The 56036-nt window shown below is 62.5% G+C and carries 29 protein-coding genes and 1 pseudogene; 12 read left to right on the top strand and 18 right to left on the bottom strand.

Features of this window, described 5'->3' with window-relative positions:
• From DUPY_RS20230 to DUPY_RS20245, 4 genes and pseudogenes are all read right to left on the bottom strand, one after another.
• Nucleotides 1-267 (bottom strand): annotated as a pseudogene (locus tag DUPY_RS20230) (23S rRNA pseudouridylate synthase B); the annotation flags it as partial.
• Nucleotides 254-1033, bottom strand: coding sequence for an SMC-Scp complex subunit ScpB (gene scpB, locus DUPY_RS20235; protein ID WP_070250525.1), 780 nt, complete (start codon nucleotides 1031-1033; stop codon nucleotides 254-256). The pseudogene DUPY_RS20230 and the gene scpB, both read right to left, overlap by 14 nt.
• Before the next feature lie 327 nt (nucleotides 1034-1360).
• Entirely contained in the window at nucleotides 1361-2389 is a 1029-nt protein-coding gene (locus DUPY_RS20240; RefSeq protein WP_070250527.1) for a glucokinase, read from the bottom strand.
• Between the two features lie 135 nt (nucleotides 2390-2524).
• Nucleotides 2525-3475, bottom strand: a complete 951-nt coding sequence (locus DUPY_RS20245) for a VTT domain-containing protein (RefSeq protein WP_070250529.1) — start codon at nucleotides 3473-3475, stop codon at nucleotides 2525-2527.
• Nucleotides 3476-3930: 455 nt separating this feature from the next.
• Between DUPY_RS20245 and DUPY_RS20250 the strand changes: the two genes are divergently transcribed.
• From DUPY_RS20250 to DUPY_RS20265, 4 genes are all read left to right on the top strand, one after another.
• The gene (locus tag DUPY_RS20250) at nucleotides 3931-6729 is read left to right on the top strand and encodes a TonB-dependent receptor (RefSeq protein ID WP_229255440.1); all 2799 of its coding nucleotides are present in this window, start codon (nucleotides 3931-3933) and stop codon (nucleotides 6727-6729) included.
• A gap of 297 nt (nucleotides 6730-7026) precedes the next feature.
• Nucleotides 7027-8526: an outer membrane protein assembly factor BamB family protein gene (locus DUPY_RS20255; RefSeq protein ID WP_070250531.1), complete on the top strand. Its 1500-nt coding sequence runs from the start codon at nucleotides 7027-7029 to the stop codon at nucleotides 8524-8526.
• A 379-nt stretch (nucleotides 8527-8905) separates the two neighbouring features.
• Entirely contained in the window at nucleotides 8906-11569 is a 2664-nt protein-coding gene (locus tag DUPY_RS20260; RefSeq protein WP_084640816.1) for a TonB-dependent receptor, read from the top strand.
• Between the two features lie 200 nt (nucleotides 11570-11769).
• Nucleotides 11770-12072 carry a hypothetical protein gene (locus DUPY_RS20265; RefSeq protein ID WP_070250535.1) on the top strand — a complete coding sequence of 101 codons (303 nt, stop codon included), beginning with the start codon at nucleotides 11770-11772 and terminating at the stop codon, nucleotides 12070-12072.
• A 30-nt stretch (nucleotides 12073-12102) separates the two neighbouring features.
• Here DUPY_RS20265 and aroG read toward each other — a convergent pair whose 3' ends face one another.
• Nucleotides 12103-13182, bottom strand: a complete 1080-nt coding sequence (gene aroG, locus DUPY_RS20270) for a 3-deoxy-7-phosphoheptulonate synthase AroG (protein WP_070250577.1) — start codon at nucleotides 13180-13182, stop codon at nucleotides 12103-12105.
• A gap of 514 nt (nucleotides 13183-13696) precedes the next feature.
• Between aroG and DUPY_RS20275 the strand changes: the two genes are divergently transcribed.
• Entirely contained in the window at nucleotides 13697-16333 is a 2637-nt protein-coding gene (locus DUPY_RS20275; protein WP_229255441.1) for a TonB-dependent receptor, read from the top strand.
• A 73-nt stretch (nucleotides 16334-16406) separates the two neighbouring features.
• Here DUPY_RS20275 and tldD read toward each other — a convergent pair whose 3' ends face one another.
• Genes tldD through DUPY_RS20290 form a run of 3 tightly spaced genes read right to left on the bottom strand, consistent with a single transcriptional unit; the run spans nucleotide 16407 to nucleotide 22954 of the window.
• The gene (tldD, locus tag DUPY_RS20280) at nucleotides 16407-17867 is read right to left on the bottom strand and encodes a metalloprotease TldD (RefSeq protein ID WP_070250539.1); all 1461 of its coding nucleotides are present in this window, start codon (nucleotides 17865-17867) and stop codon (nucleotides 16407-16409) included.
• A gap of 24 nt (nucleotides 17868-17891) precedes the next feature.
• On the bottom strand, nucleotides 17892-18692 hold the full coding sequence (locus tag DUPY_RS20285; RefSeq protein WP_070250541.1) for a carbon-nitrogen hydrolase family protein: 801 nt from the start codon (nucleotides 18690-18692) through the stop codon (nucleotides 17892-17894).
• A 20-nt stretch (nucleotides 18693-18712) separates the two neighbouring features.
• The gene (locus tag DUPY_RS20290; protein ID WP_070250543.1) at nucleotides 18713-22954 is read right to left on the bottom strand and encodes a YhdP family protein; all 4242 of its coding nucleotides are present in this window, start codon (nucleotides 22952-22954) and stop codon (nucleotides 18713-18715) included.
• 167 nt (nucleotides 22955-23121) lie between these two features.
• On the opposite strand from DUPY_RS20290, the gene glnE reads away from it, so the two are divergent.
• From glnE to DUPY_RS20305, 3 genes are all read left to right on the top strand, one after another.
• Nucleotides 23122-25908 carry a bifunctional [glutamate--ammonia ligase]-adenylyl-L-tyrosine phosphorylase/[glutamate--ammonia-ligase] adenylyltransferase gene (gene glnE, locus DUPY_RS20295; RefSeq protein ID WP_267875833.1) on the top strand — a complete coding sequence of 929 codons (2787 nt, stop codon included), beginning with the start codon at nucleotides 23122-23124 and terminating at the stop codon, nucleotides 25906-25908.
• Between the two features lie 230 nt (nucleotides 25909-26138).
• Complete coding sequence (locus tag DUPY_RS20300) at nucleotides 26139-29072, top strand: TonB-dependent receptor domain-containing protein (RefSeq protein WP_070250545.1); 2934 nt, start codon at nucleotides 26139-26141, stop codon at nucleotides 29070-29072.
• A gap of 175 nt (nucleotides 29073-29247) precedes the next feature.
• Nucleotides 29248-32103 carry a TonB-dependent receptor domain-containing protein gene (locus tag DUPY_RS20305; protein WP_070250546.1) on the top strand — a complete coding sequence of 952 codons (2856 nt, stop codon included), beginning with the start codon at nucleotides 29248-29250 and terminating at the stop codon, nucleotides 32101-32103.
• Between the two features lie 63 nt (nucleotides 32104-32166).
• Here the strand turns inward: DUPY_RS20305 and gap are convergent, their stop codons facing one another.
• Both gap and tkt read right to left on the bottom strand, forming a co-directional pair.
• Nucleotides 32167-33177, bottom strand: a complete 1011-nt coding sequence (gene gap, locus DUPY_RS20310; protein WP_070250547.1) for a type I glyceraldehyde-3-phosphate dehydrogenase — start codon at nucleotides 33175-33177, stop codon at nucleotides 32167-32169.
• A 49-nt stretch (nucleotides 33178-33226) separates the two neighbouring features.
• A complete protein-coding gene (tkt, locus tag DUPY_RS20315; protein WP_070250548.1) occupies nucleotides 33227-35221 on the bottom strand; it encodes a transketolase in 1995 nt (664 codons plus the stop codon).
• A 144-nt stretch (nucleotides 35222-35365) separates the two neighbouring features.
• Here tkt and DUPY_RS20320 point away from each other — a divergent pair, with 144 nt between their 5' ends.
• The gene (locus tag DUPY_RS20320; RefSeq protein WP_070250550.1) at nucleotides 35366-36094 is read left to right on the top strand and encodes a 16S rRNA (uracil(1498)-N(3))-methyltransferase; all 729 of its coding nucleotides are present in this window, start codon (nucleotides 35366-35368) and stop codon (nucleotides 36092-36094) included.
• Nucleotides 36095-36185: 91 nt separating this feature from the next.
• On the opposite strand, the gene DUPY_RS20325 is transcribed toward DUPY_RS20320, so the two are convergent.
• Both DUPY_RS20325 and DUPY_RS20330 read right to left on the bottom strand, forming a co-directional pair.
• The gene (locus DUPY_RS20325; RefSeq protein ID WP_070250552.1) at nucleotides 36186-39101 is read right to left on the bottom strand and encodes a TonB-dependent receptor domain-containing protein; all 2916 of its coding nucleotides are present in this window, start codon (nucleotides 39099-39101) and stop codon (nucleotides 36186-36188) included.
• A 454-nt stretch (nucleotides 39102-39555) separates the two neighbouring features.
• The gene (locus tag DUPY_RS20330; RefSeq protein ID WP_084640815.1) at nucleotides 39556-42465 is read right to left on the bottom strand and encodes a TonB-dependent receptor domain-containing protein; all 2910 of its coding nucleotides are present in this window, start codon (nucleotides 42463-42465) and stop codon (nucleotides 39556-39558) included.
• Between the two features lie 717 nt (nucleotides 42466-43182).
• Between DUPY_RS20330 and DUPY_RS20335 the strand changes: the two genes are divergently transcribed.
• A complete protein-coding gene (locus tag DUPY_RS20335) occupies nucleotides 43183-44835 on the top strand; it encodes an NAD(P)/FAD-dependent oxidoreductase (protein ID WP_070250554.1) in 1653 nt (550 codons plus the stop codon).
• Between the two features lie 287 nt (nucleotides 44836-45122).
• The gene (locus DUPY_RS20340) at nucleotides 45123-47843 is read left to right on the top strand and encodes a TonB-dependent receptor (protein WP_267875834.1); all 2721 of its coding nucleotides are present in this window, start codon (nucleotides 45123-45125) and stop codon (nucleotides 47841-47843) included.
• A gap of 53 nt (nucleotides 47844-47896) precedes the next feature.
• On the opposite strand, the gene corA is transcribed toward DUPY_RS20340, so the two are convergent.
• The 5 genes from corA to glnA form a co-directional block, all read right to left on the bottom strand.
• Nucleotides 47897-48865 carry a magnesium/cobalt transporter CorA gene (gene corA / locus DUPY_RS20345; protein ID WP_070250558.1) on the bottom strand — a complete coding sequence of 323 codons (969 nt, stop codon included), beginning with the start codon at nucleotides 48863-48865 and terminating at the stop codon, nucleotides 47897-47899.
• A gap of 110 nt (nucleotides 48866-48975) precedes the next feature.
• Complete coding sequence (gene ntrC, locus DUPY_RS20350) at nucleotides 48976-50487, bottom strand: nitrogen regulation protein NR(I) (RefSeq protein WP_070250560.1); 1512 nt, start codon at nucleotides 50485-50487, stop codon at nucleotides 48976-48978.
• Between the two features lie 60 nt (nucleotides 50488-50547).
• The gene (gene glnL / locus DUPY_RS20355; RefSeq protein ID WP_070250562.1) at nucleotides 50548-51642 is read right to left on the bottom strand and encodes a nitrogen regulation protein NR(II); all 1095 of its coding nucleotides are present in this window, start codon (nucleotides 51640-51642) and stop codon (nucleotides 50548-50550) included.
• A 26-nt stretch (nucleotides 51643-51668) separates the two neighbouring features.
• Nucleotides 51669-52181: a DUF4124 domain-containing protein gene (locus tag DUPY_RS20360; protein ID WP_070250563.1), complete on the bottom strand. Its 513-nt coding sequence runs from the start codon at nucleotides 52179-52181 to the stop codon at nucleotides 51669-51671.
• Between the two features lie 126 nt (nucleotides 52182-52307).
• Nucleotides 52308-53723 (bottom strand): type I glutamate--ammonia ligase, encoded by a 1416-nt coding sequence (gene glnA / locus DUPY_RS20365; RefSeq protein WP_070250565.1) that lies wholly within the window; start codon nucleotides 53721-53723, stop codon nucleotides 52308-52310.
• Between the two features lie 312 nt (nucleotides 53724-54035).
• Here glnA and DUPY_RS20370 point away from each other — a divergent pair, with 312 nt between their 5' ends.
• Nucleotides 54036-54494, top strand: coding sequence for a rhodanese-like domain-containing protein (locus DUPY_RS20370; RefSeq protein ID WP_070250567.1), 459 nt, complete (start codon nucleotides 54036-54038; stop codon nucleotides 54492-54494).
• Here DUPY_RS20370 and DUPY_RS20375 read toward each other — a convergent pair.
• Nucleotides 54491-55843 carry a TAXI family TRAP transporter solute-binding subunit gene (locus tag DUPY_RS20375; protein WP_070250581.1) on the bottom strand — a complete coding sequence of 451 codons (1353 nt, stop codon included), beginning with the start codon at nucleotides 55841-55843 and terminating at the stop codon, nucleotides 54491-54493. The two genes, DUPY_RS20370 and DUPY_RS20375, sit on opposite strands and share 4 nt — an antisense overlap.
• Nucleotides 55844-56036: the final 193 nt, after the last annotated feature.

The following is a 56036-nucleotide window of genomic DNA, read 5'->3' on the forward strand; positions in this document are numbered from 1 at the left end:
CGCTGCTGGGGCTGGCGCTGGGGCTGGCGCTGGGGCTGCTGGTGCCGGGGCTGCTGCTGCGGCTACCGGCGCATCGGCCTTGGCCTTGCGCTTCGGCTTGGCCGCTGGCGCGGCGGCGTCCGCCAATGCTGCGGCGGCAGCTGCAGGCGCCGCATCGGCAACACCGCCGGCTTCCGCTGCGATCTGGGCCTTGGTACGGCGCTTGGGCTTGGCGACCGCTACTTCGGCGGCGTCGTTGACTGTCTCTGGGGATTTAGGTTTGTTCATTATTCGTTTCTTGCTTGTGCTCGTCGACCGTGACATCGGGACGATGTACAGGATCTTGATTAACTTCTTGGCCGGAGTCCGGGCTAGTCGCGGCTGCTGTAGCCACCGGCACCACCGTGCCATCGTCTGCTTGCGCGGCACGGTCATCGTGCGCGGCTTTTTCAAAGTTCTGTTGCAAGGCCGCTTCCAGCGCGGCCATATCGGGACCACTGCCCTGCGTTTCGCTCATTTGCTGCAACGGCGGCAACTGCGACAGCGAATTCAGTCCCAGGTCGTCGAGGAACTGGCGCGTAGTGCCCAGCAACGACGGCCGGCCCACCACGTCGCGGTGGCCCACCACGTCGACCCAACCACGGTCTTCCAGCATCTTGATCGTTTGCGAGTTCACGGCAACGCCGCGGATTTCCTCGATATCGCCACGCGTGACAGGCTGGCGGTAGGCGATGATGGCCAGCGTTTCCAGCGTGGCCCGCGAGTAGCGCGGCAGCTTTTCGGGGCTCAGGCGGTCGAGATAGTGCTTCATCTCGGGCCGACTCTGGAAGCGCCAGCCACTCGACAGGCTGACCACTTCCACGCCCTTGCCGGCCCAATCTCCGGCCAGCTCTTCCAGCAATTGCCTGATCTGTTCGGCGCCGACCACGGCGTCGTTTGGGCCCGGCGGTTGCTCGTCGTCGACAAACAGTTTTTTCAGACTGTGGAGGGTCAACGGCTCACGGGCGCACAGCAAGGCGGTTTCGAGGACTTTTTTGGCCTCAGCATTATCCATAGCAATCTTATGGCTGCATGCTCTACACATGCACAGAATGACATCAATTACATTCAGTGAGTCGTTGAGGAAGGCGCCGCATCCATGATGCCGCCTGCCGGAGTAGTCGCTGAAGCTGTTTTTTCCGACGCCGAAGCGAGTCGCCTGGCGGGAGAGAGAGAATTGCCGCGACCGCCGAAGCGATCGCATTTACATGAAACACCAGCATCTCGGCGCCGTTTTCGAGCGAAAACAAGCATGACCTGTCCAGGAAGTTTCATCCAACGTGTGAATTGTACCTGATAAAACCACAAAACGCGCAGTCACCGCAGCGAAATGTAACGTGACTTACACAGAGGCTAGCCTTTCGGACAAGATTGCAGAAACTCCAACGAAGGCCGGGTACTGCGCCGTGATCACCCATGTAGGCACTTGCGCCAGGTACTGGAAGAAGCGGCCCTTGTGCTCGAAACGGTTGCGGAAGCCGGAGCGGTGGAAGCGGTCGCCGAGTTTCGGCACGATGCCGCCGCCGATATAAATACCGCCCTGCGCGCCCAGCGTGACCACCAGGTTGCTGGCGATGGTGCCGAGCATGCAGCAAAATACTTCGATCACCTCGTCGCACAGCGCGCACTCGCCGGACAGCGCGCGGCGCGAGATGTCGGCCGCAACCAGCGGCTGGGCCACCACGCCGTGCCGCTTTGCCAGCGCGCGGTAAATCAGTTCGATACCGGCGCCGGACATCAGGCGCTCGGCCGAGACGTGTTCGAATTCGGTCCACGCATATTGCAGGATTGCCACTTCAACCGGGTTGGCAGGCGAAAACGTCACGTGGCCGCCTTCGCTGAGCAAGGCAGTCCAGCCGTCCTTGCCGGGAATCAGGCCCGACACCCCGAGGCCGGTACCGGCGCCGATCAGGCCCAGCGGCGTGCCAGGCACAGCCGCGCCCCCGCCCACCTGGCGCTTCTGTTCGGATGACAGGAAGGGCAGCGCGCTGGCCAGCGCGGTGAAGTCGTTTACCACCAGCAAGGTGTCGAAAGCGACTTCGCAGCGCAGCGCCTCGATCGAGAACGCCCAGTGGTGATTGGTCATGCGCACCATGTCGCCGATCACCGGGTTGGCAATCGCAATCGCGCCGTGGCGGATGCTGCCCGGCTCCACCCCGATGACCTCTGCCACCAGGGGCGAGCCCAGGTAGGACAACAGGGCCGCAGCCAGGGTTGGGTAGTCGGCGCATGGCAGCACGTCGATCGCCACGATCTGGCCCGGGGCGGTTTCCAGTGCGAAGCGCGCATTGGTGCCGCCGACATCGGCCAGCAGACGCGGCCCACCTGGGAAATCGTTGATCGGAGAGGATGGCGGTGGGGTAGCTGTCATGGTCGGCGAAAAATAGTTGAAGCCTAAGCTTAAGGTATTTTTACCAAGACTGGCAAGAAATTTGTAGTTTTAGTACAGTGAGGCGTGTAACTCGCGGGCCTACCCATTTTTCGCTCGTAGTATGACTACCCCAGGCTATGCCGTTGCGGCGTGCTCATCGACCACCGGCCGTACGCCGAACGCCGCGTTCCAGGCGTCGAGTCCGCCGTGCAGCGGACGCGCCAGGGTGAAGCCATGCTGCTTGAGCTCCTTGGCGACCTGGGCAGCGGTCACATCGTTGGGGCAGCTGCAGTAGACGATCACGTGGCGGTCGCGGTCCACCGCGATCAGTTCCGGCGCTGGCTGGCCGCCGTTGAACAGCAAGGCGCCTGGCACCGCCGGCTCCAGCAACTGCGCCGTGACGCTGCGGGCATCGACCAGCACGGGGGCTGCGCCCTGTTCGAGCAGCTGCTTGATTTCGTCGATGGTCACGCGGTCGATCTGCACCGACTGGCGGAAGCGCTTGCGTTCGAGATACTTGTAGCCGATAAACAGCGCCAGCAAGATCAGCAGCACGGCCAGCGCGGTACTGCCCATGGTGCTGAGCGCAGTGAGCACGGTATCGATACTGGCGTGGAAGAAGGCGCCGATGGCAATCCCGGTGCCGGCCCACAAGATGGCGCCGAGCATGCTGTAACCGACAAAAGTGCGGCTGTGCACGCCCATCGCGCCTGACAGCGGTGCGGCGATGGTATTAAAACCGGGAATGAACTTGGAGACGATCAGCATGCGCGGACCCCAGCGCGTAAAGCTGTCCTCGGTCTGGCTTACGCAATAATCGGGCGACAGCGAAATGCGGCAAAGCAGCTTGAGGATGCGCTTGCCGTACAGGCGCCCCATGCGGAACCAGAAGCCGTCGCTGAGCATGCACGCGCACACGGCTACCGCCAGCACGGCGGGCCAGCTGAAATCGCCATCGACGGACAAGGCACCGGCGACGATCAGGACGGGATAGGCGGGAATTGGCAGGCCGATCTGTTCGATCAGCACGATCGCAAACACGATCAGCACGCCATATTCCTGCAGCAGGTGGATAAAGTTCGGCATACGGATATCTTAACGTAAAAACCGCATGCCCACGCCGTGGCAATCGCGTTGCACCATCCCCTGCGCAAAACGAACATTCGCTGCCACAAACGCGCTTTTGTCGTCAAACCGTCACAGAAGTGGCGATGGTTACAGTTTATTTTTGATCAGATTTTGTGCTTTTTCCATATTTTACACCGTTGATTTTTTGATATATGAAATATGGCTTTACAAGCATCTTTGCCGACGTTATTTGCATTTAGCGCGACGATCTGGTCGGCCATGTCCGCCGCCCTGCCTTGTTGCAGACGTCTGCAACATCATCTGCTGCCCCGCCCGGTAAACATTGGTCACATTGACACAGGTACTGCTGGAATGTTTTTATAAAAAGCAGGGAGGCCAAGACGCCCCTGCCAAGCCGTTCAACCAGCATAGCCAGTTCAGTGGAGAGTTTCAGCATGATGATGGAAAGAGTATTGTCCCGTTCGGTTCGCCTGATGTTCTCGGGCAGCGTTGCCGCAGCCAGCCTGCTGGCCGTGCCAGCCATGGCGCAAAACACCCAGGACCAGTCGGCCGCGCCGATCCAACGGGTGGAGATCACCGGTTCCAGCATCAAGCGCGCCAGCGCCGAGACGGCATCGCCGGTGCAAGTCATCAGCCGCGACGACCTGATGAAATCGGGCAAGGGCACGGTAGCCGAATACCTGCAAACCCTGACCGCCGACGGCGCCGGCTCGCTGCCGACCGGCTTCGGCAACGGTTTCGCCGCCGGCTCCACCGCGATTTCGCTGCGCGGCCTGGGCGCGACATCGACCCTGGTGCTGCTCAATGGCCGTCGCATGGCGCCGTTCGCCCGTGCCGACGATGGTCAGAAAAGCTTTACCGACCTGTCCACCGTGCCGATGCAGATCGTCGAGCGGATCGAGATCCTGAAGGACGGCGCTTCGTCCACCTACGGCGCCGATGCGATTGCCGGCGTGGTCAACATCATCCTGCGCAAGGACTTCGAGGGCCTGCAACTGAAAGCCGACACCGGTTTCTCGCGCTACAGCGATGCCAAGCAGAACAAGGCCGCCGTTACCTGGGGCAAGGGCAACCTCGATGAAGACAAGTTCAACGTCGTCTTCAACGCCGAATATTTCCAGTCCGACAGCCTGAAAAACAGCGACCGCAAGGACCGCGCCTATATTGGCAAATCCGACCTGCGCGCCTATGGCTACCCGGTAGGCACCCAGTTTGCCGCCGGCTACATCGCTGGCAACAACACTGCCAGCCCGAGCCCGACCGGTTCGATCCGTAACCCGCTGACCAACGACTACGTCTCCCTGCCAGGCTGCTCGACGCTGTCGGCCACCACGGACCAGACCGGTTCGGGCGGTGGTTGCCTGTGGCATAACGACCAGTTCCGCGACATGCAGCCGGAAATCGAGTCGATCAACTTGTACACGCGCGGCACCTGGCAGATCAATGACGACACCCAGGCTTACGCCGAACTGGGCTACTCGAAGCGCGACACGTCGTTCATGATGATTCCACCATCGGTGACCCCGACCGTGGCATTCCCGCGCAACGCCACCACGCCACAGGGCTTCATCAACTACGGCAACCTGCCGCTGCTGGCCGCTACCCATCCGCAGAACCCGTACGGCGTGGCCACCCGCCTGCGCTACTCGGCGTTCGACGTCGGCCCGAGCACCCGCAGCGCCAACAACACTTTCAAGCGCGCGGTCATCGGCCTCAAGGGTTCGGCCATGGGCTGGGATTACGACACCGGCATTACCCACTCCGAGTCGGCACTGGACCTGGGCTACAGCAATATGCTGAACATGAACGTGCTGCGCGCGGCCCTGAGCGACCGTACCTCGCAGTACTTCCCGTACTACATCGGCGACCAGGCCTTCCGCAATCCGGCGTCGCTGTATGCGGCATTGCGCGTGAACGCCGGCTCGCACTCGACCACCAAGCTCGACATCGTCGACTTCAAGGCATCGCGTGAACTGTTCGAGCTGCCAGGCGGCAAAATGGGCCTGGCGCTGGGCGGTGAATACCGCAAAGAGCAACTGTCCAACCCGTCGCTGGCCGGTTCCGAAAACGGCTCGATCAACTCGAGCTACGTGGCCGCCTTCGGCGACTCCAAGGTCAAGGCCGTATTTGCCGAGATCCTGGCGCCGATCGTGAAAACCGTCGAGCTGTCGGCTGCGCTGCGCTACGACAAATACGACCGCTTCAGCTCGTCCACGCCAAAAGCCGGCATCAAGTGGACCCCGGTCAAGACCTTCGCCTTGCGCGGCACCTACACCGAGGGCTTCCGCGCTCCGGGCGCGGCCGAGAGCAACGTCGGTTCACAATCGACCGGTTCGGCGCCAGTACGCGATCCGGTACGCTGCCCGGGCGGCGTGCCGGCTGCCGGCGGCGCCACCTCCACCGACTGCGCGATCACCATCGCCGCCGTCAAAGTTGGCGACCCCAACCTGAAGCCGGAAGAGTCGAAAGGCAAAACCCTGGGCCTGGTCTGGGATCCGCTGGAGGGCACCAGCCTGTCGCTGGACGCCTGGAAAATCAAGCGTACCAACGAAATCAACTCGCTGCCGTACGACCAGGCCGCAGCACTGCCAACGGCTGTACGTAACGATAACAACCTGGTCGTCAACGGCGCCGCCATTGCGAACACCGGCACCCTGGTGCTGACCCAGGCGCCTTACCGTAACTCCAGCTTCACGGAAGTGTCGGGCGTGGACCTGGACGTCAAACAGCGCCTGCGCCTGGGCGAGTACGGCCGTGCAGTGATCGGCCTGAACTGGACCCACGTGGCGTCGTGGGTACGCAGCGAGTCGGCTACCGTGCGTTACCAGTACGCTGGCACCCACGGCAACTGCGACACCTCGAACTGCGCCGGTACGCCTAAAAACAAGATCAACCTCAATACATCGTGGGATCTGGGCGACCTGAACGTGACCGGCAACGTCAACTTCCGCAGCAAGATGGACAACACCGCGTACGCCGGCGCACTGTGCGCAAGCACCTTCACCGCCGCTTTCGGCGGTGGCAACGCGCCAAACGCCAAGTGCGAAATCTCGTCGTTCACCACGCTGGACCTGTCGACCCGCTACAACATCAGCAAGCAGCTGACCCTGTTCGCGTCGATGAACAATGTGTTCGACAAGCTGGCGCCACTCGATCCGCAAACTTACGGCGCCATGAGCTACAACCCGATGGACGCTTCCGGCGCCATCGGCCGCTACATGAAACTGGGCGCTAGCTACAAGTTTTTCTAAGCATCTGACGATGTAATACAACAAAGCCGGGCCTGCTTGACAGGCAGCCCGGCTTTTTCAACTTTACTAATTGCAATAATGATTCCCTGAGGCTAGCATATTGATTTTTAAATAATCAGGAACATCACCATGTACCAGGGTCGGAACAATGCGGTTTGGACGGGCGGCTTGCTCGCAACTTTAATTCTTGCGGGTTGTGGCGGCGGCGGTAGTGATTCGGTAACGCCAGCACCGGCCCCTGCCACGCCTACTGCGCCTACCACCCCCACTACCCCGACCGCGCCACCGGCGGCGACCATGACGGTGCAGTCCGGAACCATCGCGCGCGTGATGGCCAGCAACGTGGGCGTCAACCTGGTGGTGACTGCCCAGGCCGCCAATTTCACGCCAACCGGCACCGTGTATGCCAGCGCCAGCGACGCTGCCGGCGTGTTGCAAGCTTCGGTGCAAGTGACGGCAGGCGCCAACGGCCTGTACACCTTCTCGCTCGACACTGCCACTGGCGTGGCGCCGGGACGCTACAAGGGCAATGCCACCATCAAGCTGTGCAGCGATCAGGCCTGTACGACCGCGCAGTCGGTAGCGTCCATCAGTGTGCCATACGACATCACCATCGTCGGTGCCACGACAACCTGGCCTGGCGACAACCTCACCGCGCTGTCGGCCATGACAGGCGCCAACGACTGGTCTACCTTCCAGGGCAACAACGCCCATACCGGCTATGTGCCGATCGACATCAAACCCGATCAGATTACCTTGCGCTGGAAACGTGGCCTGCTGAACAACCCGTCCGGTTCGAGCAGCACCGCGCTGGCGTCGCAAGTGACCGCCAACGGCCTGCTGTACATGACCGACACCACCTCGCTGTACGCCTACAAGGAAACCGACGGCGCCCGTGCCTGGAAATATGACTTCGGTGCCGGCTCTGGCTACCCTGGCAACCCGCCGGCAATCGCCAACGGCGTGGTCTATGCCGTGGGCAGCGTGTCCGATGGCAGCTATATGTTCGCCTTCGACGCGGCCACCGGCTCCGTGCGGTTCCGTGCGCGCGTAGGTTCGTCTTATTATGACCGGCTGTCCGCACCGGTCATCCAGGATGGCGTGATCTACACCAACGGCAGTTCGTACGCTGGCCTCTACGGCTTCAGCACCACCGGCGAAACGCTGTTCAACACCACCGCCATCTCGTCGGCGGCGCAATGGGCGCCTGCGGCAGATGCCAACGGTGTATACGTGTATGCCGGCGACGCGATTGTCGTCGTCAAACCAAAAACCGGTGACAAGCTGGCGACCATCCGTGACAGCAGCAACAATGGCAGCTTCTACAACCAGGGCAGCGGCGCGCCCGTCATTGGCGCCAACGGCGTGTATGCCACCACCCCCATCTATAACAGCAATACCGGTAGCACCAGCTTTGGCCTGACCCGGTTCGATATCGCCAAAAGCTTCGTCGATTGGCGCGTCACCGGCGGCTATGGCATCTCGCCTGCCTACGCCAGCGGCGTGCTGTACGCGCTCAACACCAATCCGTTCCGGGTAGAAGCGCGCGCCGAAGCCGATGGCGCACTGCAGTGGTCATGGACGCCGCAGCTGAGCACCGAGTCGGTCTTCTACGGCCCTGCCGTGGTGACCAGGAACCTGCTGTTCGTCAGCACCAACCGCGTCACTTACGCCATCGACCTGGCCACGCGCAAAACCGTGTGGAGCTATCCGATGGCAGGCCTGCTGTCGATCAGCCAGAATGGCGTGCTGTACATCCAAGGGGCAGACGCCACTGTAGCCGTCAACCTCAAGTAAGCCGCACAGCGCAGTAACAAGCCGGGCCGCCTTGCAGTGGCCCGGCTTTTTTTTGTCGCAAAAAAGTCACCACGGCCACAGCCCTTGTACTTGTTTCATGCATTCGAATACAGCAACAGTGTGGCAGCAACACCACAGCAAGGCCACCCTATCAGCGGTGGTTCTGCATTCCCAGCCAGCATTCCCATCCCCGGATCCAGGGACGACCAAATATCCGCCTGACTTGTCATACAGATGTCATCCGACAAACCAGGCACAAAGCTGCCCAAATCGCACGATTTCCAAACTTCCAACGTTGACAGGAATTTCATGCCAATGATTTGATGAACGCAGTGCAAGTCCTTTACAAAACGCAGGGTTCATTTGGGAGAGTGAAATGATGGTTGTAAAAGTGTTGGCTGGCAGCATACGCGCAGGCTTCGCCGGCGGCGTACTGGGACTGGGACTGATCGGCACTGTGCAGGCGCAAACCACGGAGCAGCCGATGCAGCGCGTGGAAGTGACGGGATCGTCGATCAAGCGGCTGGTGTCGGAGACGGCCAATCCACTGACCGTGTTTCGCGCCGACGACTTCGTCAAGCAGGGCCTGACCACGGCCCAGGAAGTGCTGGACCGTATCCCTTCGAACAGCTCGAGCTTTGGCGCCGGCAACGCCGTGGGCGGCAACAGTTCCGGCCTGCCCACCGGCGGCCAGGCCAGCGCCGACTTGCGCGGCCTGGGCGGCGACAAGACCCTGGTGCTGCTCAACGGCCGCCGCATCGCCAACCATCCTTACGACGGCGCCAGCGTCGATCTGAACATCATTCCCGTCACCGCGCTCGAACGCGTGGAAGTGCTGCGCGACGGCGCCTCGGCCATTTACGGCACCGACGCCATCGGCGGCGTGATCAACTTCATCACCAAGCGCAACGTCAAGACCACCACCATCACCGCCGAGGCGATCGCCCCGCGCAAGCCGGGCGCCGATGAAAAGCGTTTCAATATCTCGAGCGGCTTCGGCGACCTGGAACAAGACGGCTACAACGTGTTCGGCGTGTTCGATTATCACAAGACCGATATCCTCAACTCGCAAATGCGCGAGTTTTCCAAGACCGGCGTGATCCCGTCGCGGGGCCTGAACCTCACTTCCGGCACCACCTTCCCCGGCAACTACTTCGACCCAGGTTCGGGCGCCACCGGCAACCCCGGCTTTGCCACCGGTTGCGACGCCCCGCTGTCGGTGCCGCGCGCCAGCAACGGCACCTGCCGCCAGGACTACACCCGGCAAATCGACAACCTGCCCGAGCAGGAACAGAAAACCTTCTTCGGCAAGGCCACCTTCAAGATCAACAACGACCACCAGGCCTCGGTCGAATACCTGCACGCCGAAAACGACGTGCTGTCGCACACGGCGCCGCCGCCGCAGGCCAACCTGGTCTTGCCCAACACCAGCAAATACTATCCGGGCAATGCCGGCGGCACGCCGGCCATGCCGGGCCTGTCGGGCCAGCCGCTGTCGGTAAACTGGCGCCCCACCGAGGCGGGACAGCGCGAAATCGTCTCCAAGGGCCAGGCCGACCGCCTGTCGATCTCGGTCGAGGGCTTGCTGCGCGGCTGGGATTACAAGACCGGCTTCACGCTGTCGGAAAGCCGGTCGGCTGAATACTTCACCGGCGGCTATGTGCGCGACGCGTCGTTCGCGGCCGGCGTACGCGACGGCATCCTCAATCCGTTTGCCGCGCAGGACGCCACCGGCAAGGCGTACCTGGAGAGCACCGCCCTGCGTGGCCAGGTTCAGAAAGGCAAAACCCGCAACACCGGCATCGACGCCAAGGCCAGCCGCGAGCTGTGGGATATGCAAGGCGGCAAGGCGGCAGTGGCCATCGGCGGCGAACTGCGCCGCGAGGAAGCGGACTTCTTCGTCAATCGCGAGATCGCCAGCCAGGCCGCCAGCTCGGGCCTGTCCGGTTCGCAATCGACCGACGGTTCGCGCACCATCAAGGCCATTTTCGGCGAACTGAACCTGCCACTGCTGCAGGACCTGGAAGTGCAACTGGCCACCCGCTACGACAAGTACAGCGACGCCGGCAACACCACCAATCCGAAAATCGGCGTACGTTACCAGCCGACCAAACAGCTGCTGCTGCGTGGTTCGGCCTCGACCGGCTTCCGCGCGCCGACGTTGTTCGAGAAGAACGCACCACTGTCGCGCAACGATACCAACAACTCGTACAACGATCCGATCCTGTGCCCGGGCGGCACCATCGCCGACAGCCCGATCGCCAATCCGCTGCGCGACTGCGACCTGCAGCAGTACAAGCTGCAAGGTGGCAATCCAGCGCTGAAGCCGGAAAAATCGAAGACCTTCGCCTTTGGCGTGGTGCTCGAGCCGGTCTCGCAGCTGACCGTCTCGGCTGACTACTTCAATATCCGCCTCAAGGACAAGATCAATGCGCTGCCCGAGGAAACCATCTACGGCAACTTCGAGAAATACCGCGAGCGCTTCCTGCGCAATGCCGACGGCACGCCGAACGCGATCCTGGACCTGAAGGAGAACCTCGGCAAGGTCAACACCGATGGCGTCGACTTGAGCCTGACGTTGCGCTCGAGCGCCAGCGCCTACGGCAACCTGACGCTGACCGTCGATGGCACCTGGGTGCACAAGTATGAATACCAGGATGAGCGCGGCGGCGCCTACACTCAGAACGTGGCCCGCTACGCCGCCAACAACCCGGTGTTCCGCTGGAAGCACAATGCCGCGCTGAACTGGCGCCTGGCCAGCTGGAGCGCCACCCTGGCGCAGTCGTACAAGTCCGGCTACATCGACCAGAACCTCGACATCGAGGACGCCTTCCTCAACCGCGTGCCGTCGTACAGCCTGTGGAACCTGTCGGGCACGTACACCGGCTTCACCGGCCTGGCGCTGACGGCCGGCGTGAAAAACCTGCTGGACAAGGAGCCGCCGTTCTCCAACCAGGGCACGCTGTTCCAGAAGGGTTACGATCCACGTTACACGGACCCTGTGGGTCGGGCCCTGTATGTGCGGGGTAGTTACACGTTCTGATAGCAAGGTCCGGACGCCAGCACTGGCGCCTGATCACCCTGCAAGCCGCATCGCGCCCGCGATGCGGCTTTTTTTTTCGTACTGTCTGACCGACGCCACGGTTATGTTCGTTACCTCACACAATCCGGAATTGCGACTTGAGGCATTGCTCTTTTTAAAATACTGTTAATTTTTAGGAACTACAAAAAGAGGAATTTATCATGAGCATCAAACCTTGGATAGCAATCGTCATCATCGGATCGGCAGTGTCGGGTTGCGTGGTGGACGGCGGGGAAGTGACGGGTCTGTCGGATCCGGCGTACGCCGCGCCAGCCGAGGTGGCCGATGGTGCCGACCCCGGCGTTCTATATGTCAAGGTTGCCGGCAATGGCCAGGTTCAGCTGGCGCCGGCGCTGGCCGCTGCGACAGCCAACGGCAAGGTCGCGCTGGCACCAGCGGTCGATTTCGCTCCGGAACAGCATTATGGCAACGTCACCATGAAGCTGTGCGGCGCCGACTGCTGACCCGACCGGCGCTGCGTCCAGGCGATTGACTTACTTGGCAGCGGCTTCCGCCGCCTGCGTCGCCAAGCGGCGCTGGCGCACAGCGGCGGCCAGGCCCTGCAGTACCTGCACGCTGCTTTCCCAGTCGATGCAGCCGTCGGTGACCGACTGGCCGTAGGTCAGTTCCTTGCCCGGTTCGAGATCCTGGCGGCCGCCCACCAGGTGCGACTCCACCATCACGCCCACGATGCGGGTGTCGCCACCAGCGACCTGGCCGGCAATGTCGGCGCAGACCGGGACCTGGTTTTCCGGCTTCTTGGAGCTGTTGGCGTGCGATGCGTCGATCATCACGCGCGGCGCCAGGCCCTGCGCGCCGATCGCCTTGCACGCTTCATCGACGCTGGCAGCATCATAGTTGGGCGCCTTGCCGCCGCGCAGGATGATGTGGCAGTCCTCGTTGCCGGCGGTGGAGACGATGGCCGAGTGGCCGCCCTTGGTCACCGACAGGAAATGGTGCGGCTGCGAAGCCGCCTTGATGGCATCGACCGCGATCTTGACATTGCCGTCGGTACCGTTCTTGAAACCGACCGGACAGGACAGGCCGGACGCCAGCTCACGGTGCACCTGCGACTCCGTGGTGCGCGCGCCGATCGCGCCCCAGCTGATCAGGTCGGCGATGTATTGCGGGCTGATCACATCGAGGTACTCGGTGCCGGCTGGCAAGCCCAACTCGTTGATGTCGCGCAGCAGTTCGCGCGCCATGCGCAGGCCGTCGTTGATGCGGAAGCTGCTGTCCATGAACGGGTCGTTGATCAGGCCCTTCCAGCCCACGGTCGTGCGCGGCTTTTCGAAGTACACGCGCATGACGATTTCCAGGTCGCCCTTGAGCTCGTTACGCAGCTGCACCAGTCGGTGCGCGTATTCCATCGCCGCGCGGGTGTCGTGGATCGAGCATGGGCCCACCACCACCATCAGGCGGTCGTCCTGGCCGTGCAGAATGCGGTGCAGCGCGATGCGCGCGTTGGCGGCCGTGTTGGCAGCCGTTTCCGTGCACGCATACTCGCGAATCAGGTGGGACGGTGGCGTCAATTCCTTCATTTCGCGGATCCGTAAATCATCGGTGCGGGGCATGCTGTTCTCCATTGTTTCAAAAAGTCGGGGTAAAAAAAAACCGCCTGGGGAGGCGGTTTTTTCAGGATTTGCTGGAACTCGTTTGACTGCTACGTGCACCGGCCGCTACTCCACCGCCTTGGGGTTGGAATTGCTAAAGTAAAAGTAGCCGGTAAAGAAGAAGCAGGTCATGGAACGAATTCGTGGTGTATTGGGTAGTGTGTTTTAAAAACAGTGGATTGACTATACGCCGATCAATGCACGCTTGGCAAGCCCTGCCCTGCAAAAATTTACACCTGCCCATTTCTCTTTACATCGCGCGCAATGTGTCCAGATGTAAGACCAGCGCATGCGGCCTGCCGGCCCACTGCCGCCCTTTAACGAAGAAAACTGCCTTTACAGCTGTGATGCTTGGTGACTGTTGGTAATTTGCAGTCTTAGCTAAACCGCATTGTTTCCACCTGCCGCCAGGTGATTTGATGGGTCGTCTTCACGACAAACCCACCCATCTCATGCACAGCAGGAGCAAATAAAAATGATGATTGAAAGAGCGATGTCCCGGGCCCTGCGCCTGGTGTTTGCCAGTACCCTGGCAACTGGCATGCACGGCGCCATGGCGCAGACCGACGACGCTGCGATCCAGCGCGTGGAAGTGACCGGCTCGAGCATCAAGCGCCTGGCCAGCGAAACGGCGCTGCCGATCACGTCGATCAAGGCCAGCGACTTCGTCAAGCAGGGCCTGACCACCGCAGCAGAAGTCCTCAACACCATCTCGATGAACCAGAGCTCGACCGGCAGCAGCCAGTCGGTGGGCTCGGGCACCGGCGGCATTGCCACTGCCGACTTGCGCGGCCTGGGCAGCAACAAGACGCTGGTGCTGCTCAATGGCCGCCGCATTGCCAACCATCCGTTCAACGGTTCCAGCGTGGACTTGAACATCATTCCGCTGTCGGCGCTCGACCGGGTGGAAGTGCTGCGCGACGGCGCCTCGGCCATCTACGGCACCGACGCCATCGGCGGCGTGATCAATTTCATCACCAGGCGCGAAGTACAAGGCGCCACCGTGAGCGTGGAGCGCTACCAGCCGCAGGCCAGCGGCTCGGGCGGCGAATCGCGCCTGAACCTGGCGGGCGGCTTTGGCGACCTCGACAAGGATGGCTACAACTTCTTCGGCGTGGTGGACTGGCACAAGCAGACCGCGCTGGCTGCCACCGAACGCGATTTCTCCAGTACCAGCGTGCGTCCGGACCGTGGCATCAACAACAGCAGCGGCACCTCGCAGCCAGGCAATTTCTTCTCCGACAACGGTATCACCGGCAACCCGTACTACGCCAGCGGTTGCGTGGGCAAAGGGCTGCTTACCGCCACCAACGGCACCTGCCGCACCGACACCACCGCCTACATCCAGGCCATACCGACGACGCAGCAGGAATCGTTCCTCGGCAAGGCCACCTTCAGGCTCGGTGGCGAGAACCTGGGCACGGTCGAATACCTGCACAGCCGTAGCACCAATACCAGCGCAATCGCGCCGTCGCCGCTCACCGGCATCACCATGAACGCCACCAGCCCGTACTATCCTGGCGGCAGCGCCGGCGTGCCGGCCGTCGCGGGCCTGACCGGTGAAGACCTCACCGTCAACTGGCGCACCGTCGCTGCCGGCAACCGCGTCGGTTACGACACCAGCATTTCCGATCGCTTAGTGCTCGGTTCCGAAGGCGTGGTGGCCGGCTGGGACTACAACGTGGGCCTGACCTACGCTACCAGCAAGGCCACCAGCGCGTTTGTCGAAGGCTACACCAACGACTCGCTGATGAAAGCCGGTGTACTGAACGGCATTTTGAATCCCTTCGGCGAACAGTCGGCCGACGGCGCGGCATACCTCGATGCGGCCCAGCTGCGTGGCGAGTACCTGTCGGCGCGCATGACCAGCGTCGGCGTCGACGCCAAGGTGAGCCGCGAAATCTTCACCGTGCCGGCCGGCCCGGTGGGCTTTGCGGTCGGTACCGAATTCCGCCACGACAAGGCCACCTACGACGTCAACACCGACCTCGCTTCGCAGGCCTCGAGCTCCGGTTACGCGGACGCCCAGGACCAGTCGGGCCAGCGCAATATCGCCGCGCTGTACTCCGAGCTGAGCGCACCGCTGGCCAGGGACGTGGAACTGTCGGTGGCCGCCCGCTACGACCACTACAACGACGTCGGCGGCAGCTTCAATCCCAAGATCGGCCTGCGCTGGCAGCCGAGCAAGCAGGTAATGTTGCGCACCTCGTACAACACCGGCTTCCGCGCGCCCACGCTGTACGACCTGCACGGCCCGGCCACGTCCACCTTCACCGGCAACTCGTACGATGACCCGGTGCTGTGCCCGGGCGGCACCGTGGCCGCTGGCGCCAATCCCAACGTGGCCTGCAACCAGCAGCAGACCATCCGCAGCGGCGGCAACCTGAACCTCAAACCGGAGAAATCGAAGACCTTCGCGCTGGGCGCCGTGTTCGAGCCGACCAATGCGGTGAGCATGTCGCTCGACTACTTCAACATCAAGATCCGCAACAAGATCGGCACGGTGTCGGAAACCACCATCTTCAACGACTACGACAAGTACGCCAGCTACTTCGTGTACTCGGCCGACGGCAAGACGCTGCAATACGTCAACGCCGTGCTCGACAACCTCGGCGAAGTGCACACGTCGGGCATCGACACGACCTTGCGCTGGAAGCTGCCCCGCAGCGCGGCCGGCGACTTCGCTTTCGTGTTCGACGGCACCTGGGTGCACAGCTACAAGTACCAGAACGAGGCCGGCGGCGTTTTTGTTGAAAACGTCGGCGTGTACGCCGACGACAACCCGGTATTCCGCTGGAAGCATAACGCCACGCTCAACTGGAAGAACGGCGCGTGGAGCGCCAGCCTGTCGAACAAGTTCATGAGCGGTTACGTGGACCAGAACGACGTGGCCGATGACTACGTCCACAAAGTGCGCGCGTATTCGACGTTCTCGCTGTCGGGCAGCTATGCCGGCTTCAAGAACACGGATTTGACGGTGGGCGTGAAAAACCTGTTCGATACGGCGCCGCCGTACACCAACCAGGGCACGACGTTCCAGAGCGGTTACGATCCCCGCTACACGGACCCGCTGGGCCGCACGTTCTACGTGAAGGCGACGTACAAGTTCTAAACGCCGTTGTCAGTCGCTCCGTCATCCGCGCGCAGGCGGGGATGACGGGGTCAACTGTCAGCAACGTTGGCCATTACGCCGTGCCGCCAACGGTCACGCCGTCGATGCGCAACGTGGGTTGCCCCACGCCCACCGGCACGCTCTGCCCTTCCTTGCCGCACACGCCCACGCCCGGGTCGAGCCGCATGTCGTTGCCGATCATCGACACGCGATGGAGCACCTCCGGACCATTGCCGATCAGCGTGGCGCCCTTGACCGGGTAAGTCACCTTGCCGTTTTCGATCATGTAAGCCTCGCTGGCCGAGAACACGAACTTGCCGTTGGTGATATCGACCTGGCCGCCGCCGAAATTGACCGCATACAGACCGTTTTTCACCGACGCCAGGATCTCGCCCGGGTCCTGGTCGCCGCCGAGCATATACGTGTTGGTCATGCGCGGCATCGGCAGGTGGGCGAACGATTCGCGGCGGGCGTTGCCGGTGACCGGCATCTTCATCAGGCGCGCGTTCATGGTGTCCTGGATGTAGCCGGTCAGGATGCCGTCCTCGATCAGGGTGGTGCACTGGGTGGGATTGCCCTCGTCGTCGATATTGAGCGAACCACGGCGATCGGGCAAGGTGCCGTCGTCCACCACGGTGACGCCCCTGGCTGCCACCCGTTCGCCGATCATGCCGGAGAACGTGGACGAACCCTTGCGGTTGAAGTCGCCTTCGAGGCCGTGGCCGATCGCTTCGTGCAGCAAAATCCCGGGCCAGCCCGGTCCCAGCACCACGGTCATGGGACCGGCCGGCGCCGGCCGCGCATCGAGGTTGATCACGGCGCCATCGACCGCCTCGGCCGCATACGATTCCAGCAAGGCATCGCTGAAGTAGTCGTAGCTGTAACGCCCGCCGCCGCCCGACGAACCGGTTTCGCGGCGGCCGTTCTGCTCGACGATGACGGTGAGCGACAGCCGTACCAGCGGCCGGATGTCGGCCGCCAGCACGCCGTCGCTGCGCGCGACCAGCACCACGTCGTATTCGCCGGCCAGGCCTGCCATTACCTGGACCACGCGCGGGTCGCGCGCGCGCGCCATCTTTTCCACGCGCTCGAGCAGCGCCACCTTGGCGGTCGCATCGAGCGAGGCCAGCGGATCGTGCGGCAGGTACAGCGCGCGGCCACCGACCGGCGTGATGGCGCCGGCCACCTTGATCTTACCATTGCCCGCGCGGGCAATGGTGCGGGTGGCAGCGGCCGCCTCGCGCAGCGCCACCTCGGAGATATCGTCCGAATACGAGAACGCCGTCTTGTCGCCGGAAATGGCGCGCACACCCACGCCCTGGTCGATGGCGAAGCTGCCGGTCTTGACGATGCCCTCTTCCAGGCTCCAGCCTTCGCTCTTGGTGAACTGGAAATACAGGTCGGCGTAATCGACCTTGTGGGTGAACATCGACCCCAGCGTTCTCAACAGCTTGTCCTCGTCCAGGCCGAACGGCGTGAGCAGGATGTCGCGGGCGACCGCCAGGGTGGCGAGGTTGGCTTCGAATGGCTTCATGATGGTTCTCGTACTAGCAATGGATTACATGGTCCGGTGTTTTAGCGCCGGCAGACTCTGACGCACGCCTTCCATGAAGGCCGGGTCGATCTCGCCGGCCACCACGCCCTCGCCCTCGGCCAGCATCGACTTGACCGTGCCCCATGGGTCGATCAGCATGCTGTGGCCCCAGGTGCGGCGCCCGTTCGGGTGCATGCCGCCTTGCGCAGCGGCCAGCACGTAGCACTGGTTTTCGATGGCGCGCGCGCGCAGCAGGATTTCCCAGTGGGCCTGTCCGGTAGTGTAGGTAAACGCCGCCGGCAGCACGATCAGCGACACTGGCCCCATGGCGCGGAACAGTTCGGGAAAACGCAGGTCGTAGCAGACCGACATGCCCACCTTGCCGAACGGCGCGTCGAGCACGCCAATATTTTTGCCCGGCACAATGGTCTTCGATTCGTTGTACGACTCGGCGCCCTGGCTGAAGCCGAACAAATGGATCTTGTCGTAACGGCCGGCCGACTCGCCTTGCGGGTTATAGACCAGCGTGGTGTTGACCACCTTGAGCGGGTCATCGGACGCCAGCGGCAGCGTACCGCCGATCAGCCAGATGCCGAGCTCGCGCGCCAGTTTTGCCATGAAGTCCTGGATCGGGCCCTGGCCCAGCGGCTCGGCCACGGCGACCTTGTCGCTGTCCTTGACGCCCATGATGGCCCAGTACTCGGGCAGCAGCACCAGGTGCGCGCCGTCGGCGGCAGCCTGGCGCACCAGCCGGTCGGCGGTGGCGATATTGTCCGTGACGGACGGCGAGGAAATCATCTGGATGGCGGCGACGGTATGGCGCATGGCAAGTCTCCCTGTCTTGGTTATTTTGCGCTCCTGGCCGCTGGCGGATCAGCCTTGGCGGCGTCGAGCTTGGTGACAACCGGCGCCTTCCACGGCCCGGTCACCTGCATATGATAGGTCAATGCCTTCATGACGGGGGCGCTGAGGAATAATTGCGCCAGAAAACTGCCCAGGCCGATCACGGGATTGACGGCCAGCGCGTACACCAGCGGCGCCGTACCGAGGTTCACTTCCGGTATCACCACCACGTGCAAATTGGTCAGCTCGTTGGCGATGTCGGCGCTGCCGTCCATCAGCACGGTAGCGGCCATGCCGTGCATTTTCAGGTTATCGGTGCGCACGATGCCGTGCTCGATGCTGGCATTGGCGGTCAGGCCGTCGAAGGCCAGGCCTTCGGAAAACACGTCGTGGAAGTCGAGCTTGAGCAGGCGCGGCAGCGCTTGCAGGCTGAGCACACCGAGCAGCTTGGCCGCGCCCGGGTCCTGCTTGATGAACTGGCCCTTCTCCACGTTCATGACGATCTGGCCCGACAGGCTGGGCAAGTCCATCGCGTACGGCAACCCGTTCCACACGACGTCGCCCTTGAGCGAACCCTTGCCGTTGCGCACGGTGCCGACAAAACCGAAACGGTCGAGCAGCTTGCCGGCATCAAAAATGTCGAGGTTGAAATTGAGATCGGTGGTGTGGGCATTGCCGCGCGTGGTCCACTTGCCGGTGCCGGTCAGTTCGCCGTCGGCGTTGGCCAGCGACAGCTTGCTGATGCGCCACACGCGCGAATCGGGCAACTGCACATTGCTCGCTTGCAGGTCGAGCTGGCCCAGCGGCTTGTTGAACAGCTCGAAGCGGTCGATCTTGATGTCCAGCGCCGGAATGGTGGCGGCGGCGCTGCTCTTGCCATCAAGCAGGTCGGCCACTTCGTTCGAGGCCGAGGCCGGTATCACCAGCGACGACAGGCGCGCCGTCACCTTGCCCAGGCCGTGGCCGGTGGACGGCTCGCTCCAGGTCAGGTGGCCATTGGCCTGGGTGGAATCGATATTGGCTTGCCAGATGCTTTGACGGCGCGTCACGCCCACCACCACGTTTTGCAACTTGCGCGCGCCGATCAACAGTTCGCCGGTACGCGCAGCAATCGCGTCGGGCACCACGTACTGGCTGAAGTCGGCGCTGTCGGCGTCGCCCGTGACGGCAGCCGCAGTGCTGTCGGTGTTGTTGCCCGGCCGGTCACCAGCGACGGCCTTGCCGAAGTCGAGCCAGGCGTCGGCATTGAACACGGGCAGGCTGATGTTGAGGGTCAGGCCGCTCTCCGGTTCCGGCGCCGGGGCATTGATGCCGATACCGCCGCGCACCAGTTGCCACGGCGTCTTGCCGCTGGCGGTCGTCAGTTTCTGGCGCTGGTAGTGGGCGGCCATGCCCGAACCGAGCGCGATACGGATGTCGTCGTGCAGCGCGCCGCCTGCATCGGCCGTCAGGCCGCTATTGAGCACGAAACGCAGCGGCATATTATCGAGCGCCGGCTTACTCAGCGGCGCAGGCAGGTCCAGCGCCAGCCCGGACAGGCTGGAATCGACGGCAACAACGAGCTGATGGTCGCGCACGGTGACGGTGCCGGTGTACTTGGCCGTGCCCGAGAAATGGCTGGCCAGGCGCTGCATCACCGGGGCGGTATAAGTCTTGCGGAAGCCGTCGGCGGTCAGCATGCCGCCAAGCTTGATGACGATGGCATTGTCGCGCTGGGTGCCGCCGGTAATCGAGACCGGACCGTCGAGGAAGGTGCCGGACAGCTGGTTGAGGTTGACGCCGCGCTCGTTGAATTCGATCTTGCCCTGGGCCGCCTGCACCACCGGCAAATCCTTCAGCAGCACGATGTCGTTGTTATTGAGTTGCAGCGTGCCGTCCACCTTGGCATCGAGCAGATGCGCCAGCGGCAGGCGCAGCTTGAGCGCCAGGGTGGCGTTGCCGGTCGCTTCGGTGTCGTCGGTAAAGTGCGAAATCCATTCCAGCACCGGGCTGTGGTCGACGTACCGGAGGAATTCCTGCATCGGGCCGGCGGCATTGCCGTCGATTTCCAGCATCGAATCGTGGATCGTCAAATCGGGAATCACGGCCTTGACGTTGGTGAGCGCCACGCCGGCGGTGGTGGCGGTGTCGCCGCGAATTTCCATGCGGCCGCGCTCGAACACGAAGCTGCCCTTGATGTGTTCGGCCTGCGGCCACTCGGGCAGCGGCTGGCCGTCCTTGCCCAGCTCTTTCCCCCCGCGCAGGTAATGGCCGGGCGCGTAATTGAGCTTACCCTCGGTCAGCTTGCCGGCCACCTTGAATTCGCCGTGCGGCGCGTGCTCGCCCTGGAACGGAAAATGCGCCAGGTCGCCGCGCACCCGCACGCTGACATCGCTGGCGGTGCCGCCCTCGAGCGCGCCGGTCAGCCAGGTGTAAAGATCATGCGGGGTCTGGAGCGGCAGGTAGCGGTTGATGCGGTTGATCTGGAAACCGTCGAGCGCGCCGGTCAGGTCCACCGTGCCAGCGCCCTTGCCCGACAGCGGCATGGTGTGGCTGCCGCTCAGCGTACCGGACAGTCCTTCCTGCAGGAAGTCCATGCTGTCGATCTTGAGCAGCAATTGGTCCTTGGGCAGGAACGACCAGCGCGCCTTGAGATTGAGGCGGTCGAACGGCATGGCCGGATCGGTGAAATAGCCGGGCAGTTGCAACACCAGGTTTTCCGAAGCCAGCGCGAAGCTGCCGCCCTGGTCGGTGGCGTCGATCGCGCCGGTCAGGTTGTCGAAGCCCGGGATCGCCGGCACTGCCGCTGTGGCCGGGATCTTGCCGTTTTTGGGCTGGGCCAGGCGCGCCGGCTGCGGTTTCAGGCCCAGGCCCACCAGGTCGCCTTTGACCCGGTACGATTGCAGTGCCGGAAACTTGCCCTGCCACTCCGCCGAGAAATTGCGCAGCAAGCCGCTCGGCGAGGTATCGGCCAGCAGCGTGCGCTGCTGCGGCGTGAGCGGCAGGCGCGAGGCGATGCCGGCCAGCGTGCGCAGGTCCAGTTGCGGTGCGCGCACTTCGTACTTTTCCGGCCGCGGGCCGGCAGCAGCGGTGAATTTTTCCGACAGCGAGGTTGGCGCCATCACCAGTCCGTCGCTGGTGGTGAGCGTGAGGCTGGTGATCTCGAGGCTGTGGCCACGGGCACCGAATTTTCGGGCGTCAGGGCTGGCGCCGGTTACTGGGCGAGCGTGGTTGGACACCAACGGCGGCAACTCCTCGCGCGCGGCAATGCGGCCGGTCAGCTGTTGCAGGTCGAGCACAGGTAAATCGTTGGCCAGCACGGCCGAGACGTCGCGCAGGCCGAGGTCGGCGGTAAAGCCGGTCAGGCGCTGCTGGTCGAAACTGAGCCAGGTGCGCAGCGAACCGCCACCGGAATTCAACGCGAACGGAAAGTCGAGCCACGCCTTCCAGGCCGCGACATCGGTATCGCGCAGGTCGGCGTACAGCTCGCCCTTCCACATCGACGTGTTCGATACTCGGGCGCCAAAGGCCGGGTGGGCAAAGTCGGCGCGCACGTCCAGCGGACCTGCCAGCGTGGCCGGCGGCGTGGCCTTGACCGCCAGCTGGTGATGCAGCCACTCATTGCGCAACCGGGCGGTGACGCCGGTGAGCGCCAGCGGAGGCGCACCGCGCTGGTCGTCGGTCCAGCGCACGCGGCCGTCGCGGATGACGATCTCGCGCTGCGCCAGCAGCCATTCCAGGCCACGGCCATCGGACGGCTGGCCGGGATCGAGGTACAGGCCCGCCACGACCAGCTTGCCATCGGCGGCGCGGCGGATATCGAGATCGGGTTGTTTGAGCGACAAGGCGTGGAAGCGCGGCTCGGCAGTGACCACGGTCATCCACGACAGCGTGGCGGCCACCTCGGGCAGGCGCAGCGCGGCCTGGCCCTGGCGGTCGCGCAGCACCACGTCGCCCAGGGTGAGCGTGGGACGAAAGCCGGTCCAGGAAGCGTCGATGCGGGCGATGTTGACCGGGTTGCCGGCGGCGCGGCTGGCCAGCCGTTCGATGTCGTCGCGGTAATGCTCGATATTGGGCAGCACCGCGTAGCGCAGCACCAGGAACAGGATGGCAAACGCGAAATAGCCGAGCAGCGCCAGCTTGACGGTGAAGCCGAGGACGTGATGGGTGGCCACGTTGCAGACCCGATAGGCGGCGCGCAGCCGGTGCCAGCGCACGGCCAACGGCCCTTCGGCTGTCGCGGTCTCCTCTTCTGTTTTCTGCATCTAGTAATTAAAAATTCGGTTCAAAGCCTGGCCAGGCATACAATTATCGCTAAATCACTGCCACATCGGGTTCAAGCCGGTCGTGCTTGCAGGGATTCTACCGCATCGGGGAGACCGCACAGCGGCGGCAGGCCGCGCGAACCGGTGTTTTTACACGCATTTTCCCGATTAATTTCCAACGGAGCCATTGCCAGTCCATGATCGCCCCTACCGTTTCCCGTTTTTACCAGCGCTGGCTGGCCGCGGCACCGGACCGCGCCGCCAAGTCGGACGCCATCGCCCTGCTCAACCTGGCTGAAATCGACCTCGACGCTTACCTGGCGCAGGAAGCCGTGGCCGGTGTGGGTACCAGTGCGGAGGGTGCGCCGCCGCTGCCGCTGGTTCGCGCCATGCGGCGCCTGCGCAACCTGCTGGTGTGCGGCCTGATCCGGCGCGACCTCGAAGGCCGCGCCGACCTCGGCGAAGTGGTCGAGGCGATGACCCGCTTTGCCGACTTCGCCATCGCAAAACACGTGGCGGAAATCGACGCCGAATTGCGCGCCAACCACGGTGTGCCGATGGGCCGCGAGTCGGGCGTGCCGCAGGAACTGATGGTGCTGGCCATGGGCAAGCAAGGCGGACGCGAACTCAATGTCTCGTCCGACATCGACCTGATCTTCGTGTATCCCGAAGATGGGGACACGGCTGCCGGGCCCGGCCAGCGCGGTTTGTCCAACCACGAGTATTTCATTCGCCTGGGCAAGAAGCTGATCGCCGCGCTAGCGGAGATCACCGAAGATGGCTACACGTTCCGCGTCGATATGGCGTTGCGGCCAAACGGCGGCTCCGGCCCGCTGGCCGCCAGCCTGTCGATGGTGGAGAACTACCTGATCGTCCAGGGCCGCGAATGGGAGCGTTACGCGTGGGTGAAAGCGCGCGCCGTCACCGGCCGCGCCGAGGACATCGACGCGCTCGACGCCATCGTGCGGCCGTTCGTGTTCCGCCGCTACCTCGACTTTGGCGTGATCGACGCCATCCGCACCATGCACGCCCAGATCCGCGCCGAAGTGAACCGCCAGGAGCGCCTGCACCCGGACCGCAGCAACAACGTCAAGCTGGGCCGCGGCGGCATCCGCGAAATCGAATTCCTCACCCAGGTGTTCCAGCTGATCCGCGGTGGCCGCGACGCCGCCCTGCGCGAGCGTTCCACCCGCAGCACCTTGCGCATCGTCGCCGAAAAAGGGCTGTTGTCGCACACGATCGTCTATCAACTGCTCGCTTCCTACACGTTCCTGCGCAACCTCGAACACCGCCTTCAATACCTCGACGACGCCCAGACCCATACCCTGCCCGCCAGCGACGCCGATCGCCAGCTGGTCGCCGACATGATGGGCGCGGCCGACGTGCCGGCCCTGCTGGCGCAGCTCGAGGCGCACCGCCAGTTCGTCGCCGGCCAGTTCGACGAGATGTTTGCCGACAAGACCAGCGAGAACGAGCACCAGATCGAACTGCAATCGAGCAACGACTGCGCCGATCCCGACAATTTCGAAGCCATGGTGGCGCAATTCACCGCGCTCGGCTTCGCCGATGCGGCCGGCGCGGCCAAGCGCCTGGTGGCCACCTGGCAGGCGCCGCGCCTGCAATCGCTGCCCGAGGCGAGCCGCAACCGCCTGCAGGCGCTGATCAATACGGCGGCGCCGCTGATCGTCGCCTGCGCGCGCGAGTCCGGCGGCGACCAGCACGCCACGCTGGGCCGGCTGCTCGACTTCCTCGAGGCCATCGCCCGCCGCTCGGCCTACCTGTCGCTGCTGACCGAGTACCCGCACACGCTGGTGCGCGTGATCCGCATGGTGCATGCGAGCGGCTGGGCCGCCAAGTTCCTCAGCCAGCACCCGATCCTGCTCGACGAACTGCTCGACGACCGCGTGCGCAACGCCGTGTTCGATCCGGTCAGCCTGGCCGCCGACCTGCGTTTGCAACTCGACGCCGCCGCCGGCGACACCGAGCGGCAGATGGACATCCTGCGCGAAATCCACCACGCCCAGCTGTTCCACCTGCTGGCCCAGGACCTGGCCGGCGACCTGACCGTGGAACGGCTGGCCGACCACCTGTCGGCGCTGGCCGACACCATCGTCGATGCGTCGATCCAGGCGATCTGGCAGACCGTGGCCACGCGCCATCGCGAGGTACCGCAGTTCGCGGTAATCGCCTACGGCAAGCTGGGCGGCAAGGAGCTCGGCTACGTGTCCGACCTCGACGTGATCTTCCTGTTCGACGACACCGACCAGGACGCGCCGGCCCAGTACGCCAAGCTGGCGCAGCGCTTCATCACCTGGATGACTTCGTACACCTCGGCCGGCATCCTGTTCGACATCGACACCGCGCTGCGCCCCGACGGCGCCTCCGGCATGCTGGTCTCGAGCGTGGGTGCGTTTGAAAAATATCAGACCAGCTCGGCCTGGATCTGGGAACACCAGGCCCTCACGCGCGCGCGCTTTTGCGCCGGCGACACCGCCATCGGCCAGCGCTTCGACCAGATCCGCGACACCGTGCTGCGCAAGGAACGCCCGGCCGACAGCCCGCTGCGCACCGAAGTGGTGGCCATGCGCAAGCGCATGGTCGACGCCAAGCCCAACACCACCGCGCTGTTCGACCTCAAGCAGGACGCCGGCGGCATGATCGACATCGAGTTCATGGTGCAGTACCTGGTGCTGCAATATGCGCACACCTATCCGGAACTGACCGTCAACATGGGCAATATCGGCCTGCTGAAAATGATGGCCGGCCTCGGCCTGATCGACACCGACCTGGCGGCCGAAGTGGGCAATGCCTACCGCAAGCTGCGCAAGCTGCAGCACCAGTTGCGCTTGCAAGGGCAAGACCTGGCGCGGGTCGAGCCGGCACTGGTGGCAGACGAAGTGCGGCGCGTGCTGACCTTGTGGGAGCAGCTGTTCGGTCCGCGTATGGCGACTTGATCCCACCTGCAAACCAGCGCCGCAGCCGGGACTTTTTCCGGCTTTTTTACGCCTGTTGCAACCATTGTGGAGCTAACTCTGCTGTAAAAATAACATTGTTGCTTTTTTGAGAATCCTGGCGTGTGCTCGTTTACACAGCCGTACTCCGGTGCGAAATTAGTTGATCACGCCGGGCGGTTTGCCGCCAGCGGCCACCGCCAGGCGGTGTCAACCACTCACGAGGAGTCGCAATGTTCACAGAGAAAAAGCTGTACCGTTTGCTTCGATTCATCCCCTGCGGCGCTGCCCTGGCGCTGCCGCTGATTCATGCCCATGCGCAGGACCAGCCTGCCCCGGCCGGACCGGTGCAGCAGGTGCTCGTCACCGGCTCGCGCATCGCCTCGCCCGGCGCCGAATCGCCGTCGCCGCTGCAAGTGCTGGGCGCGGCCGACATTGCCGCATCGGGCGCCACCAACCTGCAGGAGCTGCTGCAAAAAAATCCCACCATGGGCACGCCGGCGCTCAGCCGCACCAACTCCAACTTCCTCACCTCGGGCGGCGGCGTCACCACCGTCAACCTGCGCAACATGGGCGACTCGCGCACGCTGGTGCTGGTCAACGGCCGCCGTTTCGTTTCCGGCGTGCCCGGCGACACGGCGGTCGATCTCAACACCATCCCCACCGACTTCATCGAGCGGGTCGAACTGCTCACCGGCGGCGCTTCGGCCACGTACGGGTCCGACGCCGTGGCCGGCGTGGTCAACATCATCCTCAAGCGCAATTTCGAGGGACTGGTGATCGACGCCCAGGCCGGCCAGAGCCACGAGAGCGACGACGACAAACGCAAGCTGTCGATCACCTTCGGCACCACCAGCGCCGACGGCGCCAGCAACCTGATGGGCCACTTCGGCTATACCAGGCAGGGCGCGGTGTACTCGCGCGACCGGCCGTTCGCGGCGGTGGACCAGACCTCGGCCATTACCCGCGGCCGGCCCGACCTCGCCTTCACGCCGATTCGCCCCTACTACTCCGGCTTTGCACCGGCCGGCCGTTTCATCGGCGACGGCGACACCGATTTTACCTACGACGCCAATGGCAACGTCATCCCCTGGGACACCAACGGCGAGAACGGCCCGGCCACCGGCTACAACCGCTCGGCGCTGCGCGCCATTGCCGTGCCCACCGAGCGCTACCTGTTTGCCCTCAACGGCACCCGCGCCCTGAACGAAAACCTCAGCGCCTTCTTCGAGGGCACGTATGCCGCCACCAAGACCACCACCAATATCGAGTCGTTCCCGCTCGGCGCGGACGACGTGTTCAAGGGCAGCGGCCAGGTGCCGGCCGGGGCGCTGGTCAACGGCGCGCTGGTGAAAAATCCGCTGGTGCCGCAGTACCTGTGGGACCGCATCAGCGACAACGACGGCGACGGCATTCCCGATTACTACTTCCAGCGCCGCCTGTCCGAGTTCGGTCCGCGCCGCGCCCAGGCCGACCGCGACACCTTCCGCCTGGCCACCGGCCTCAAGGGCAATGTCCGGGACTGGAACTACGAGGCGTTCGTCAGCTACGGCCGCACCAAGGAAGCGCAAAACTCCACCGGCCAGGTCAACGTGCCCAACCTGCGCTACGCGCTCGACGCCGTCCCTGGCGCCAACGGCGCACCGGTGTGCCGCGATGTCAACGCGGTGGCCGAGGGCTGCGTGCCGATCAACATTTTCGGCCTCAACACCATCACGCCAGACGCGCTCAAGTACGTCACCGCGCCCGGTTCGCTGCTCACGTCGGTCACCCAGAAACTGGCCGGCGCCTCGGTCAACGGCGAGTTGTGGCAACTGCCGGCCGGCAGAATCGGCCTGGCGGCCGGCTTCGAGTGGCGCAGCGAAGAATCGGAAGCGGTGCCCGATCCACTGACCCAGGCGGGTCTGAACGCCGGCAACGCCACGCCGCCCACCTACGGCAAGTACCAGGTGCGCGAGGTATTCGTTGAAACCCGGGTGCCGCTGCTCAAGGACCGGCCGTTTGCGCGCGACCTGTCGCTGCTGGCCACGTTCCGCCACGGCGACTACTCCACCGTGGGCAGCACCAACAGCTGGAACGCGGGCGGCGAATGGACGGTGACGCCCGACATCAAGTTGCGCGCCACCCGCGCCCAGTCCACCCGCGCGCCCAATATCAACGAGTTGTACCAGTCACCCACGCAGGACTTCCCCACCGGCCTGGTCGACCCGTGCGAAGGCGTCACTGCCGGCATGACCTCGCCACTGGCGGTCAACTGCATGGCCGCGCCCGGCGTGCAGGCCAACATGGCTGCCAATGGCGGCGTATTCACCTTGCAGCAGGCCGACCGCCAGGGCATCAGCGGCTACAACTCGGGCAACCCTGACCTGAAAGCGGAAAAAGGCCGCTCCACCACCGTCGGCCTGGTGCTTACACCGCGCTCGATCCCGGCACTGGCCGGTACTACCTTCACCGTCGATTACTTCAAGATCGACATTGCCGACGCCATCGTCTCCACTGAGCGCCAGTACGCGCTGGACCAGTGCTACAACGCCGGCAACCCGGTATTCTGCTCGTTCGTCACGCGCCGCCCGGTGGCCGTGGGCAACCTGGCGGCCGGTTCGATCGAGTACAGCGACACGGCGGTCACCAATAGCGGCGGCCTTGGCACCGAGGGCATCGACCTCACCGCCGCGTGGGCCGGGCGCGTGGGTCCGGGCCGGCTGAGCACGCGGCTGGCCTATACCCGTCTGCGCGAACTGTGGACCCAGGCCACGCCCGGCCCCGAAGACCAGCGCAACAACGATGTCGGCGAAGTCACGTCAAGCCAGGTCAATGCGCCGCGCAACAAGGCCGTACTGAACGCTGCCTACAAGTGGGGCGACTTTGGCCTGAACTGGAGCGCCACCTACAACGGCCCGGTCGCGCTCGACGACCAGTTCCTCAAGAGCCTGGACATCGCACCCGGCGCAGTCAAGATCGGTTCGCGCACCTACAACGATTTCCAGTTCACCTACGACCTGCGCAAGTCGGTGCAGTTCTACCTGGGCCTGGACAACGCCTTCAACGCCAAGCCGCCGCCAATCATCAGCGGCCTGCCCGGCAACACCACCGGCGCCGAAACCGATGCGTCCACCTACGACCCGATCGGACGGCGTTACTACCTGGGCTTGCGGGTCAGCTTGTAGGCACTGGTTTGGTGCATAAAAACAACGATTGCCGTTAGAACATTACAGTTAGGAAAGGAAATAGTGTTGTATTTGCATGACTTTTCATTCAACTAATCGCGGCGCTCCTATACTAAAAATGCACTGCACGGACAACACTTGCAGGCATCCTAAAAAAACATACCCGGGAGTTGCAATGAAGAAGATTGCTTTAAAAGCCGGCGTGACTGCAGTTGCGCTCACGCTGGCCTCGTCTCACGTCGTCGCGCAGGAAGACAGCGCCAGGTCCATGGAAAAGGTCGTCATCACTGGTTCCAACATCAAGCGTCTCGACGTCGAGACGGCAACCCCGGTCGAGATCCTGCGCCGTGAAGATATCACCCGGCTTGGCGTCAATTCAGTGAAGGAAGCGTTGGAAACGCTGACCTCCTCCACCGGCGCGTTGTCCGACATCGGCGGCTCCAACTCATTCGCCAGCGGCGCTTCGGCCGTTTCGCTGCGCAATCTCGGCAAGCAGTCGACCCTGGTCCTGCTCAACTCGCGCCGCGTGGCGCCGTATGCGTTGGCCGACTACAACGAAGTCTTCACCAATCTCGATTCGCTGCCGATCGACGCCATTGAACGTATCGAAGTGCTGCGCAACGGCGGCTCGTCGATCTACGGTTCCGACGCCGTGGCCGGCGTCATCAACATCATCACCCGCTCCGACTTCCAGGGCGTGCAGGCCAGCGCCAGCTATGACCAGTCGGTCAAAAATGAACAATTCAAGACCAAGAAAGCCAGCATCACGGCAGGCTTCGGCGACTGGGTCAACGACAAATACAATGTGCTGGCCAACGTCGAAGTCTTCAAGCGCGGCGAAGTGCTGTGGCGCGACGTGGTGGACGATATCAACCCTGGCTATGGCAAGCAGTTCTCGGCGGTGGCCCCGGGCAGCGGCCTGATGTTCGGCAACCTTGGTGCGCCGTCCACGTATTCCTATCCGGGCAACCTGATCGGCCAGGGTGCGGTGCCCGGCTGCGCCACGGTCAACTCCGCCGGCCTGTGTGTGTATGACCGTTTCAGCCGCTTCGAGGCTGTGCCAAAGGCGGATCGGGTCAATGGTCTGCTGTCCGCCAAATTCGACCTGGGCGGCGGCACCGAAGCATTTGGCGAGGCGCTTTACTCGCACACCAAGACCAGCTACACCAGTGCGTTCAATACCTATGGCTCGACCAATCCCAATGCGATCTGGGGCGACCCGCGCACCGGTGGGGGCAAGAGCTTCATTTACCAGTATCTGCCAGCTACGCATCCGCTCAACACCACCGGCGAAGACGTCGAATTCCGTTACCGTTTTGCCGATGCACCGTCGTACCAGGACGCTACCAGCGACCAGTACCGCGTGCTGGGCGGTGTCAAGGGCAACTGGCGTAGTTTCGACTGGGAGTCTGCAGCGGGCGTAATGGGCAGCAAAACCAAGTTGCGCAGCGCTGGCGCGATCAGCGACAGCGGCTTCAAGCAGCAGGTCGGCGACTACAACAACTTCGACCCAGACACCTTCAGCGTACGCGATCCGAATTTCTTCAACCGTGGCTACCAGATCGGCAAGGTCAACAGCCCGGAAGTGCTGAACTCGCTGTTCCCGGTCAACGGCTATGACGGCAAGATCACCCAGTACTTTGTCGATGCCAAGCTCACCGGCGAAGTGGGCAAGATCGCCGATCGCGCCATCAACATTGCTGCGGGCGCGGAACTGCGTCATGAAAAATTCAAGATCATGCCGACCGACAATCTGCTGCAAGGCGATATCGTCGGCTACGGCTCGGCCACGGCCAACGCCTCGCGTAGCACCCAGGCTGCGTTTGCCGAAGTAAGCTTGCCCGTGACGTCCACGCTCGATGTCACCGCCGCAGCGCGCATCGACAAATTCCCCGGCTTCAAGGCGCACACGTCGCCCAAGCTGGCAGCGATCTGGAAGGCAACGCCAGCGTTCGCACTGCGCGGCACGCTGGAATCGGGCTTCCGCGCGCCCAACCTGACCGAAAGTGCGCAGTCGAGCAAATTCGCCTTCGACAACGGCGTCGTCGATCTGAAGCGCTGTCCGCAGGCCCGCGCCCTGGCCGATGCCTTGCGTGCCCAATCCGACGCGCTGCCCGACAGCGATCCCAACAAAGCTTTGGGGCTGGCGCGCGCCGATACGGTCGAGGGTAACGAATGTGCCGCCGGCGTGCCCAGCGTCGTGCGCAACAACCCCAACCTGAAGCCCGAAACCACCCACATGGGCACGGTCGGTTTCGTAATCGAGCCGGTCAAGAACACCAATTTCTCGCTCGACTACTGGCGTATCGAGCGCAAGGACGAAATCGGCATCAAGACTACCGCCGAACTGCTGGCAGCGGAAGCCGATCAGGCGCCAGGTACGATCGGGCGCGCCGACCTGAGTGCCGACAAGACCTTCACCGCTGCCGAACGGCAAACCTATGGCGTGACTGCTGGCGCCCTGACGTCCACCAACGGCTCATTCCTGAACGTTGCCCGCACCAAGACCAGCGGCGTGGACGTCTCGGCCAACACGCGCTTCAACACCGGTATCGGCCGCCTCGACCTGGGCGCGAACGCCACCTACCTGCTTGAATTGAAAAACTTCAGCAGCTCGCTCAATCGCTACGGCGATAACCTGGCCGGCCGTTATGGCTATTCCAAAACCGTTGCCAACGTGACGGCCGCGCTCAAGACGGGCGACTTCAGCAACAGCCTGCGCCTGATTTACCAGAGCAAGACCGCGCTCAACGGCGATTACTTCGACGAGACTTACACCGCTGCGGGGTGCGCCGACCTCGGCTGGTCGGCCGACGAGTGCCGCATCAAGGCCTATGGCCGCCTGGACTGGAACGTCAGTTACACCGGCGTGCGCGACCTCACCGTCAGCATGTTCGTCCGCAATATCACCAACCGCCGGCCGCCGCTGGACTTGCGTGACTTCGACTCCGCAGGCGGCGTGATTCCTCAAAACACCGCCGATGTTACCGGCCGCTCGGTCCGCATTACCGCCGAGTACAAGTTCCGCTAACCCGGCTCAGTTTTGGCAGGCGTAAAAAAACCCGGCAAGCCGGGTTTTTTTACGTGCAACGAATTACTTGGCGTTCATCAGCGCGACGGTGGTGTCGAGCATGCGGTTCGAGAAGCCCCACTCGTTGTCGTACCACGACGAGACTTTTACCAGGCGGCCCGAGACCTTGGTCAGGGTCGAATCGAAGTTCGACGACGCCGGGTTGTGGTTGAAGTCGATCGACACCAGTGGTTCGGTCTGGTAGGTCAGCACTTCTTTCAGCGCGCCTTCGGCAGCCGCTTTCATCAGTGCGTTGACTTCGTCAACGGTGGTGTCGCGCTTGGCGATGAAGGTGAGGTCCACCAGCGAGACGTTGATGGTCGGAACGCGGATCGCGAAACCATCGAGCTTGCCGTTCAGTTCCGGCAGCACCAGGCCAACCGCAGCGGCAGCGCCGGTCTTGGTCGGGATCATGCTCATGGTGGCCGAACGGGCGCGGCGCAGGTCTTCGTGCATCACGTCCGACAGTACCTGGTCGTTGGTGTAAGCGTGCACGGTGGTCATCAGGCCGGTTTCCACGCCGATGGCGTCGTTCAGTGGCTTGACCAGCGGCGCCAGGCAGTTGGTGGTGCACGAAGCGTTCGAGATCACGGTGTCGGTGGACTTGAGCACGTCCTGGTTCACGCCGTACACGATGGTGGCGTCAACGTCCTTGCCGCCTGGTGCCGAGATGATGACTTTCTTGGCGCCGCCCTTCAGGTGGGCCGAAGCTTTTTCCTTGGTGGTGAAGAAGCCGGTGCACTCGAGTACCACGTCCACGCCCAGGTCGCCCCATGGGATTTCTGCCGGGTTACGCTGCGCGAACACGCGAATCACGTCGCCGTTCACGATCATGTTGTCGCCGTCCACTTCCACGGTGCCAGGGAACTTGCCATGCGCGGTGTCGTAGCGGGTCAGGTGGGCGTTCGACTTGGCGTCGCCCAGGTCGTTGATCGCAACGATCTGGATGTCCTGCTTTTTACCGCCTTCGTAGAAAGCGCGCAGTACATTGCGGCCGATGCGGCCGTAGCCGTTAATTGCAACTTTGATCGTCATACTCTGCTCCTGATTAGAAAAAATTTTGTACTAAACAAGCAATTATAGATTAAGCAATGACCAGTTTGGCTTTCGCGACAACATTTTCCACGGTGAAGCCGAAGTGCTTGAACAGCACGCTCGCTGGCGCGGACTCGCCAAAACTGTCGATACCGACCACGGCGCCTTCCAGGCCCACGTACTTGTACCAGAAATCGGTGACGCCGGCTTCGATCGCCACGCGTGGCACGCCCTTGGTCAATACGCTGGCTTTGTACGCTGCGTCCTGGCGGTCGAATACGTCGGTCGACGGCATCGACACCACGCGTGCAGCGATGCCTTCAGCGTTCAGCGCGGAGGCGGCAGCCACGGCCAGTTCCACTTCGGAACCGGTGGCGATCAGGGTGACCTTGGCGTCGATCACTTCCTGCAGCACGTAGCCGCCCCGGGCAATCGCCGCCACGGTTTCGGGCTTGCGCTCCTGGTACGGCAGGTTCTGGCGCGAGAAGATCAGGGTCGATGGACCGTTCTTGCGCTTGACCGCCTCGCCCCACGCCACCATCGATTCGGTGGTGTCGCATGGACGCCAGTTGTCCAGATTCGGAATCAGGCGCATCGACGAGATGTGCTCGACCGACTGGTGGGTAGGACCGTCTTCACCGAGGCCGATCGAGTCGTGGGTGAACACGAACAGCGAACGCTGTTTCATCAGCGCGGCCATGCGCAGTGCATTGCGGCTGTAATCGGAGAAGGTCAGGAACGTCGCGCCGAACGGGATGTAACCGCCGTGCAGGGCCACGCCGTTCATGATGGCAGCCATGCCGAACTCGCGCACGCCGTAGTTGACGTGGTTGCCCGGCTTGCCCGAACGCACGGCCACCGACTCTTTCCAGTTGGTCAGGTTCGAGCTGGTCAGGTCGGCCGAACCGCCCAAAAATTCCGGCAGCACCGGCGCCAGCGCCTGGATGGCGTTCTGGCTGGCCTTGCGGGTGGCGATGGTTTCTTTTTTCTCGACGGTGGCGGCAATCGCAGCAGCCAGGGTCGATTCGAACGCGGCTGGCAGGTCGCCGGCCATGCGGCGCGTCAGTTCGGCAGCTTCGGCCGGGAACTGGGCGCTATAGTCGTTGAACAGCTTGGTCCAGGCGGCTTCCTGCGCGGCGCCCGCTTCTTTGGCGTCCCACGCGGTGTACACGTCGGCCGGGATCTCGAACGGCGCGGCGGACCAGCCGAGGTACTCGCGCACATTGGCCACTTCCTTGTCGCCGAGCGCCGCGCCGTGCACCTTGTCGCCGCCTTGCAGGTTGGGCGAGCCCTTGCCGATCACGGTCTTGCAGCAGACCAGGGTCGGCTTGGTGGCGGTCTTGGCAGCGGCAATCGCGGCCGAAACGGCAGCCACGTCATGGCCGTCCACGTCGCGGATCACGTTCCAGCCATAAGCTTCGAAACGGGCCGGGGTGTCGTCGGTGAACCAGCCTTCCACTTTACCGTCGATCGAGATACCGTTGTCGTCGTACAGGGCGATCAGCTTGGACAGGCCCAGGGTGCCGGCCAGCGCGCACACTTCGTGCGAAATACCTTCCATCAGGCAGCCGTCGCCGAGGAATGCATAGGTGTAATGGTCGACGACTTCCAGGCCCGGCTTGTTGAATTCGCTTGCAAGCAGCCATTCGGCCAGCGCCATGCCGACCGCGTTGGCCAGGCCCTGGCCCAGCGGACCGGTGGTGGTTTCCACGCCGGGCGTGATATCGACTTCGGGGTGGCCCGGGGTTTTCGAATGCATCTGGCGGAAATCGCGGATGTCATCCATGGTCACGGCATAACCGGACAGGTGCAGCAGCGCGTAGTGCAGCATCGAGCCGTGGCCATTGGACAACAGGAAACGGTCGCGATTGACCCATTTCGGATTGGCCGGGTTGTGGCTGTAATGCCCACTCCACAGCGCAACAGCGATCTCTGCCATGCCCATCGGCATGCCTGGGTGGCCGGAGTTGGCCTTCTGGACGGCGTCCATTGCCAGCGCGCGGATCGCGTTGGCCATCTTGGTGGTGGGGAGCGTAGAAGTCATCGTAGGTCAATCGCGAAAGTATGAAAACTGAGTGCAAGGTGTGCACTAACCAGACGCGCACGACGCTTGCTGAGCCCATTATTTTACCAGACGATGACACCCACCATTTAAAATTGCGCTTTTATCCCACTCCCGACGGTTGCCATGCCCCGCTTCTTTTGCCCCCAGCCACTGGCCATCGGCCAGATTGTTTCCCTGCCCGACGCCGTGGCCCACCATGTGCAGGTGCTGCGCCTGGCCCAGGGCGACCTGGTCACCCTGTTCAACGGCGAAGGCGGCGAATATACGGCCGCGCTGACCGAGCTGGGGCGTCGCAGCGCCAGCGCCGAAGTGCGCGGCCATGCGCCGCGCGAGGCCGAGCTGCCGTTCGCGCTGACCCTGGTCCAGGGCGTGCCGGAAGGCAGCAAGATGGACTGGATCGTGGAAAAGGCGGTGGAACTGGGTGTCACGGCCATCGTCCCGCTGACGGCGCGCCGCTCGGTGGTGCGGCTGTCCGGCGAGCGGGCGGAAAAGCGCCTGGCGCACTGGCAGGGCGTGGTGGTGAGCGCGTCCGAGCAATGCGGACGCAACCGGCTGGCCACGGTGGCGCCGGTGCAGGAGTTCAACCGCTGGCTGGCGGCGCCCGCCAACGGCGCACGGCGTATCCTGCTCAGTCCGCGCGCGGAGCAATCGCTGGCACAGTGGGCGCGCGACACGCCGCCACGCGCCGTGGATTTGCTGGTGGGCCCGGAAGGCGGCTACAGCGACGAAGAGGAAGCGGCGGCAATCGCCGCCGGGGCCGTATCGCTGTCGATGGGCCCGCGCGTGCTTCGCACCGAAACGGCAGGACTGGCGGCGCTGGCGATCCTGGCGGCCGCCTGGGGCGGCATGTAATTTCCGCCGCGCCCAATAAAAAAAGGGCAGGATGACGACGTCATCCTGCCCTTTTTACGTGGGCGGCATCGCTGCCGCCCCGTGCCTTCTATTAGAAGGTGTAGCCCAGACCCAGGCTGAAGAAGCGGCCAACAGCACCTGCCTGGTGCAGCGAAGCATTGTAGGCGGTCTGTACACCCGAGTTGCCGTAGGTGCCGACGTCGATCGGCGGCGCCTTGTCGAACACGTTCAGGATCGTGCCTTTCAGGGTCAGGTTCGGCGTGACCTTGTATTGCAGGTTCAGGTTGGTCGTGGTGAACGAAGCAACGCGGCAGTAGCTGGCAGGCTGGCCCCCATCGATGCTGGCGAAGTAGTTACGGCCGCCAACATCGGTACCGGTCGATGCGCAATTGGTGCCGCCCACGGATGGGTCAAGCGACGAGAACGAGCTGGTGTAGTTGACACTGGTGGTGACATCCAGCGGACCACGGGCCCAGGTCAGCGAGAACTGCGCGCGATTTTTCGGATTGCCGGTAGCACCGCCAACGCCCGACGGACCTTGCGTGCCAGCCAGCTGGTAGCTGACGCCATTGACGCTCTGGGTGTAGTCGAACGTGTGCGCAGCACTCAGGTCGGTACGCAGGGAACCCATGCCGTCTGGCAGGTTAAAGCGGTAGTTGATGGCCGCTTCGATACCGCTGGTGGTAGTTTTACCGGCATTGATATAACCCGACGTGGCATACAGTGCCGGGCCGACTGGCGACAGTACCGATGCGATCGAGCCGTCAGCTTGCACGGTGTCCATCTGGACCGGTGCGCCACGAACGAAAGATGGCACATAGTTAGGATCGCTGGTAGCAGCGCTGACGATCTGGTTGCTCAGTTCAATCTTGTAGTAATCGAACGTGATGCCCAAGCCCTGGATCGGTGCCAGCACGATGCCCAGGTCATACGACTTGGATTTTTCCGGCGACAGGTCTTTACTGGTCTGTTGCACGAAGACCGGGGTAAATTTGCAATAGATCGGTACGCTGCCTGGTGCCGTGATATTGCCGGTTGGGCACAGGACAGGATCGCTGATTGCATTGTACGAGAAGAACGAACCTGCGCTGCCCGATTCCGCCGGGTTCGGTGCACGGAAGCCGCGTGCGAAGTTACCGCGCAGGGCGAACTGCTTCGATGGCGTCCACTTGAAGTTGGCAGCCGGGGTGAACGAGTGACCGTAGGTGTCGAAGCGGTCATAACGACCGGAGATGCTGGTTTCGACGTTCTTGATCAGGGTCGCTTGCAACTCAGCAAATGCTGCGGTATTGGTTTCCGATCCGAACACGAACGGCGAGGTACTGGCGACCTGACCGTTGGCGGTCAGGGCCGACGGTGGCGCATCCCATTCACGTTTGTGCCAGTGCAGACCGGCTGCGAAGATCAGCGGACCGGCGCCGAGCTGGGTCAGCTCGCGGCTGGCAGTCGCGTCGGCGTAGTTGAGCTTGGACGTGTTGGTGTTCGAGAAGCGTGGCGAGATGGTGTCGGTCAGCGCTTGCGAGTTACCGCCCAGCACGTTGAACGTACCGCTGCGCAGCGAGTTGTACAGTGCATTGCGGTCGATGTAACCGCTGTAGTCGATCTCGACTTTCGATTCAGTCAGACCACCGGCCAGGCGCATGTCCCAACCGTATGCCGTACCGTTCAGATCCAGCGCCAGGCGGGTAGCCGTGGCGGTGTTGTCCGAGGTGCTGGCTGCGGCCGTGCCTGGTACGTAACCGTACAGACGTGCGGTACCCGGCAGATTATTGGTGATGCCTGCGCCCACAGCCGAACCGGCAGGGAACGTAGTGGCGCCAAGGGCCCCCACGCGAGGGGTCAGGGTGCCGTCCGGGCTCAGCGCAGTGTTACCCGCAAAGCTGGTGGGAGAGAACACTGGTGGCACGCCGCGGTTGTTGGAGCTTTCACGACGGAAATACGAGCCCTTGACGCCCATTTCCCAGTCGCCAGCGAGCTTCTTGGTAAAGCCGGCCAGCACGTTGACGTTTTCGGTTTTTGGCTGGATGAACGACGAATTGTCGGCCACTGCGCACTGCCCTGCACGGTACCTGGTGAAATCGCAGTTCGAATTCAGGAATTGGTAGTTGACAGGGTTATCGGTAGCGCTGTACGGCTGATTGGTCGCAGGATTGGTACCTGGCAAGGCCGGTCCCGACGGATTGAACAGGTACGGCGTGTTAGCCTGCGTCAACATGTTATTCAACGACGTCGGCACGCCCAGGGTCAGGTTGTTACCGCCACGGGCGGTCCAGTCGCGGTCATTCCAGTCATTGCCCAGACGGTCGGAAATCTTGATACCGCCTTGACGGCGATATTCTGCGGTCACGAAGGCGTTGTAACCGTCGGCATCGAGGTCACCAAAGCCGGTCGAGAACGACGCGCGCTTGGTGGTGCCGCCGCCGTGCTGGGTGGTGCCGCCTTCAGCAGACAGGCGCGTACCGTTGTAGCTCTTTTTCAATTTGATGTTGACCACGCCGGCCACAGCATCCGAGCCGTACAGCGACGATGCGCCAGCTTTCAGGACTTCGATGCTTTCAATGGCATCGAATGGAATGTTCGAGACGTCGACGAACGAGCGCTGGGCATCGTCACCGATCGCGTAAGGGGCCACGCGGTGGCCGTCGAGCAGTACCAGGGTCGCACCGACGCTCAGGCCGCGCAGCGAAATGCCCGAAGCGCCGTTGGCAAACGCGCCGGAAAAGCCGGTGCCCAGGGTACCAGCGCCGTTGGAAGCCAGATCGCTGAGCAGTTCAGCAACCGAGGTTTTACCGCTGCGCTGGATATCAGCGGCGGTGATCACTTGGACCGGCGTTGCGGTTTCGGTATCGGTGCGGCTAATCAGCGAACCGGTCACAACGACGCGTTGTACGGGCTCGGTGCCGCTGGCCTGCTGGGCCATCGCTGGAGTGAGTGCTGCAACGGAGAATGCGCCGCTTGCAATCACTTGCAAGATCGCGACAGGCATAGGTTTGATACGCAACTTCATGAAAAAAACTCCTTCTGGGTGTGTATCTGAATTTTTTTATGGATCCGCCGGGTAAGGTGATCCTGATCAGTGTGTCAACAATTACAAATGTGACTCAACGGTTACATAAAACCATGCCGGCTTGAATCATGTCAATTCAACTGCATGTAGATATCACCGTAAAACAACACATTAATTTTTCTAATATTATTTTTCGCCATAGCTTATTCGGAAACGGTGCGCAAACCTCCCACTTTAGTGCGGGGCCGCCCATTTTTGGTGCAACAACATTTTTACGGCGGCGCAACAACACTATTCGAATGCCCGGTACGCAAACCGGTCAGCGCCACTGTGCGGCATGGCAATTGTGCTAACGCAGCAAAATTCTGTGTATAAAAAAACCCGCGCTGCACATGGTGCAGACGCGGGTTTTTTGTGGCCCTGCCAGGCCAGGAGCCTGGCCCGTAAGTTCAGCTTAGAACTTCAGGTTGGCGCCGAAGGTGACGTAACGGCCAATGGCATCGTAGGCGCTCGGGAAGGTGTTACCACTATCCATGGCGGTGGTCGAGACGTTGGCACCAACGATTGGTGGTTTCTTGTTGGCAGCGTTGTTCACGCTGACGTTGAAACGCAGGTTCTTGCTGAAGTTCCACACACCCGACAGGTCCACGTAGCTGTGGGCCTTGATATGCGAGAATTCCGGCAGGTAGGTGCCCGAACCTGGCTCGACATCGGTCGAGCTCAGGTAGCGCCAGTTGTAGCCGAGCGCGAAGTCGCCCACGTTCCAGGTCAGGCGCTGGTTGAACTTGCGCTTGTACACCGGTGCGGTGCTGCCGTTGATGCTGTTACATGCCACCGAGTAGTAACCGAGGCAATCGCGCTCGCCCAGTTTGAACGATTGCACCTGGGTCAAGGCGAAGCCCAGGTCGAACATGCCGAACTTCGGATCGAGGTTGATCTGGCTGGCGCCGAGCTTGTAGTTCACGTTCAGGTCGTAGCCGCTGGTCGATTGGCGGCTCGAGTTCGACAGTGGCGTGGCAACACCGCTCGAACCGGCGCCGTTGAAGGTGCCGTTGGCAGGATTGCGGCCGATGGCGGCGCACGAGTCGTTAAAGGCCAACGATGGATTGAACTGGGTCTGGTAGCAGCGATCCAGGATATCGGTCGTGCTCAGGCTGGCAATTGCCTTCTCGAGCTTGATCGAATAGTAATCCACCGAGATGGCCAGTTTTGCAACTGGTTCCCAGACGAAGCCCAAGGTCTTGGTCTTGGCTTCTTCAGGCCCCAGGGCTGGGTTGCCGCCGGTGAGGTTGTTGATCTGGCCCGACGATGGTGCCGGCAACGAACCGATTTCGCTGACCGGCACGCCGGTCAGGCGGCACAGGTTCGACAAGGTGCCTGCGGTATTGGCTTGACCCTGGTTGATCAGTGCCAGCTGGCATGGATCGACCGCGACGTTGGACAGGCCGGTGATCAGCGGCTGGAACAATTCGTTCACGTTTGGCGCGCGGGTAGCCTTCTGGACAGAAGCACGGAAGCGCAGCGATTTGACTGGCGACCAGTCGCCGCCACCTTTCCAGCTGCCGTAGCTCTTTTCTGCCCCGGCGACGCTGAATTCGGTGCGGCGGTAGCCGAGCTCACCGTTCAGTTCGCGTACGAACGGCAGGTTGCGGATCAGTGGTACTTGCGCTTCGGTGTAGTACTCACGCATGCGGAAGCTGCCGCTGCTGTCCGGGGTCGGCGCGCCGGTACCGAGCACTTCGGCCTGGATTTGCGAGGCAGCGTCGGACTGGGTGCCGGCGGTCACTTTGCGCTGCTCGGCGCCGATCGCCATGGTGATCGGTTCGCTGGCAAACGGGCTCACAAACGTGCTGCCCAGGCTGCCCGAGAAGTTCACCGACGCGACGTCTTGCTTGACATTTTGCAGCAGCAGCGCGCTGGAATTGATGAAGCCCAGTTGCGCGGGGGTAATGCTACCGGCGGCGCCGAACACATTGAGCGGCACGCAGTTGTTGGCGGTGTTGACGCAAGTGGTGGTGTTCAATGCGTTGAGCGCCTGGGTCACTTTCGACAGCGAACCCCAGTTCTGGCGGGTCTGGGTCTGGTCGGCCGAACCACGGGTCCAGTTGGCGTCGTAGGTCCAGTCGAAGGCGACGTCGCCTTTTACGCCCAGCGTGTATTGCAGGCTCTTGTTGTCGAAGTTGTTGAGGCGCGGTCCCAGTTCGACAAAGCGGCGGTTGACGGTCATCGGCACCATGGTGGCGTTGCCCGGCACGCAATTGGCCGCAGTAATGCCACGGCGTTCGCAGATCTGCTGGCGCGCTGCGGCAGGAATGTACGGGTTGCCGATCGGTACGTTGAAGACGTTGCCGAAAGTACCCGTTTCCGCCAGCGTGGAACCGACTTTGCTGGTGGTGTAGAACAGCTCGGCGTACACGTCGGCATGGTCATTCACACGGTAGTTGGCCAGCGAGGTCGCTTGCGTGCGTTCCAGGCCGGTCGCGTAGTAATTGAGCGGATTGGTGTTGTATTGCACCAGCGGCTGCACCAGGCGGCCGCTGGCAGGATCGATCTGCCAGTTGCCGGACAGCGTGCCGGTACCGCCAGGTCCCTGCGAGACAGCGAAACCGCTCGGAACGGTGGTGCTGGAGCCGGTTGGACGGCCGGTTACCGAGCTCAGGCTGGTAACGCCGTAAGGACGCGAACCCTGGGTGACTGGATCGGCACTGGTTTTGCCGATGCTCAGGACCACGTTGCCGCGGCCTTCGTCCAGGCTGGCGCCCATGGTCAAATCGGTGCGCTTGCGCTTGCCGTCACGGTCGCCGGTGGTGCTGCCGTACGAGGTCGATACGTCGAGACCGGTGAAGTTACGCTTGAGGTTGAAGTTGACCACGCCGGCGACCGCATCGGCGCCGTACGACACCGACGCGCCACCGGTCAGCAGATCGACGCGGTTGAGCAGCGCCAGCGGGATCGAGTTCGTATCGACCGCGCCGCTCAGGTTGAACGGCACCAGGCGGCGACCGTTGATCATGACGAGCGAGCGGTTCGGGCCCAGGCCGCGCAGGTCGATGGTGGCGCCGCCACCGGAACCGTTGTTGACGCCAGCGCCGATGGCAGGCACCGCTGCAGGCAGGCTCTTGAAGAATTCTTCGACGGCCACAGGCTGGGAAGCGCGAATTTCTTCCGAGTTCACCGACGAGATCGGGCTGGTCGAGGTCGTGCCAGGCGTGGTGATACGGGTACCCGTCACCTGCACCTGTTCGATCCTGACAGGCGCGGCTTCTTGCGCTACCGCGTTGTGCATGACCGCCGACGCGCCTACCAGCATGCCGCTGGCGAACACGGCACGCATGGCCAGTGACATCTTTTTCTCTTGAATCATTCTGAAGCTCCCGTAGTTGAATTCCCGTTGCCGGGAAATACCTGAATTACGCCCCTTTTCGAGGCGCTTATTACCATCTTTCGCAGGCACCCGGCCGGACGCCTACGTTTGTAACGTTCTGTATCTGAGTCCACAGCATCAAAACATTTGGCGTTTGTTTTGTCTATATACGGGTGGAAATTTCTGCCCTGACAAGGCGCATCCCAAAATGGTGCGACGCGAAACGGGTTGGTGCATCGGGTGCCGGAATAAATCCTGCAAGAGCCATTGGCGTCAAGCCAGGTAGATGACAAATATGGAATTTTATTCGTTGAAATTTATTTTTTCCAAAATAAATATTGATGAAAGAACTTTTTTTTTGCTTTCATGCTGCAATGCAGCGGCTGAGCGCTGGCCAAGAAAAAACGATTCTCATTAATCGGTGCCACCGTCCTGCACAATAAATGAACATTTAAACTGCTCGATCGGTTTAAAGACGAACTCAATATTGTTTTCATCCTGTGTGGTTCGTTGTTCCTTAACAACGCGAATGCCAGCGATATTTATTACACAAATAAATAACTCATCTATTTAATGGCGCGTTTTCGTGTCGATGGCGATACCGGCAGCTGGATGCGTTGCCGTCAGGAAGGGTAAAATAGCGGCCTGCGTTCGCGCCATGCGCGGCCGCACCGCTCTCCGCTAGATACGGAGCCCTGCACTTTTCGGAACTACACCATGTTGCGTCTCAATGAAGTCAAACTCCCCCTGAACCACACCGAAGCCGAGTTGCCGGCCGCCATCCTGGCGCGGCTCGACATCGCAGCCGAAGACCTGCTCGGCTTTACCGTCTTCAAGCGCAGTTACGATGCCCGTAAAAAATCGGCCATCGTCCTCATTTATTCGCTCGACATCGAGGTCGCGGACGAAGCCGCCGTGCTCGCCCATCGCCGCCACGACACCCACCTGATGCCGTCGCCGGACATGGCCTACAAATTCGTTGCCGACGGCGCACAGCTGGCGGCGCACCCGGACTTCCAGCGCCCTGTCGTGATCGGCATCGGCCCGTGCGGCCTGCTGGCGGCGCTGCTGCTGGCGCAAATGGGCTTGCGGCCCATCATTCTCGAGCGCGGCAAGGTGGTGCGTGAGCGCACCGTGGACACCTTCGGTTTCTGGCGCCAGCGTAAGCTCAATCCCGAGTCGAACGTGCAGTTCGGCGAAGGCGGGGCCGGCACTTTCTCGGACGGCAAGCTGTACAGCCAGATCAAGGATCCCAAGCACTACGGCCGCAAGGTGCTCACCGAGTTCGTCAAGGCCGGTGCTCCCGAGGAAATCGTCTACGTCAGCAAGCCGCACATCGGCACCTTCCGCCTGGTCAAGATGGTGGAAGCGATGCGCGAAACCATCGAGGCGCTGGGCGGCGAATACCGCTTCGACAGCAAGGTCACCGACATCGATATCGAAGAAACCGCCAACGGTCGCCAGGTGCGCGCGGTGATGCTGGAAAGCGGCGAAAAGGTCGTTACCGACCACGTGGTGCTGGCGATCGGCCACAGCGCGCGCGATACGTTCCAGATGCTGTACGACCGTGGTGTCTATATAGAAGCGAAACCGTTCTCGATCGGCTTCCGGGTGGAGCACCCGCAATCGCTGATCGACGCCTGCCGCTTCGGCCCCAATGCCGGCCACCCGATCCTCGGCGCGGCCGATTACAAGCTGGTGCATCACGCGTCCAACGGTCGCGCCGTGTACAGCTTCTGCATGTGCCCGGGCGGCACGGTGGTGGCGGCCGCATCCGAGCCGGGCCGCCTGGTCACCAACGGCATGAGCCAGTATTCGCGCAACGAGCGCAATGCCAACAGCGCCATCGTGGTCAGTATTTCGCCCGAGGTCGACTATCCGGACCACCCGCTGGCCGGCATGGAGTTGCAGCGCCGGCTGGAAGAAAAGGCGTTCGAGCTCGGCGGTGGTACCTATAATGCGCCGGGCCAGCTGATGGGCGACTTCGTCGCCGGCCGTGCCTCGACCGAGTTCGGCGCCGTGGTGCCGTCGTACAAGCCGGGGGTGCACCTGACCGACCTGGCGCAGATCCTGCCGGAATACGCGGTGACGGCCCTGCGCGAGGCCTTCCCCGCGTTCGACAAGCAACTCAAGGGTTATTTCCGCCACGACGCGGTGCTGACCGGGCTGGAAACGCGCACCTCGTCGCCGATCCGCATCAAGCGCCGCGACGACACCCTGCAAAGCCTGAACACGGCCGGACTGTTCCCGGCGGGCGAAGGCGCCGGCTATGCGGGCGGGATCCTGTCGGCAGGCGTCGATGGCATCAAGGTGGCGGAAGCGGTGGCGCTGTCGATGGCGGCGGCGCAGGCAAGTCTTCTATCTCGATAGTTAGAAATTTGGCGTCACTAGCACAGCTGAGCAATAATTTACGAAAATTTTTGTATTTCTTTGTAAGAAAGGCGGTTTTTGTTGTAAATGCCGAGAAAAGTGTTGTTTATTTCAAAGTTGTTACAGTGATCGCATTGACCACTTCAGTCCGCAATGGTTTGATACTCCCCTTCGGCAAATCTCGCCATAGATTCGCCGGGCAGAGCAAGTTTTTCTAAAAAAAGTCACCAATCCTGGGAGTTGTAACAATGATGATGGAAACCGTAATTTCGCGTTCACTGCGCCTGATGTTTGCGGGCAGTGCCGCACTCGTGCTGGCACAACCAGCCTTGGCCCAACAGGCCGACGCGCCTATCCAGCGCGTAGAAATCACCGGTTCATCGGTTAAGCGTGTTGATGCTGAAACCGCACTGCCAGTACAAATCATGTCCAAAGCGGAAATCGAACGCACTGGCGCTACCAGCACCCAGGAACTGCTGCAATCGATCTCGGCCATTTCGTCGGCCGGCAGCGTCACCAACGCCACCGGCGCTGGCTCCTCCACCGGCGGTCTGTCGTCGATCTCGCTGCGCGGCCTCGGTTCGACCCGCACGCTGGTACTGGTCAACGGCCGCCGCCTGGCAGCCTTCGCCGGCAGCGACGGCGCCTCGGTCAACGTCAACGCCATTCCACTGGCAGCCATCGAGCGCGTGGAAGTTCTGAAAGACGGCGCCTCGGGCGTTTACGGTAGCGATGCGGTGGCTGGCGTGGTCAACTTCATCCTGTCAAAGCGCGTGGACGGTGTCGAAATCACCGGCGGTTACGGTACGCCCGCTGAAAGCGGTGGCGGCCAGAACAAAAAAGCATCGATCACCGGCGGCTACAACACCGACAAGCTGAGCGTTGTCGCTTCGGCATCGGTTGAACGTGAAGAGGCGCTGTTCGGCCGTGACCGCGACTACGCGAAGTCCGCCACCCGCCTGCCCTACTACAACAGCACTGCAACCGGCCAAGGCAATATCCAGGGTGCCTTCATTCCAGGCACCGGTCCAAGCACCGACTTCCGTGCTGGCGGCGCCGCTTACGGCAATCCGCTGGCAGCGAGCAACAACTGCGCCACCATCGGCATGATCGGCTCGACCACCGCCGGCGGCGTGCCATACTGCCCGTACGACAGCGGTCCCGATGTTGGCCTGACGCCGAAACGCGAACTGTTCAACTTCACCAGCAACCTGAGCTACCAGATCAACGACAACCACCAGTTGTTCGCCGACCTGTTGTACTCGAAAAGCAAGATCACCCAGACCTACCAGTCGTCGCCAGCGCGCTCGGACTTCTTCGAGACCGATGCCGAGTTTGACAAGCAAGGTGTGGACAAAGCCCTGCTGCTGTTCCCGTCGAACCCGGTCTACCAGTCTATCGCCGTACCTTACCTGCAAAGCCGTGGCTTCAATTCGCTGATCGGCCAGCCATTGGCGATCACCTCGCGCGTGATGGACTACGGTCCGCGCCAGAACGTCGACACCGGCAAACAGTCGCGCGCCGTGATCGGCGCCAAGGGTTCGCTCGGTCCTGCCGACTACGAAGTTGCCTACAGCCACAATGAATCGAAGCTGGAAAGTGCTGTCACCAGCGGATACTTCTCGCAAGTGGCTTATGCCAACATCATCAACCAGAGCAACTGGAACCCATGGGCGGCTGGTGGCGTGCAAACTGGCGCCCTGGCTGATCAGCTGAAAGCTGCGCAGTTCAGCGCTACTTTCCTGAATGCTAAATCGGTCAGCGACAGCTTCGACGCCAAGCTGACCGGCGAGATGGGCACCATCGCCGGCTTCACCCCTGCTTACGCCGTCGGCCTGCAATCGCGCCAGGAAAAATATGAAACCAACCCGAGCGCGGCTTACCAGTCAGGCGACATCTCCGGCCTCGGCGGTTCGGTGGTGCCGATCGACCGCAAGCGCAAAGTCAATTCGGCTTACGGCGAGTTGAACCTGCCGGTGCTGAAATCGCTGGAGCTGAACCTGGCGGTGCGTGACGACAAGTATGATGACGTCGGCAACACCTTCAACTGGAAGGGCAACGTCCGCTGGCAGCCGGTCAAGGAACTCGTGCTGCGCGCTTCGTACGGTACCGGCTTCCGCGCACCGTCGCTGGTGGACCTGTGGACTCCGCAAACCCTGGGCACCTCGGAAGGCTTTACCGATCCTGCGACCCCGCAAGACACCGGCCTGCAAGTCAATTCGCTCACTGGCGGCAATCCGAACCTGAAACCGGAAGAGTCGAAACAGTACTCGTTCGGTGCGGTATGGCAGGCAACGAACACGGCCAGCATCGGTCTTGACTTCTTCAACATCAAGATTACCGACATCCTGGCCACGCCTTCGGCACAGGAAGTGGTATCGCGCTTCCGCGCTGGCGACGCAGCCTACGCCGGCCTGGTCACCCTGCAGCCTGGCACCAACGTCATCCAGAGCATCCGCCAGACCCTGGCCAACACCGGTGACGCCACCGTGCAAGGCATTGACCTGTTCGCCAACTGGAAAGACAACTTCAGCTTCGGCAAGCTGGAAGTCAACCTGAACGGTACCTACATGGACAAGTTCAACCAGACCAGCCCTGGCGGCGACGTATCGCACAAAGTTGGCACCATGGTTGATTCGGTCGGCACCCCGGTCATCGGCGCGCAAAACGGCGGCGTGATCCTGAGCTGGAAACACCAGTTGGCCGCCACCTGGTCGCAAGGTCCATGGGCAACCACCCTGGTGCAGAACTACCGCGACGGCTACCGCGTCGGTAACGACCTGAACGACAACGAAGTGCGCATCCGTCCGGAAGCGATTTACGATGCCAACGTGACCTACAAGGGCTTCAAGGGGGTTACTCTGGCGCTGGGCGTGAAGAATCTGTTCGACAAGCAGCCTGACCCTATCGGCAGCGCAGTCTCGAACCAGTTCCAGGCTGGCTACGACATCTACCAGTACGATCCACGCGGACGCTTTGTCTACGTGACTGCCGGCTACAAGTTCTAAGCTTCAGCCGTCTGTAATAAAGCCCCGGTGCGCAAGCGCCGGGGCTTTGTCGTTTACAACCACCCGGCCCGCTTGAAGCGCCGATGCAATATCCAGCACACGAAGATCATGATGGAGAGCGCCATCGGATAGCCGTACTTCCACTCCAGCTCGGGCATGAACTTGAAATTCATCCCCCACACGCCGGCAAACGCGGTGACGATCGCGAAGATCGCCGCCCAGGCCGCCAGCCGCTTGTTCACTTCGCTCTCTTCGATCGCGGTCATCGACAGGTTGACCTGGATGGCGGTGGCGATGGTGTCGCGGATGGTGTCGAGCGCGGCGCTGATGCGGTGCAGGTGGTCGTGGACGTCGCGGAAATAATCCTGGGTGTCGAGGCACATCGACGGCACCCGGCCGCCGTACAGGCGCCCTACCGCTTCCATCATCGGCACCACGGCATGGCGCACGGTGGTGACTTTTCCCTTGAGTTCGTACAGCCGTTCGATATTGTCGCGCTGCTTGCCTTCGCTGAAGATCAGTTCCTCGATTTTTTCCAGCTCGGTTTCCAGCATTTCCAGCACCGGGAAATAGCGGTCGACAATCGCATCCATCAGCGCATACAGCACGAAGGCCGGGCCCTTGCGCAACATGTGCGGTTCGCGCTCGGCACGCGCCCGCACGCCGAGGAAACCCTTGGTGCTCTGGCCGTCGCGCGAGGACAGCACGTAGTTCTGGCCGACGAAAATATCGACCTCGCCCAGCACCACCTCCTCTTCACGCCATTCGACGGTCTTGACGACCACGAACAGCGAGTCGCCGTATTCCTCGATCTTGGGGCGCTGGTGGCCTCGGCTGGCGTCTTCCACGGCCAGCTCGTGCAGGCCGAATTCGTGCTGCATCACCGCCAGTTCTTCGGGCGTGGATTCGTGCAGGGCCACCCAGACAAAGGTCTCGGGCTTCTCCATGTAATCACTGATTTCTTCGACCGGGATATCGGCCAGTTTTTGCCCATCCTCATAGGCGACACAATTGAGCAGCATACGTCTTCCATAAAAAAAATAAGCCCTTGGCTTTGCAGCCAAGAGCTTACCTGAAAGTAGCACAACAGTACGTGCGACCGGCGCGTGAGACCGCGCGTGTGGCCGCCCTGTCAGTCGTCCTTGGCGCCGTCAATGCCGAGTTCGGCGATCTTGCGGGTGATGGTGTTGCGGCCGATGCCCAGGCGCACCGCCGCGTCGTTCTTGCGGCCGTGCGTGTGCTTGAGCGCGGTGCGGATCAGCGCCGATTCGAATTGCCGGCCCAGCACCGCCATCACTTCCTGCTGGCCGCCGCTGAGCATGGACGCGGCCTGCATTTCCAGCAGGCCCAGCCAGGCTTCCGGCGTGGCCGGCGCCGCTGCAGCCGAAGCTGCCGCTGCGGCCTCCTGCACGGCCATCGGCATCACAGTGCCGTGGTGCTGGATGGCGCTGTAGCCCTCGAGCGGCGCCGGCTGTCCAGCGGAGGCCGGCTGCTCCTGGGTCAGCTCCAGCGGCAAGTCCTTGACCTCGACGGTCTGGCCCGGCGCCATCACGGTAATCCAGTTGCACAGGTTTTCCAGTTGCCGCACGTTGCCCGGCAATTCCAGGCCGCACAGGAACGTCAAGGCAGCGTCGCTCATGCGCTTGGCTTCCACGCCCAGCTGCTTGGCGCTCTGCACCAGGAAGTGGCGCACCAAAATGGGGATGTCTTCGCGCCGTTCCCTCAAACTGGGCAGGCGCAGGCGGATCACGTTGAGGCGGTGGTACAAGTCCTCGCGGAACAGGCCTTCGCGCACGCGCTGTTCGAGGTTCTGGTGGGTGGCGGTAATTACCCGCACGTTGGCCTTGATCGGCTGGTGGCCGCCGACGCGGTAGAAATGGCCGTCGGACAGCACCCGCAGCAGCCGGGTTTGCAGGTCGAACGGCATGTCGCCGATTTCATCGAGGAACAGGGTGCCGTTCTCGGCCTGCTCGAAGCGGCCGCGCCGGGTGGTCTGGGCGCCGGTAAAGGCGCCGCGCTCGTGGCCGAACAGTTCGGATTCGAGCAAGTCTTTCGGAATCGCCGCCGTATTCAACGCGATGAACGGCTGCGCCGCCCGCGGGCTGTGCTTGTGCAGCGCGCGCGCGACCAGTTCCTTGCCGGAACCCGATTCGCCGGTGATCAGCACCGTCACGTTCGACTGCGACAGGCGGCCGATAGCGCGGAACACTTCCTGCATCGCCGGCGCCTGGCCGAGGATTTCCGGGGTTTCCGCCGGGCCCGATTCGACGCTGGTCTCGCGCAGGCTCTCGTCGAGCGCGCGCCGTATCAGTTCGACCGCCTTGTCGATATCGAACGGCTTGGCCAGGTATTCGAAGGCGCCGCCCTGGAAGGCCGCCACCGCCGAATCGAGGTCGGAAAACGCCGTGATGATGATGACCGGCAGGCCGGGGAAGCGTGACTTCACCAGTTGCAGCAGGTCGAGGCCCGAGTCGCCCGGCATGCGGATGTCGGACACCAGTACTTGCGGTGTCTCGTACTCGAGTGCGGCGATGGCGTCGCGCGCATTGGCAAAACTCTTGGTGGCCAGGTTTTCCCGGGCCAGCGCTTTTTCCAGTACCCAGCGGATCGATTCGTCGTCGTCTACTATCCAGATTGGCTTCATGTGTTGTATGTTTCCCGCGTGGATCGTCTATCGAGGGAAGTCGCACCTGACTGCCACGGCTTATGGCAATGGCAGCAGGATGCGGAAATCCGTGTATCCAGGCCGGCTATCGCATTCGATCACGCCCATGTGCTGTTGCACGAAGGTTTGCGCCAATGTCAGTCCCAATCCGCTGCCGCCTTCCCTGCCCGACACCAGCGGGTAGAAAATGCGGTCACGAATCTGGGGTGCGATGCCCGGCCCATTGTCGATGATATGCAAGTCTAATGCCAGCCCGTAGCGAACCTTGGCCAGGGTCACCTGGCGCGCCACCCGCGTCTTCAAAACAATCTGCGCGTCGCCCTCTTCCATCTGCGCCGCCAGCGCTTGCGCAGCGTTGTGGGCGATGTTGAGCACGGTCTGGATCAGCTGCTCCTTGTCACCGCGGAACTCGGGGATCGAGGCGTCGTAGTCGCGCAAGATGGTCAGGCCGGACGGGAACTCGGCCAGCATCAGGCTGCGCACGCGTTCCAGCACCTCGTGGATGTTGACGTCGCCGACGATGTGCGGACGGCGGTGCGGCGCCAGCAGGCGGTCCACCAGCGTTTGCAGGCGGTCCGCTTCCTTGATGATCACCTGCGTGTATTCGCGCAACTGCACCGCGTGCAGCGCCGGCAGTTCCATTTCCAGCAGCTGCGCGGCGCCGCGGATGCCGCCGAGCGGGTTCTTGATTTCGTGCGCCAGGTTGCGGATCAGTTCCTTGTTGACCTGGCTCTGGTCGAGGATGCGCTCCTCGCGGTCGAGTTTTAAATGCTGCAAGTGTTCGCGCAGCTCGATCAGGATGTGGCCGGGCGGCTCGTCGAGCGCCGAGACGATGCTGTGCACGTGCAGCGGATCGCGGCCGGCGCGCTCGAGCGCCAGGTCCTGGCGCAGGTCGGAGAACTTGTGTTCGCGTGCCTGGGCGCAGATGTGGTCGAGTTCATCGGGGTTGAGGAACTGGGCGGAGAGCTTCTGGCGCGAGAGCGCTTTGAGCGAGCTGGCCAGCAGGTTTTCGGCCGCCGCGTTGGCGTAGGCAATATGGCCAGTGGCGTCGAGCATGACGACGGCCGAGGCCAGCAATTCCAGCCCGGCCAGCGTGGCCGGGCGCAGGGACGTCGTGGGGGTGACAGGACTCATCTCAAACTCATCGGAAGGGGGTTGGGTTAGCGAATATTGCCGATTTCACGTTTCAGCGCTTCGACATTCTTTTCGGTGCGGCCCACGCTGTCGCGCAGCGCGGCCGTGCGCTCCTGGTACTTGGCATAGTTGCGCTCGTCGCCGCGCCGCTCGGGTACACCGTTGTTGTACTCGGCGCGCAACGCGGCCAGCTTTTGCTGCTCGCTTCTCAGCTCGTCTTCGAGGATGGCGCGGCGGTCGGCGTCACGCGCGCGCTGCTCGGCATTGTCCACGCGCGGGAAGGCGCCCGGCACTGCGGTGGCAGCGGCGGGCTGCGCTGCCTGCGGACGGGCGGCCCCAGGTGCGGTGCGGCGCGGCGGCGCGGCGATCACCGTGCCCGGCAAGTCCATCGCCGTGCAGTACTTGCCGCGCTTGATGTCGGTGTACTCGACACTGCCGCCCGGTGGCGTGCACTTGTAGATCACGCCCTGGGCGGCAGCCGTGGCGCTCACCAGCGCCAGCACGACCGCTGCCAGCAAGCGTTGCAAACTCAAAATCATTGTCATTCCGTGGGTGGTGGGTCCATCCGACTATACAACACCACAAACAAAAACGCGGGGAAAGCCTGCGCCTTCTTCCGCGTTTTTTATGAAGGGCGCCGGCAACCGGCACCCTGCTTGTTGCTATTACAGCGAGTAGTACATGTCGAACTCTGCAGGGTGAGTCGTCATGCGCATGCGCTGAACGTCCTGCATTTTCAGTTCGATGTAGGCATCGATCATCGAATCGGAGAACACGCCGCCACGGGTCAGGAACTCGCGGTCCTTGTCCAGGTTTTCCAGTGCCTCTTCCAGCGAAGCGCACACGGTCGGGATCAGTGCGTCTTCTTCCGGCGGCAGGTGGTACAGGTCTTTCGACGCTGCTTCGCCCGGGTGGATCTTGTTGGCGATACCGTCCAGGCCGGCCATCAGCAGCGCGGCGAAGCACAGGTACACGTTGGCCAGTGGATCCGGGAAACGGGTCTCGATACGACGGCCTTTTGGATTGGCCACGTGCGGGATGCGGATCGATGCCGAACGGTTTTTAGCCGAGTACGCCAGCTTGACCGGGGCTTCGAAGCCTGGCACCAGGCGCTTGTACGAGTTGGTGCCAGGGTTGGTGATCGCGTTCAGCGCCTTGGCGTGCTTGATGATGCCGCCGATGTAGAACAGCGCGGTGTCCGACAGGCCGGCATAGCCGTCACCGGCGAACAGGTTGACGCCGTCTTTCCAGATCGACTGGTGCACGTGCATGCCCGAACCGTTGTCGCCAACGATAGGTTTCGGCATGAAGGTGGCGGTTTTGCCGTAGCTGTGAGCCACGTTCCAGACCACGTATTTCAGGTTCTGGGTCCAGTCGGCGCGCTCGACCAGGGTCGAGAACTTGGTGCCGATTTCGTTCTGGCCGGCGCCGGCCACTTCGTGGTGGTGCACTTCGACCGGGATGCCCAGCGATTCGAGGATCAGGCACATTTCCGAACGCATGTCCTGGAAGCTGTCCACTGGCGGCACCGGGAAGTAGCCGCCCTTGACGGTTGGACGATGGCCGCTGTTGCCGCCTTCGATTTTTTCGCCGGTGGACCACGATGCTTCATCGGAGTCAATCTTGACGAAGCAACCGGACATGTCGATCTTCCAGCGCACGCTGTCGAAGATGAAGAATTCTGGCTCGGGACCGAAGTAGGCGGTGTCGCCCAGGCCCGACGATTTCAGGTAGGCTTCAGCGCGCTTGGCGATGGAGCGTGGATCGCGGTCGTAGCCCTTGCCGTCGGCAGGCTCGATCACGTCGCATTGCATGAACAGCGTGGTCTCTTCCATGAAGGGATCGATGTTCGCGGTGTTTGGATCAGGCATCAGGATCATGTCCGATGCTTCAATACCTTTCCAGCCGGCGATCGAGGAACCGTCGAAAGCGTGACCCGATTCGAACTTGTCGATGTCGAAGTGCGACACTGGCACGGTGACGTGCTGTTCTTTACCACGGGTATCAGCGAAACGGAAATCAACGAATTTTACTTCGTTTTCCTGGACCATTTTCAGAACTTCTGCGGCTGTCATTGCCATGCGTCTCTCCTAAGATAATTTGCGGAACTGGTGCACCTACACTAAGCAGTATCCATGCCAGCCGATCCGGCGTTGCGATTATGTTGATAGCGTCCTTGAACTTGCCGCCAAGTGCGTCCAAAATCGGGCGCGCGGTGGCACAACACAAATCTGACGCCGGTCAACATAGCACCACAACGGTGCATTATCAAGAAATCGCACCATGTTTGTGCAATTCGAAATTTCTGCTTGAAAATGCCTCGCTTTGGTGCGCACCGCCTTCGGCCCGCACAGGAGGCCTATAATAATCGCAAACGTCTACGGGAACATGACATGAGCAAAATTGATGAGATCCTGGCCACCGCGTGCGGCCGCAACAAGGACTGGGCCTATGCCGGCGCGGTCACGCCCGAGGAAGCGTTCGAGCTGCTGTCGCTCGACAACGCCGTCAAACTGGTGGACGTGCGCACCAACGCCGAGCGCGACTGGGTGGGACGGGTCAAAATCCCCGAGGCCCAACATGGTGCGGTACAGTGGACGACTTACCCTGGCGGCAACACCAACCAGGAATTTATCGAGCAATTGAACTCGGTGGCGCGCAAGGACCAGGTGTTGCTGTTCCTGTGCCGCTCCGGCGTGCGCTCGCGTGGTGCAGCCAAACTGGCAGCCGAACACGGCTACCAGCACTGCTTCGATATCCTCGAGGGCTTCGAGGGCGAGAAGGATGAGCATACCCACCGCAAGAATTTGAATGGGTGGTGCAAGGCGGGATTGCCGTGGACCGGCGCCTAAGCCGGGACCGCCTCCGCCCCCTCCACCATCAAGAACTGTATCCGCTTGCGCACAAACTGTATGTGCGAGCGCAGGCCATACAAACCGTCGGCAAACGACAGCGGGATCGAGATCTGGTTGACCAGTTCCTCGATCTCGTCGAGCCGGCGCAACTGCGCTTCATACACCTGCATGCGCGCGCCTTCCGGCGCCTCTTCCACCTTCTGCTCCACCGTGCGCAACTGGCCATACCATTTGTACACGCGCGAGCGGATGCGCCACACGTACAGCGGCGGCACGATCTTCGATAACGGCAGGATCAGGGCGCTCAGCGCCAGCATCACCACCCACATGCGGTCGAGGAAGTTGGCGGCCCAGAACGGCATGTAACGCTGCAGCAGCGGCGGACCGTTCTTGTAGAACTTGGCTGCCTCGGCATCGACCGGGATCTCGGTGTACTTGGCCGACGGGAACTGGCCCTGCTGCTGGAACCAGCCGGCGCCGTTATGGATGGTGCTGGCGCCCTGCACGAACAAATCGATCAGCGCCGGATGCAGGTCCTCGCGCGCCACCAGCGTAGCGGTGGGCGCAATCAGGCTGTACTCGCGTGCCGGAATATCGCGGCCAAGATCGACGATACCCTGCGGCAGCGTCACATGGGTGAGGAACGGCAGCTTGCGCGCATAGGCCTCGGCCTGGGTAAAGTCGAACAATTGTATGCCCGGCGTTTGCAGCAGCATCTGGATCAGCGGCGCTTCCGGCGCGGACGTAAATACCAGGCCATCGATGCGCCCTTCCAGCAGTTCCACCACGGCTGGCGTATTGGCCAGCGAAAAGCGCTGGACATCGCCCGTCTCCAGGCCATTCAATTCCAGCACCTGGTGCAGCAGGCGCGGCGCGCCGGCGCCCTTGGGACCGTAATTGATCTTCATGCCGCGCAGCTGGCTCAGCTGGGTGATCGGTTTTTTATCCTTGGGCTCGCGCAAGAACAGCCACAGCGGTTCGACGAACAGGCTGCCCAGCGACGTCAACTGCTCGCGGTCGGCCGCTTCTTCATTGGTGCTGCCGCTTTGCACAAAGGCGATATCGACCTTGCCGTCGCGCAGGTTGCGCAGGTTTTCGCCGGACCCGGCCGATGGCACCAGGGTGACCTTGACGCCGTGCTTGGCGAGGACTGCCGCGTATTTTTTGCCGAACTCCTCGTAGGCGCTGTTTTCCTGGCCGGTGCCGAGGCGCACCGTGCGCGGCGGCGCCGGATCGACCAGCCAGTACGCCAGCAGGCACACGCCGACGATCAGCAATACGGTGGGCGCGGTGGACGCGAGCAGGTCACGCAGCGAGAACTGCGTGAACTTGAGGATTTTGGACATGTGGTGGCGCATCGGTTTCATGGGGTGCTACAGTGCCAACAATTGGCACTGCTTGCAAGTGAAACCCGATGCAGACGGGGTCTTTTACCCCCGAGACCCATGGGGTCGGACCCCGTACGGGCGCTTTTTACCCCTGACACCCATAGGGTCGGACCCCGTACGGGCGCTTTTTGCCCCTGACACCCATGGGGTC

The sequence above is a fragment of the Duganella phyllosphaerae genome, assembly GCF_001758785.1.
Lineage (GTDB): Bacteria > Pseudomonadota > Gammaproteobacteria > Burkholderiales > Burkholderiaceae_D > Rugamonas > Rugamonas phyllosphaerae.

Excerpts from the sequence above, each read along its gene's own strand:
- DUPY_RS20265 (WP_070250535.1), top strand. The coding sequence starts at position 11,770 with ATGAGCATCAAACCTTGGATAGCAATCGTCATCATCGGATCGGCAGTG.
- DUPY_RS20375 (WP_070250581.1), bottom strand. The coding sequence starts at position 55,843 with ATGTCCAAAATCCTCAAGTTCACGCAGTTCTCGCTGCGTGACCTGCTC.
- DUPY_RS20320 (WP_070250550.1), top strand. The coding sequence starts at position 35,366 with ATGCCCCGCTTCTTTTGCCCCCAGCCACTGGCCATCGGCCAGATTGTT.
- DUPY_RS20240 (WP_070250527.1), bottom strand. The coding sequence starts at position 2,389 with ATGACAGCTACCCCACCGCCATCCTCTCCGATCAACGATTTCCCAGGT.
- corA (WP_070250558.1), bottom strand. The coding sequence starts at position 48,865 with ATGCTGCTCAATTGTGTCGCCTATGAGGATGGGCAAAAACTGGCCGAT.
- DUPY_RS20245 (WP_070250529.1), bottom strand. The coding sequence starts at position 3,475 with ATGCCGAACTTTATCCACCTGCTGCAGGAATATGGCGTGCTGATCGTG.
- scpB (WP_070250525.1), bottom strand. The coding sequence starts at position 1,033 with ATGGATAATGCTGAGGCCAAAAAAGTCCTCGAAACCGCCTTGCTGTGC.
- DUPY_RS20370 (WP_070250567.1), top strand. The coding sequence starts at position 54,036 with ATGAGCAAAATTGATGAGATCCTGGCCACCGCGTGCGGCCGCAACAAG.
- DUPY_RS20290 (WP_070250543.1), bottom strand. The coding sequence starts at position 22,954 with ATGCAGAAAACAGAAGAGGAGACCGCGACAGCCGAAGGGCCGTTGGCC.
- DUPY_RS20340 (WP_267875834.1), top strand. The coding sequence starts at position 45,123 with ATGTTTGCGGGCAGTGCCGCACTCGTGCTGGCACAACCAGCCTTGGCC.
- DUPY_RS20330 (WP_084640815.1), bottom strand. The coding sequence starts at position 42,465 with ATGATTCAAGAGAAAAAGATGTCACTGGCCATGCGTGCCGTGTTCGCC.
- DUPY_RS20360 (WP_070250563.1), bottom strand. The coding sequence starts at position 52,181 with ATGATTTTGAGTTTGCAACGCTTGCTGGCAGCGGTCGTGCTGGCGCTG.
- glnL (WP_070250562.1), bottom strand. The coding sequence starts at position 51,642 with ATGAGTCCTGTCACCCCCACGACGTCCCTGCGCCCGGCCACGCTGGCC.
- tldD (WP_070250539.1), bottom strand. The coding sequence starts at position 17,867 with ATGAAGCCATTCGAAGCCAACCTCGCCACCCTGGCGGTCGCCCGCGAC.
- DUPY_RS20260 (WP_084640816.1), top strand. The coding sequence starts at position 8,906 with ATGGTTGTAAAAGTGTTGGCTGGCAGCATACGCGCAGGCTTCGCCGGC.
- DUPY_RS20275 (WP_229255441.1), top strand. The coding sequence starts at position 13,697 with ATGATGATTGAAAGAGCGATGTCCCGGGCCCTGCGCCTGGTGTTTGCC.
- ntrC (WP_070250560.1), bottom strand. The coding sequence starts at position 50,487 with ATGAAGCCAATCTGGATAGTAGACGACGACGAATCGATCCGCTGGGTA.
- tkt (WP_070250548.1), bottom strand. The coding sequence starts at position 35,221 with ATGACTTCTACGCTCCCCACCACCAAGATGGCCAACGCGATCCGCGCG.
- glnA (WP_070250565.1), bottom strand. The coding sequence starts at position 53,723 with ATGGCAATGACAGCCGCAGAAGTTCTGAAAATGGTCCAGGAAAACGAA.
- DUPY_RS20255 (WP_070250531.1), top strand. The coding sequence starts at position 7,027 with ATGACGGTGCAGTCCGGAACCATCGCGCGCGTGATGGCCAGCAACGTG.
- DUPY_RS20325 (WP_070250552.1), bottom strand. The coding sequence starts at position 39,101 with ATGAAGTTGCGTATCAAACCTATGCCTGTCGCGATCTTGCAAGTGATT.
- DUPY_RS20285 (WP_070250541.1), bottom strand. The coding sequence starts at position 18,692 with ATGCGCCATACCGTCGCCGCCATCCAGATGATTTCCTCGCCGTCCGTC.
- aroG (WP_070250577.1), bottom strand. The coding sequence starts at position 13,182 with ATGCCCCGCACCGATGATTTACGGATCCGCGAAATGAAGGAATTGACG.
- DUPY_RS20335 (WP_070250554.1), top strand. The coding sequence starts at position 43,183 with ATGTTGCGTCTCAATGAAGTCAAACTCCCCCTGAACCACACCGAAGCC.
- DUPY_RS20300 (WP_070250545.1), top strand. The coding sequence starts at position 26,139 with ATGTTCACAGAGAAAAAGCTGTACCGTTTGCTTCGATTCATCCCCTGC.
- DUPY_RS20305 (WP_070250546.1), top strand. The coding sequence starts at position 29,248 with ATGAAGAAGATTGCTTTAAAAGCCGGCGTGACTGCAGTTGCGCTCACG.
- gap (WP_070250547.1), bottom strand. The coding sequence starts at position 33,177 with ATGACGATCAAAGTTGCAATTAACGGCTACGGCCGCATCGGCCGCAAT.